A 54,832-nucleotide genomic window follows, 5' to 3' on the forward strand; every position below is an offset into this window, starting at 1 on the left:
CCGCCCTCACGGGTCAGCCCGGCAGGCTTTCCGATTTTTCCCCGAGCGCGGGCACGCACTCGCCCCGGCGGCCTGCGGCATGCTTCAGCCCCGTACGGCCGCATGGGTACGGAGAGGCACCGCGTCCGAGGCCGCTCCGTACCGCGAGGAAGTCGAATCAGAGAGTGGACTTGAACAGCAGCCGGTTCGGGGTGCCGCTGACATTGCCCCGGATCGCGTTGGCGGTGCTGTTGTTGATGATCCAGTTGTTCACCGTGGGGCTGGAGGCGTCTCCGTAGGTCGCCTTGTAGAGCGCCGCCACACCCGCCACGTGCGGTGCGGCCATCGACGTACCACTCATGGTGGTGGTTCCGCCGCCGGAACGGGTCGAGAGGATGTTCGCGCCGGGACCGTAGAGGTCGACGCACTGCCCGAAGTTGCTGAAGCCGGCCTTGTTGTCGCCGGAGTCGGAAGCGGCGATCGAGAGGGCGCCGGCCGCGCTCGCCGGGGAGTAGCCACAGGCGTCCCGGTTGTTGTTGCCCGCCGCGACCGTGGTGTGGACACCGGAGCCGGCGAGGGCGGTGGCCGCGTTGTTGAGGGCGGCCGAGTAGCCGCCGCCGAGGGACGCGTTGGCGACCGCGGGCTTGACGGCGTTCTGCCGGACCCAGTCGAACCCGGCGATGATGGCGGAGAACGAGCCAGAGCCCTGGCAGTCGAGCACCCGCACACCGCGCAGCTGAACGCCCTTGGCCACACCGTACGTCGTGCCGCCCACCGTGCCCGCGACATGCGTACCGTGACCGTTGCAGTCCGCGCCGTTACCGCCGAAGGCGTCGAAGACATTGCGGGCACGGCCGCCGAAGTCGGGGTGGCTGGCGTAGATGCCCGAGTCGATGATGTACGCGGTGACACCGGAGCCGTTGCGGGTGTAGGTGTACGAGGTGTTGCGTCCGCTGCGCTGGTCTATTCGGTCCAGGCCCCAGGGAGCGTTGTTCTGCGTCGCGGTGGGGGTGGCCTTCTGGTCCTCCTCGATGGAGGCGACCCGGGAGTCGGCGCGCAGCTCCTTGAGTCGGGCCGGGGTCAGATCGGCCGCGAAGCCATTGAGGACCGCGTCGTACACGTAGTCGGTTCGCACCGACTTCGACTCGGCGAACGCGGCCGGATCGGTCCCCTTCTTCAGGGTGACGATGTACTGACCCTTGATCTCGTCGGCGGCCGGGGCGTCGGCGACCTTGAGCAGCGGGGTGGACTCCGGTGCGGGGGCGGCGGATCCGGTGGAGGGGAGCAGCGCCAGCGGGACGGCGAGGCCGAGGGCGCCGATGGCGAGGGTACCGAAGTGGGTTCTGCGCATGAGGGTGCTGTCACCTTTCGTGGTCCGGCCGTACGGTGTCGGCGGCCGGTGTGGGGGAAGCGCGTTCCTGCCGCAGGGGGTACGGGGAACGGCGCGAGGTGCACAGTGCGCGCGGTGACGAGGAGTGCCGAACCGGGGCACCCGCCCTCGACGACAGGACGGTCGGTATGCCCCGGTTCCGGATGGCTGCGGGCGGGATCGCCGCTCGCGATGACCTCCGTGTCGGCCGGGCGTGGCGACAACATAGCCGGGCCGACCGGGAGTTGACCACGGCCGAAACGGGCGTGACCGATTACGGCCACTGGGGCCTACGCGTCGGTAGGGACCATGGTCAATGCGGTCGGCCAGGCTCTAAGGTCGGGTCATGCCTGCCGAGGATCCGTACGGGGACGACGCCGGCCCCGAGCGGGTCGAGGCCGCGGCGGGGGCCGCGTACCGGGAGCTGGGCGGCGCCGGGGAGGCCCTGGACGAGCTGCCCGGCGAGGTACGGGAGTGGCTCGCTGTGCGTCGGCTGGTCGACGGTGACCGACGGCACGTCAACTCTCCCGAACGCGCCCTCCACGAGCTGGTCGCCGATCAGCGCCGCGGGCTCGGCGAGCTGCACCGGGGACTGGAAGCACTCCATGACGTCCTCCGACTGATGCCCGGCCTGAGGCCGACCGGTCGCGAGGTGGTGGAGGCCGAGTTCTTCGCCGAACGGGCCCGACTGAAGGAGCGGATGGACGATCTGGACACACTGTGCCGGGCCGAGATCCTCGGAATGCGTGGTAGCTTCCCCGACCCCGAGTCGCTGGAGAAGAGCCTGGGCGAGGATCTGGTCATGCTCGCACGGGGCGTGGAGATCCGATTGCTCGTTTCGACCCGCGCAGCACGTCTTCCCGGGGCCGCGCGCTATGTCTCCCGGATGCACGAGCAGGGCGCGCGGATACGGTTGGCCCCGGCCGTCCCCCTCCACCTCAATGTGGTCGACCGCGCCGTGACCGTTCTCTCGCTCGGCCCCGCCGAGGGCCGCGCCGAGCCCGCTGAGGACGTCGTCCTGCACAGCCCCCGGCTCGCCTCGTGCTTCGCCCTGGTCTTCGAGCACCACTGGAGCACCGGTCTGCACTACGGGGCCGACCCCGCCGAGGAGTGGACCCCGAGGGAGCGCGAGGTGCTCGCCCTCCTCGCCGCCGGCGCCAAGGACGAGGCGATCGCCCGCCGCCTCGGCTGCTCCGAACGCACCCTTCGCCGCATCCTGGCCGACCTGGTGGCCCGTCTGGGGGCGGAGAGCCGCTTCGCGGCAGGGGTGCGCGCGGCCAGGCTCGGGCTGCTGGACGGCCCCTGAGCTCGTCTCCTACCGGTCCGGAGCCGACGGCTGGTTCCCCTCGGCTGATGCTCTCGGACGTTTCATGGTGGTGTCTGCGGCACGGCGACGGTGTCCGACAGGTCTTCCTGGCGAAGGATCCGCTGCGATTCGCCCAGTGCGGCGGGCTCCGTGTCGTGCCACGCGAAGAAGTCCCGGCCTCCTGAAGGAGACCGGGACCCGATGTGAGCGCTGGGCAGGCCTTGCACCTGCATCCCCCCACAGGAAGTGGGGTGCCTTTCCTTGGACCACCAACGCCGGCCTCACCACCGGGAAACCCGGCCGCGAGCACAAGATCAATATATCGCAGGAATCCCCTACCCGTCTCCCCGCACGACCGGCCGACCGCTCTCTCTCCGTGTATTCGGGGAGTCCCACGTCCGTGGGGCGGTCGTGCCGTGAGCGACGAGCCCGTTCCCCCCGCGCGCCGCTCCCCCGGGCGCGGCCACGTCGGTACGCTGACGTCGACCGTCAACCGTTGACTCCGCTCGTGAACACGTCAGCCGGGTGCGGTGACGGAAGGGTGCTCTGCGCGGCCACGGCACCCGCGAACCGCACCTCGGCCGGCCGCTCCCGCAGGCGGCGGTTCCGGAGCGATGATTTCCCACCACGTCACGGGTCTCTACGGCTGACACTGTGTTCGAGTGAAGGTGGAGACGTGATGAACGATGTCTGGCCGCTGGTACACGCGGAACGCGCGGCGCTGATCGATGACCTCGCGCGCCTCGATGACGGTCAGTGGGAGACACCGTCTCTGTGTACGGGATGGACCGTGCACGATGTGGTCGCCCATCTGATCGACACGGCCCGGACGACCCGCATCGGTTTTGTGGCCGGCCTCGTCCGGGCGGGGTTCGACTTCGACCGTCAGAACGCGCGCGGGGTGGAGCATGAGCGCGGTGGCTCCCCTCGGGAGACGCTGGAACGGCTCCGCCTGGTGACCCTGCGGACGTCGACCCCGCCGGCGCCCGTCGACAGCAGAATCGTCGAGGAGGTCGTCCACGGCGAGGACATCCGCCGACCCCTGGGACTCACCCGCTCCTACCCGCAGGAGGCCGTTGTCCGATCGCTCCGCCTGCAGGTTCGTACCCCGGCGTCCTTCGGTGGGGCCAAGGAGCTGACGTCTCGTGTCCGGTTGACGGCAACGGACGTCGACCTGTCCGTCGGTGACGGTCCGGAAGTGGCCGGTACCGCGCTTTCCCTGCTTCTGGCCGTCTCACGGAGACGAGTCGCGCTGGGCGAGCTGGACGGGCCGGGAGTTCCCACGCTGACCACGGCCCTGTGAGGATCTGGTCTCATGACGCTCAGCGCCGGGTCAACCACTCGCCGATGCGGCGGGGGCGTCCTGCCCGATGTCGCGAAGTCGGCGGCGTCCCGGCGCGGGCTCACCTACCGCAGCCGGTGCCGGCCCGGAATCCATGCCCGGCTCGGGGCGTCCCTACCGGGGGTGGGAGCGCCGGAGGTCGCCGGGTTCGGGCCGGGCGTGGGCCGCCCAAGCCCTCACCGAGGGAACGGACCTGGTGCTCTGGGTCACCGCGACCGACGGCCAGCAGGTCGTCACCCCGTACGCACGTGCCGCGGCCCTCGTCCAGGCTCCGCGTGTGAACGGCCGACGCACTCCTGGCCATCTGGCCCGCAACCGACCAGGCCGAGCGGGAAATCGCCGCCGTCCTGCGCGCCAACGCCAATACCCTGTACCGCTACACCGGCGACCGTCTCTGGCACCCCAAACGGCACGGCGTACCGCATCGGGTGGGTCACAGCCTCAAGGACGCGGGTCTCTACACGGTCGCCATCGCCCACTGGCTGGACGTCGCCACCCGCAGCGAACACCTCTTCGGGACCAAGCACCCCGACACCCTCATCACCCGCCTCAACCTCGCCCTCTCCTACTGGCGGGCGGGTCGCACCCAGGAAGCCATCACCCTCCAGGAACAGGTGCTCGCCGACTGCGAACGCATCCTCGGACCGGACCATCCCGACACGGCATCGGCCGATCGGGCGCTCGTCATCTGGAGAGCGGAACCCGATTCGGTTGCTGAGGTGTAGACGGAGGGGTAATCGGGAGCGGCCGGCGACGGTCGGTGCTCCGGGCCACCCAGGGCGGCGGGCGAACGCGGGTCCGTCCCGGGTCGTCGCGTTCGTCTTCGGCGCCTCCACGAACTCGGGACGACCGCTTGGTCGGTCGACGGCCGTCTCCCAGATCGAGACGTGTTGACGGCACTCGCTCGCCAGGAGATCGACCGTCGGGTCGATGGGGCTCGGGGCGCATATGTCCCCCTCCGACAGGTCGTAGACCGCGGCAACGCTCTCTCCGGAGTAACCGTCCTGATCCGCCATCACCAGACCGTACGGGGGTAGCCGTACGCGGTGCGCGCGACGATTTCCGGACCCGGCCGCCGAGCAGTCGGGTCCGGAGCGGACTCCGCGTGGGTGTCAGAGGAGGTTCTTGGCCTCTGCCGCCGATGGGAGGGTTTCCAGCGAGCCCTCGTGGAGATCGCCGAAGACTTCGATCCGCAGGGACTGGTCGATGCCGCCCACCTTCAGTGGGTCGAAACCCGCCGCCCGGATGAGGTCCGCCACCACATCACCGGCCTCGGTGTCGTCGGCGGCGTAGAAGCCGACCGCACGGTGTGGGGTCCGGTTGGCGGCGGTGCTCAGGGAGTCGGCCATGAGGGTGCCGAAGGCTTTGACGGGCCGGGCGCCCGGGGGCAGCAGCCCGGCGATGACCTGCCCGGACGACTCGCTCGCCGGGATGGTCTTGGTGAACCCGCCCTTGCCGTCGGGAGCGATCGGGTTGGAGGGGTCGACGACGATCGTGCCGGAGAGGCGGTCCCCGTACTGGGTGACGAGTTCCTTGATCGTGTCGAACCACACCGCGAGGATCAGGACGTCCGCGCGCTCCACCGCGTCGTCGACGCTCACAGCCGTGGCCCGCTCCCCCAGCCGCCCGGCCAGCTCCTGCGCCTGTTTGATGTCACGGCTCGCGAGAAGGACGGGTTCGCCCCCGTCCACCAGGTCGGCCGCCAGGCGTGATCCGATGTTGCCAAGGCCCACAATCGCAGTCGTCACGGTGTCGTCTCCTGAGGGGAAGGGGGCTGTCACCCATGGGTCAGTACACCGGTGCCGGGGGCGGCGGGCATGTGGGCCGTGGCCGTCCGGGTGAAGCGGGCGCCCCCGAAGACCAGAGGCGCCCGTACAAGCCGGGTGGTGCGCGGCTCCGGGCGGATGTCACGGCGGGCCGGCGCGGTCATGCCACCCACGCCGCCCCGCCCGTCCCGACGACGGCACCCGCCCCCACGCGCGCTCGGCCAGGCCCTGTCCGGGCGATCTTGTCGGACCCGGACAGGACCTAGGCGACGGTGCGGATGAGCTTCTTGTTGACGAACTCCTCCATCCCGGGCCGGCCGAGTTCCCGCCCGAACCCGGAGCGCTTCACACCGCCGAAGGGCAGTTCGGCGCCCTCGGCGCCGACGCCGTTGACGAAGACCATGCCGGCCTCGATGCGGTGGGCGACCCGCTCGGCCTGCGCCGGGTCGGTGGTGAAGAGGTACGAGCCGAGTCCGTACGGGGTGTCGTTGGCGATCCGCACGGCCTCCTCCTCGTCGGAGGCGGTGAAGACCATCGCCACCGGCCCGAACAGTTCCTCCCGGGCCGCCGGGTGCTCGGTGGTGAGACCGGTCAGGACCCCGGCCGGGAAGTGGGCGCCGCGCCGCTCGCCGGCGCTGTGCAGGGTGGCTCCCTGGGACACGGCCGCATCGACCTGGCGGGCCAGGTTCTCGGCCGCGGCTGCCGACGCCAACGGCGCACCGGTCTCGGTCGCGAGCAGCCTGGCGGTGAACCGCTCGACGAACGCGTCGTGGAGGTGGTCGAGGACCACAAACCGCTTGGCGGCGTTGCACGCCTGGCCGGTGTTGTCGAGGCGGGCGGCGACGGCGGATTCGACGACCGCGTCGAGGTCGTCGGTGGACAGGAGGATGAAGGGGTCGGAGCCGCCGAGTTCGAGGACGATCTTCTTGAGGTGTCGCCCGGCGATCTCCGCGACGGCCGCGCCGGCCCGTTCGGATCCGGTGAGGGAGACTCCCTGGACCCGGGGGTCGGCGATGACCTCGGCGATCTGCTCGTTGGTGGCGTACACATTGACGTAGGCCCCGGTCGGGAAACCGGCCTGGGCGAACAACTTTTCGAGCAGCGCGGCGGTGGCCGGGCACTGCGGCGCGTGCTTGAGCACGATGGTGTTGCCAATGGCGAGGTTCGGGGCGGCGAAGCGGGCGACCTGGTAGGCCGGGAAGTTCCACGGCATGATGCCGAGGAGTACGCCCAGCGGGCTGCGCCGGACGACGGCGCTGCCGGGGCCGGATACGACGTCGAGGGGTTCGTCGGCGAGGAATTCCTCGGCGTGGTCGGCGTAGTAGTGGTAGATGTCGGTGCAGAAGTCGATCTCGCCCTCGGCTTCCTGGAGGGGCTTGCCCATCTCCTGGACGATGCTCGCGGCGAGCTCGGCCCGGTGCTCGGTGTGCAGATCACCGAGGTGTCGCAGCAGTGCCGCCCGCTCGGCCACGGAGCCGGCGCGCCCCCAGGCGGTGGCTGTGTGGGCGGCGTCGACGGCCGCGGCCACCTCGGCGTCCGTGGCGGTCGGGTAGGTAGCGGTGATCTCACCGGTGGTCGGGTCGGTGACGGCGTACATCATGCCTCCTGGGCCTGGTCGGGGACGGCTGCGGCCATCACACCGTGGGGTGGTTGTGCGGGTGGCTGTGCCGGGTACCGGGGTGCTTCACGGCTCAAGGATCGTTCTGACACCGGTGTTCGACCGTAGATCGTCGAACGCCAACGCCGCCTCACTCAGGGGCCGGGTACGCCCGATCAGGTGATCCAGCGGCAGTTGGCCGGCCAGGTAGAGGCGGGCCAGTTTCGGGATGTCGATCTCCCCGATGCTGGAGCCGTAGTTGCAACCGAGGATGCGCTTTCCCTGGTCGGCGAGGTCGAACGGGTCGAAGGAGGCCGTCGCGCCGGTCGCCGCCATGCCCACCAGGACCGCTGCCCCACCCGAGGTGAGCATGGCCGGGAGGGTGCCGATGACCTTGGGGTTGCCGATCGCCTCGAAGGCGTAGTCCACCCCGCCGAGCTCTTCCTGGCACCAGGCGGCGACATCGGTCCCGGCGCCGTCGAGGGTGTGGGTGGCGCCGAACTGTCGTGCTGTGGCGAGGCGTTCGGGCGACAGGTCGACGGCGATGATGGGGTCGGCTCCGACCAGGCGGAGGCCCATCACGACGGAGAGCCCGACGCCGCCGGTACCGATGACCACCGCGGACTCGCCGGGTCGGACGCCCGCGGTGTTCACGACGGCGCCCACGCCGGTCGTGACGGAGCAGCCGAGGAGGGCGCCGATGCTGAAGGGGAGTTCGTCGGGGACCTTCACCGCGGCGGCTTCCGGCACGACCAGTCGATCCGTGAAGGCGCCGAGTCCCAGGTAGGGCCAGACCGGCTCGCCCCGGTCGTCCGTGAACGGGGTGGTGCCGTCGGGGAGCATGTTGGCAACGGCTTTGGTGCCGGTGCACAGCCACGCCGCTCCGGCCACGCATTTACGGCAGCGGCGGCACGGCGCGAACCAGGACAGCACGGCATGGTCACCGGGGATCAGCGAGGTGACGCCGGCTCCGACCGCGGTCACCACTCCGGCGGCCTCGTGCCCGAGGACGAGCGGGCGGTCGCTGGGCCAGTCCCCTGTCACGACATGCAGGTCAGAGTGGCACACGCCCGCTGCGTGTACATCGATTTCGACCTCGCCCGGTCCGACCGGTCGGAGTGACACGTCACGTGACTGCAATCCCGAGACGGGGTCGAAGACGATGGCGGGGGAGAGTTTCGACGGCATCAGGGTGCCTCCACCTTTTCAGTGGTCGGGGTGGCGGGTTCGGGGGTCACGGTGGCGGGGAGTTTGGTGTGCGGCTTGACGAACGCGACGTAGAGCAGGCCGATGACGAACAGGACGGAGAAGACGAGGATCACGGCCCAGACTTGGACCCAGCTTCCGTCGGCCGGTGCGAGCTCGACGCGGGGCCAGGCGATGTTGACGGCCTCGAAGAGCAGCCACAGGACCGCGATCACATTGATGACCAGGCCGGTCCTTCCCAGCCTCAGCCGGCCCGCGGCGGGGTTCCAGCGACCCGTCAGCCGGGCGGCGAGCGCCACGACCGCGACCGTGAGGAAGATGAAGTAGAAGCCGCCTGAGCCGAAGGCGATCAGTGTCGCCGCGGCGTTGCCGTTCAGTCCGAGCAGGAGACCGAGGCTGGCGAGCACGGCCGTGACGATGAGCGAGACGTACGGGATCTGGCGCGGCCCGACGGTGGCCAGCGTCGAGGAGAACGGCAACTGGCGGTCGCGGGCGAAGGCGTAGACGGCGCGGCCGATGTACGTCTGGATCGAGATGGCGCAGGCGATGAACGCGATCAGGATGAGGAGGATGAAGGGCTTCTCGCTCCATCCGCCCAGTCCCTGTGTCACGGCGGTGAAGACCGGGTCGGCGAGTGCGCCGGAGACGGCGTCCTCGGGGCTGCGCAGCGCGAGTGTCACGGCGAGCCCGGTCAGCAGGACCGTGAAGGCGACGAAGAGGTAGGCCCGCAGCAGGGCCCGGGGGACGCTGCGTCGCGGTTGCTCGGTCTCCTCGGCCACCTGCGTGGTGGCGTCGAAGCCCAGGAACGCCCAGCCGGCGACCGCCAGAGCGGTCAGGAAGCCCGTCAGGGCGGATCCGCCGGAGGCCGACTCCGCCCCCATCGTCTCGAAGAGGATCCCGAAGCCGTTGTTGTGCACGAAGAGCAGCAGGAACACACTCACCGCGATGGAGGCGACGCCCTCGGCGATGATGCCGGCGTTGAGGAAGTGCTTCACCGGGTTGACACCGAGGAGGTTGATCCCGAGGGCCACCGCGACGAAGACCACGCCGAGGCCGACATGCGCGGTGGTCGACAGGGTGCCGTCACCGAAGAGCATGTGCAGCCAGGTCGCCCCCAGGTAGGCCACGGTGGTCAGGGACGCCACGGCGGAAGCGAGGTAGATCCAGCCGACCAGCCAGCCGATTCGTGGTCCGCCCAGTCGGCGCACCCATTGGTAGACGCCGCCGGTGATCGGGAACTGGGACGACAGTTCGGCATAGACCACGGCGACCATCAGTTGCCCGAGGAAGGCGACGACGACCGCCCAGATCCACGCGGGGCCCGCGAAGACGAAGCCCAACTGGACGACGGCGTAGACCCCGACGACGGGCGAGATCGTCGCGAATCCGATTGCGAACACGGCCCAGGAGGACAGGGTCCGCTTCAGCTCCTGCTGGTAGCCGTACTCGGCGAGTTCGCCGGCATCGGTGCGAGTGTCGTTCACATGGGTCTCCTGTACGGGTGCTGCGCGCTGGTCCGCTTGTGCGGGCCGGGGTCCGTGCCGCGGATCGAGGGGGTGGCACGGTGCGCCTCGGGTGCCGGTTCGGGGGCGGTGGGCCGTTCCCCCCGGCTACGGCGGACTGTGGGACGCCGCCCTCGCGCCGCGGCTTTCCGCAGTCCCACCATCACTATTGGTCACTCGACCAATTGCCGATTGGTCACTCACTCAATAGCATTCGCTCCATGACGTCAAGAGATCCCGGCACACGAACCCGCAAGGCACCCGCCGAGCGTCGCCACGAGATCATCCGCGCCGCCGCGCAGGTCGGGCTCGCCGAAGGACTGGAGTGCATCACGCTACGGCGGGTCGCCGACGAGCTCGACGTCCAACCCGGACTGGTCGGCCACTACTTCCCCGCCGCCGACACATTGGTGGCGCAGGCATTCACCAGCGCCACCATGGCCGAACTCGACGGCCTCCTCCCCGCTGAACCCACCGGCGACGGGAACGAGGCCCCGCTGAGCACCCTGCGGCGCTTCTTCACCCTCATCGCGAGCACCGAATTCGACAATGTCAGCAAGCTCTGGCTGAACGCACGACACCTGTCGCGCTACCGCCCCGTGCTCCGCGACCACGTCATCGAGCAGGAGCTGCTCTGGTGCCGCCGCATCGAACAGCTCATCACCGCGGGCACGCGGGCACAGGTCTTCCACTGCGCGAACCCATGGGCGGCGGCCGTGCGCATCCTCGTCGCGATCGACGGAAGCAGCGCCTACATCAACACCAGCGCCGACACCCGTACCGCGCCGATCGCCGATCTGGCCCGTACCACCGCCGAGACGGAACTCGGACTGCCGCCCGGCAGCCTGGCGACCTCCTGACCCCCGACCGCCGGGCGGCAGAGGGACGGTATCCCCGGTACCGCCCGGCCGGTCGGCACCAGCGGTGTTCCCCCCGCCGGTCCCTCCCGAGGTCCACCCGCTGCACACCCGGCGTGCGCCCACCACCGTGGTACGGGGACGGGGACGGGCCAGAGGACTCCGGGGGCCGCGGCAGCGCACACCCCGCGACTACGACCCCCGGCGCCCTCACGGACTCGCTCCACAGATCAGCTCACGTCCGCGCGCCGCCCACCTGGAGGACTTCCCGCAGGCTGGTGAGGCTGCGGTCCATATGCCCCGCCGCCGCTCCACGCCGGAACACGTCGAGCACCGCTTCGGGCAGCGCGGGATCCACCCCCGCGGCGCGCACCGTGTCCACCACGTGCTCCATGCTGGCCACCCCCATGGCCAGTCGATCCACATCGCCGGTGTCGTTCCCGGCCGCGAGCCGCGGTGCGTAGAACCGGAAGAAGTCCGACAGCGAGTCCGCCACGTCCACTGAGTACGGCAGGATCTCCTCGACGGTGATGCCGTTCGCCTCGGCCAGCGCCATCGAGTGGAGCCAGGCGGTCATGCTCGTCCAGAACAGATCCATCTGGATCTGGTAGTACAGGGCCGCGAGTCCAGGGTCCTCACCCCGGTACTCCACCCTACTGATCACCTCGAACGTGTCCCGGTACGCCTCAACGAGGTCCTGGGGGCCGCTGTAGTACGCATGGCCTTCCGGGGTCCCCACCAGGGCCGGCGACACCGCCACCCCGGCGGTGAGATACCGCGCCCCGTGCCTGGCCGCCCACGCCGCGGCCTCGCGCGCCCGCTCCGGCGTATCGGAGCTGAGATTGGCGATGACCCTACCCGGCAACGCGGCGATCGCCGGTTCGAGAAGGGCGTACATCGCGGCGTAGTCCGTCAGGCTCAGGATCACCAGTTCATTGGCGGCCAGGGCCTCTTCGACGGAGGGAGCGAGCACCGCACCGCCCGCCACGAGGCCGTCCGCCTTGCTCGCGGTCCGATTCCACACGGTCACCTCCACTCCGCGCGCCAGGAACGCCCGCACCATGGCATGTCCCATCGGTCCCAGACCGATCACCGTCACCGATCGTCCAGCCACACCCATGAAGATCTCCTCCAGCAAGAACTAGAATGAACGCTCTATTCAGAGCCGTGGACAACGTAGCACAGCACTGAAACGAACGCTCTATTCGGTAAGCTGATCCGTGTGAGTACGAAGACGAAGACAGCGGCGGCCCCCGACACCCGCACCCGCATCGTCCACGCGGCCTCGTCGCTGATGCAGCGACAGGGCTACGACGGCACGGGGATCAAGCAGATCTCCCAGGAGGCCCAGGCCACGCTGGGCTCCGTGTACCACTTCTTCCCGGGTGGGAAACAGGAGTTGGCCGTCGCCGCGATCCACCACGGCGACCAGGAGTTCTTCGACATGCTGCGGGCCGCGCTCGACCGCGAGGACGACCCGGCCCAGGCCATCGCCACCGTCTGCGACACCCTCGCCGAAGGTCTGCACGCCTCCGACTGGATCGACGGCTGCCCGATCACCACGACCTCACTCGGCACGGCCGGTCGCGCTCCAGACATTCAGACGGCCGCCGCGGAGGCGTTCGCGCGCTGGCGGGGCCTTGTCCACGACAAGCTGCGCGCCTCGGGCATGAGCGAAGGCGATGCACACGACCTCGCCCACACGGTGATCAGCATGGTGGAAGGCGCCGAACTGGCGGCCCAGGTGTCGCGAAGCAAGGAACCGCTGGAGATCGCGGGCAAGCACCTGGCCCGACTGATCGCTCTCCACCACTAGGGAGTGTCTGACAAATAGCGTCGTCCACCCGAAGGGTGGGGCGCGCGGCGTCCGGTGCGTGCAATCGCAAGGCGGTGGGGGTCCCCCCGGCGAAGCCAGGGGGAGGTCGTCCTCGTACTGGACGTACTTGGATGACTCGACAACGCAGCGAGTGTGCGTGCAGGGCGTCGCGCGCCAGACGAGATTTGTCAGACACGACCTAGGGCGCGCCCGGAGGACACCCGCCCTCGCGGGACCAGGAAGCACGGATGCCAGGCCCCCCGCCTGGGGGCAGAGGCTCCCCACCGAAACAAGAAGGTCCCGGCCTCCATCAGGAGGCCGGGACCTTGGTCGAGCGCTGGGCAGGGCTTGCACCTGCATCCCCCCACAGGAAGTGGGGTGTCTTTCCTTGGACCACCAACGCCGGTCCCACAGCCGGAAGTTACGGCCGCGAGCACAAGATCAATATACCGCAGAAATCCTGGGTTCGCGCCGATGGAGGCCGGGCGGCGCGCGGGGTGCGCCCGGGAACAGGGACGGAGATCGATCAGGAATCGAGAAGCGCCGATCCCGTCGGCACGGTTAACGTCGAAGACCTCGTACCGATCACAACCAGGGAGTGACAGCGATGAGCGCGAACGCCGGCGACAAGACCACGGGAGGCTTCTCCGAACAAGAGCGTGCCGCCATGAAAGAGCGCACCGCGGAGCTGAAGAAGGAGGCGGGCCGCGGTCGCGGCGGCAAGAAGGCCGCTGAGGAGCTCGACGTGCTGTCGAAGATCGCCGAAATGGCCGCCTCGGACCGCGCGGTAGCCGAACGCATCCACGCCATCGTGACCACCACCGCCCCCGAACTGTCGCCGAAGCTGTGGTACGGGCAGCCGGCCTACGCGAGAAAGGGAAAGGTCGTGTGCTTCTTCCGCAGTGGCCAGGTCGATAAGGAGCCCTACTCGACCTTCGGTTTCACCACCGAGGCGAACCTCGATGACGGCAGTGGCCTGTGGCCCACGTCGTACGCCGTGACCGAGCTGAGCGACCAGGCCGAGAACACGATCACCACCCTCGTCCAGAGGGCCATCGGCTGACCTCCGGTCGACCTGTCCGGCAGAGCCACTGGTTCCGGAACTCCTCGATCCGCTCGTGGCGCTCACGGACTTGACCGGTGCTCGCCCGCCCCGAAGACCGCACCATCACCGCCTCGGCCAGGCCCATCGCGCGGCGCCCGTGGCGAAGAGGCCGAGGACTCCGTGAGACCGCGGGCCGGGATTCGCATGCACCAGGCGGTGGCCTCAGTGCTGGATCAGGCCGCCGACCGTGACGGGAGGGACGTGGCCGGTCGCCGGAAGGTGCTGTGCCAAGGACAGGCCGATGTCGACCAGCGATGACCGGCGCATACCTGCGACGTCGGGAATCGGAGTCCACATCGACTCGGCGATCTCACCGTCGGGCTCAGGCCGGAGGCGACCGCCGGTGATGCGGACCTGATAGAAGATGCCGACATTCTGGTGCTCTGGTCCGCCTGGGGTCGCACGTTCGGCTGCCGGGATGATCCGTGAGTCCACGCCCAGCAGGCGTTCGACCACCGCATCGCAGCCGGTCTCCTCGGCGACTTCCCGGATCACCGCGTCAAACGGGTCCTCCGCGTGCTCGACCCTGCCGCCCGGAAGCGTCCAGTTGGCCCGACCCTTCGGTGGTACGTGACAGGCGAGCAGCACCTGTCCGTCCTCGATGCACACGGCGTACGCCGCCAGCCGGAAGGTCATCCCGGCACCTCCCCGTCCGACGGTTTCTCCCGGCCCAGGATAAGCGCCTCACTCGCTTCGCCGGCTCCCCTGCCAGGGGGCCCACTCGCTGATGGGCGGTGGGGTCGCCGTCAGGAGGATCGGGTGACCGCGGCGGTCGCCATGGTTCTCAGGACGGTGGCGGCCACGGGCCGCAGGGGTGCGTGGTCGAGGGCGGCCAGCGCTTGCCCGCACCGCTCGCTGATCAGGCTCTCGACGGTGGCCGGCGCCCCGGTGTCGGTGAGGACCTGACGCATGTGCGAGGCTTCCGCGGCGGTGAGGGCCCGGTTGCCGAGGCCGGCGAGCAGAACGCGCGCCTGTGCCGGAGTGGCGCGCTGGAGAGCGGTGGCGGCCAGCACGGTGTACTTGCCTTCGCGGAAGTCGTCGAGGACGGACTTCCCGGCGCGCTCGGGTGCTCCGTACACGCCCAGCAGGTCGTCGCGGAGCTGGAACGCCTCCCCCAGCGGCAGGGCGTACGCGGAGAGTGCGGCCAGCAGTTTCGTATCGGCTCCGGCGAGCCGCGCCCCGAGCTGGAGGGGACGCTCACAGGTGTACTTGGCGGTCTTGTAGCGGATGACCCGGCGGGCGGTTGTGGCGTCGCGGCGGACGGCGGGGGCCTGTCCGGCACTGACGAGGTCGAGGTACTGCCCGACGAGTGTCTCGGTACGCAAGGCGTTCAGCAGCGGCCATGCCTTGCTGAGGTGCCCGTCGGTGGAGCCGGCGTGGGTGGTGTGCAGGAGTTCGTAGGACCAGCCCAGTGCAAGGTCGCCCAGGAGGATCGCGGTGTTGACACCGAGCGTGTCGGCGTCGGCCCGGCCCGGGTGGCGCGCGGTGAGCAGGCGGTGGGCGGTCGGCCTGCCCCGCCGCGTCTCCGAGGCGTCCATGATGTCGTCGTGGATCAGGGCGAAGAGGTGGAACAGCTCCAGCGAGGCCGCCACCCGCCAGACCGCGGGCGGCGGCGGTCGCTCGCTCACCGCCTGCCAGCCGACGACGCACAGCACGGGCCGAATCCGTTTGCCGCCCGCCGCGATCATTTCTCTCAGCACATCGACGAAGAGGACGAGTTCGGGCAGATCGGCCGCGCGGTGGAGCTGTTCGTCGAGGAATTCGCGCAGGAGGTCATCGATGGCGGCGGGGACGCGTTCGGGATCTAGGGAGGAGGGCGACGTGGTCGGGGCACTCATCAAGGGCCTTCCGGGTCAGAGGAACCGCCGCTCCCGCCGACAGGGCCGGAGGCTACGACGAGCGACCATGAATCCAGTGGCGCACATCTTCTGGTGGCCTCGCGCCCGGGCCGCGGGCGTCCAGGGCCAACGGGTCCGGTCCCCCGGGGAGGGTACGGTCCGGGCGCCGGACTCCTTCATGGGTGGCGGTGGGTCGTTCCGCTCATGGTCCGCCCGCACCGCCGCTCTCCACAGGGCGTGAACCCTGAGCGCTCGACGCACAGGTAATTCCTGAAACGCGCCGACCCAATCCGCTGATCAAATGAACGTCTGATGTCTTCGAGCCGGCCACCGTGTCGTCGGGAGAGCGGAATTCGTGGACGGGCTCGTGACGACCGCCCCTCGGGCGCCCCGAACCACCTCCCGGCGCGGGCGCCCCGACTGGCGGGGGGTCAGGGCAGCAGTTGGCGGGAGAGCAGGTCCGTGGCCCAGCGTTCCCAGCGGTCCGGGGACCAACCCTGAGTGGTGACCAGCAGCCCGTAGGTCTCCGGGCCGAGGAGCGTGAACATGATGTCGGCGGCTGACCTGACGTCGTGGCCGTCACGCAAGGGGGCACCGGTCTTGCCGGTCAGGGCGCGCGCGAAGTGGAGCTGCACGGTGTGCCGTTGCTCCAGATTGGTGCGCCAGAGCGCGGCGAGTTCCGTATCGGTTGTCGCCGCCGCGCGGACCACCTCCAGCACGGGAGCGGCACGTTCCAGTACCCTCCGGGCCCCGGCCGTCTGGCGGGCGAGCTGGCCGGCCGGGTCGGGGTCGGCGATGACCTCCCGCGCCCAGGGCCGGTCGAGGGTGGCGGCCGGATCGGCGTCCCCGGCGATCGCGATGTCGAGCACCTCCCCCAGCAGGGCGCGTTTGGTGCCGAAGGTGAAATACACGGTCTGCACACCCACTTCGGCGGCGCGGGCGATGTCCTCCACGGTGGCACCCGTCCAGCCGCGTTCGACGAAGAGCCGGGCGGCGGCGGCGAGCATACGTCGCCGGGTGCGGCGGGTCTTCTCCGCGCGGGTCAATGGTGCGGTCATCGGCGTCTCCCTCGGGCCCGCGGCCCCCGGCGGGGGGTTCCGGCTGGTGACACAGGGCGCGGCGGTCGGGGACCCGGCACCACCACTTCTCACTGTAGTGACACTACAGTGTGATTCACTGGAGTATGACTACAGTGAATTCCGGCGGCCCTGCCCACGCCCATTGGCGGGGTGGCCCCGCGCACGCGTACACCGACGCGGGCGACGCCTGGGCACACGCGGCGGACGACGTCATGGCACTGGCGCTCGGCGAGTTCGGCCCGAGCACCGAGGCGGGGGCGGCGGGGACACGGGTCCTCGACGTGGGCACCGGGTCCGGCCCCGCCGCGCTCGCCGCCGCCCGCGCGGGCGCCACCGCCGTCGGGCTGGACCGCGAGCCAAGACTGCTCCGGCTGGCCGAGGACCGGGCACGGGACACGGGGCTCGGGGACCGGACCCGCTTCGTGGTGGGGGACGCGATGTCCCTGCCGTTCCCGGCCGACGCCTTCGACGTCGTGGTCTCCACCTTCGGAGTGATGTTCGCGCCGGACCCGGTCCGTTGCGCTGCCGAACTGGTCCGGGTCTGCCGGCCGGGCGGGCTCGTGGCGGTGGCGTCCTGGACTCCCGACGGGGTGATGGGCCGTATCGCCCCCACCGTCACCCGACGACCGCCTGAGAGCTCCGCCGATGACGCGCCCACCCGCTGGGGCGACCCCGGACACGTCCTTCCCTGGTTCGACCCGCTGCCGGTGAGCGTGCGCACCCGGGTGTGCCGGGTGCGGGTCTCCTACCCATCCATCGCGGCGGCCGTCCGGATCTTCGAGAACAAGCCCGGCCCGCTGCGCGCGCACCGAGCGGCCCTGGAGGCGGCCGGCCAGTGGTCCGCGGCGCGGGCCGCGCTCGCGGCGCTCTTCGCCGACCACAACACGGCCACCGACGGCCGCCTGGTGTGGGACGTGCCCTACCTGCTGGTCCTCGGACGGGTAGCGGGCCCGGACCCGGCTTAGGGCGCCTCTCGTTGGGATCTAGCTGGGCTCGCGTGGCACCGCACGTCCCCTCGGCCCTGCGGCCTGGGGAGACCCCACGCCTCGACCCTGCGGCCTGGGGAGACCCCACGCCTGGGCCTGGCGGCCCGGGAGGTGCCCCCACGCCTCGACCCTGCGGGCCCGGGGAGACCCCACGCACCAGACCGCGCTCACTGACCCAGCCTGATCCAAACGCAAGACCCTCACTAGAGCCCGTCGGCTGCTTCGACGTATGACGCGAGGTTGGCCAGCGAGGAGGCAATGCCGGCCTCGTGGTCCGCCTGGCCGATGCCGGCGGGCACGTCGGTGGCCGTGACGGTCACCTCGGTCCCTTCATCGACGGTGGTGAGGTCCCAGGTCATCGTCATGGTGCCCGCGAATGATGGATCGTCGGCCACGAACACCGCCCGCTGCACCACACGTTTCGGCGGCACCAGGTCGGCGAACTCCACATCGACGACATCCGTCGCATCCGAAGCCTTGCCAGGGCTGTCGGAGGCGTCGAGGTAGCACAGAACCATCCGGAACCCACCACCGGGCCGGGGGTCCCACCGCTCGACCCGCCCGCTCATGCCGACCGGCGGCAGCCAGACCTCGAGGGACTCCCGGTCCAGGAGGGCGTCATAGACGGTCGCCCGTGGTGCCGCGATCAGCAGGCTGGCGCGGTCGGTCCTCTGCATGGTCCGACTCTAGGACAGAAACACCGCACCGGGCTGACGGACCGCGCGCGCATCCCCGCGGGCACGGACCCTGGGCGAATCCCGCGGGTTCAAGGGAGTGGGCACCGAGCGGCGGGAGTGCCGCCCGGCCGGTGCGGTGGACGGCGGCGCATCTCGCCCTCGGTGTGGGTGCTGCACGGGTTGTTGATGACGGTGTGGCGCTGTACCGTCTGGCACGATCGCCCGCGGCGAGGAGAGGAATGGAGTGGCGCATGCCCGTCCTCCTGGCCCGAGTTGGCATCGTGAAGGCGCACTCCGCCCAGGTGTACGACGGCGTTCCCGGCGGCGAGGACTGTGGTCCCCCCGCCTGCATCGAGCCGGGTGGCGCCCTGTGCCGCCACCGGCCATCGCAGCCGGTGGCGCGTCCGCTGGAACACCCGTGGCTCTCCATCGGCCTCGACCCATCCGCGGTCGCCGCCCTCCCCACACGCTCGGTTCCGGACGGAACCGAGGTTTCCGCTCAGTGAAGGGACAGCAATGCTGCATTACATACGGCTGGGATTAGCAAGCACCGTCGCAGCGGTCACCCTGACCATGGCACCCCCAGCGAACGCCCTGTCCGCACCGGAGCCGGTATCGACGAAGAGCGCGTCGGCCGTGGTGACGCTCCGGTACGACGACAGCCGAGCCACCGGCTGGGAGGCGGCGGTCACCGCCGGAGTCGCCTCATGGAACACAAACGTCGTTAACATTCGGCTGGTCAGGGCCGCGCCCGGCACTCGGGCCGAGATCCAGATCGTGGCCACCAGCGGCTGGCCGCAGGCCACCCTCGGTCCGGTCAGGCCAGGCGGCCGGGCCCGTGTCGAACTCGGCAGCCAGGCGGTCACTCAAGGGCACGACAAGATCCGCATCGCCGCCCACGAGATCGGCCACAACCTGGGCCTGCTGGACACCAAGCCCGGGCCGTGCTCCCAGCTCATGTCGGGCTCCAGCGCCGGCACCGCCTGCAGGAACGCGGTGCCCGACGCGGTCGAGCAGGCACGCGTCGAAGCCGCGTACGCCAATAGAGCCGCATCGCGCGTCCCGGCCGATGGCCGCATGTTGGTGGACGCGCCGTAGCCGGAAGACCGACCACAGCGCGACGGTGTCTGACCGTGAGTCGCGCGGTCAGACACCTCGTCACGCCCTGGCCCGCCGGGGGGCCGCAGCGGCAGCCGTCGTACAGGTCCGGTAGTGATGACGGAGTCCCCGCCGCGTGGGGGGATACGCGACGGGGACTGACGTGCTGGTGCCCGGGACGGAGCGGTCCATGCGTCGCGCACGGCACTCGGTTCACGGGTCGGCGGGTCGCGGCGCTCGGCGTACGGTCAGGGGTCGGTCACCGCGGGGCGCGGGATCCGCTGATTCCGTACAGCGTCCGCCCTCACGGCCTCATCTGGCCAGGACCTTCCGCTGGAGCTCGCTCCGCGGCTTGACCGTGCCACAGAACTCCGCGTCCAGGACGTTGGCGCTCACGATCCAGTCCCCGTTCTGGTTCGCGGCGAGGGAGTGGCGGCCGTCCTCGGTGGTGACGGCGTCCGAGAGGGAACCGTGCAGACCGCCGTTGTGGCCCCAGACCTTGACACCGCAGCTCGTCGCGGTGTGGCCGATGCCGAGGCCATAGCCCCCACCGGGCACATCGGGGTCGGGGACCGTGGTCTTCATCGCGGTGAGCTGCGCCTTGGGCAGCAGCTTGCCGCGTATCAGAGCACTCATGAAGCGGTTGAGGTCCCCGGTGGTCGAGACCATGTCGCCGGCCGACCAACCCCAGGTGGTGTTCTGCTCGGTGACGTCGTACGTCCCCTGCTGGGGGTCGCGGAACACCGTGGAGTAGGCCCGGCTGCTGGGTTCGGGAAGCTGTACCCGGTGCTTGGGGAGGGTGGTGGCGCGCAGCCCCAGCGGCTTGACGATCCGGTCGCGCACCTCGTGCTCGTAGCTGTTCCCGCTGACCTTCTCGATGATCAGCCCGGCCAGGATGTACCCGGTGTTGGAGTACGAGTGCCGGGCGCCGGGCGCGAAGTCCGGCCGGTGACCCATGGCGACCTTCACCAGGCCCTCCGGCTCCATGCGCTGGAAGCGGTTCCGGAGAAACCCTTCGCCCACCAGGCGATTAGCCTGGAACTGCGGGTCGTTGGTGTAGTTGTAGATGCCGCTGGTGTGGTTGAGCAACTGACGGACGGTCACCGCGCGGCCGTCGTTGCCGTTGCCCCGGACGAGCCCGGGGAGCCATTTCTCGACGCTGTCGTCCAGATCGAGCTTCCGCTCGGCCTCCATCTGGAGGAGGACGGTGGCAACGAAGGTCTTGGTGATGCTGCCGATCCGGAAGCGGTCATTCGCGTTTCGGGGTTCGCCGGTCTCCCGGTCGCCGACGCCCGCCCGCCCGTTCCACACGCCGTTCGCGTCCCGTGTCTGGGCGATCACGCCGGGGGTCCCGCCCTTGACGATGGCGTCCAACGCCTGCTGGGTCGCCTGGTGACCGCCCGGGCGAGGGGCGGAGTCCGCCCGGGCCGGGACGGCGAACGCAGTGACGGCCAGCCCGGTGGCCAGCAGTCCCACCAGGCCCGTACGAACGGTCTGTCCTGTCGTCGTCCTATGCGCTGTCGTCATGTGCTCGCTCCTTCGCTGGTCCCCATGGTCGGCCGGGGGACCGGTCGCCGCTCTTGCGTCTGCTGACGGCGGGCGCACCACCCGGGGGCGCCCCTCGGTGCGGCGGGCGCTGCCGTCGTCATGGGCAGGGACACGGCACGGTGCGGACGGGTTGACTGCCGCCCCGGGGTTGATCGACTTTCGGCCGGGCTTCCGTGACCCGGGTCCGGGGGCCGGCCGGTCAGTCGGTCGGTCGGTCGGGTGACGGCGGCCGGGACGCTCAGCTCAGGCCCGCGACGGGGCCCTCGCGCACCACCGGCCGGCAGCCGGGTGGCCGTACCCAGCTCGTCGGATCCGGATGCGGGGCGCGAAATGAGTACGCCGACTCAGGCCGGGGCGGCGCCCGTCGCCCGACGATGACGATCAACACCGTCGAGACCGGGAGAACCGCTCATGCTCAGCCGCATCGCCGACACTCTGGTGCCGCTCCTCGGTCGTCTGACGGTGACCGCCGATCCCGGGGCCGAGTTCGCGCCGGGCAGCATCATCGCCGCGAACCACACATCGCTCGCCGACCCCGTCATCGTCGTCGCCGCCCTGCGTCGGTTCGGCGTCGAACCGGTCGTCATGGCGGCCGCCGGGCTGTGGCGGGCACCCGTACTCGGCCGGGCGCTCGCCCGCGAGGGGCACATCCCGGTGGTCAGGGGCGACCGGCGCGCATCGGCGGCGCTCGACGCGGCGGCCGAGGCCCTCGGGCAGGGGCGGTTGCTGCTCATCTACGCCGAGGGCGGCATCCCGCCGCGCAGCGCGGAAACGGCCGAGGCGCCCCCCGGCACCTTCCGCAGCGGCCTGTCCCGCCTGGTCGAGCGCACCGGCGCACCCGTCGTTCCCGTGGGCCAGTCGGGCGCCCGCCGGATCACCTCGGGCAGCACAGCGAGGCAGCTCGCCGGTCTGGTCAGCGCGCCGCTGCGGCGCCCGAAGCTGCACGTCCACGTGGGCAGGCCGCTCGATCTCACCGGTGACCCGGACCAGCGCACGTCGCGGGCCAGGACCGGGGTGACGCGCGCCTGGCGTACGGCAGCCGCCCACCTCGGGGAGGGCGCCGCGCTCGCCGCTTGACCGGTGGACAGCCGGTGGGCGATGACGAGCACCGTCTTCGCCGCGACCAGCGCGACGATGGCCTGCTGGACCGCGACCTCGCTCTCGCTGTCCCGTGCCGCAGTCGGTTCGTCGAGCAGCACGATGGGGGCGTCCTTGAGAATGGCGCGAGCTATGGAGACCCGCTGGTGCTCGCCCCCGGACAGGGCTCCGCCGATCTCGCCGACACGGGTGTCGTAGCCGTTCGGGAGCCGGCTGACAAACGCGTGGACGTTGGCCGCGCGGGCGGCGGCCTCCACCGCTGCGTCGGACGCGCCGGGGCGAGCCATCGCGATAGTGGCCCGGATGGTGTCGTCGAAGAGATAGACGTCCTGGAAGACGACCGCGTCACGGCGGTAGATCTCGGTGGGCGCGAGATCCCGCAGATCACGGCCGCCGATCCGGACGGGCCCGCCATCGGGGTCCGCGTAGCGGGTCAGGCCGCGGTCTCCCGCGGCCTGACAGGGGCACCCGGCTGCCGATGACCCCCGGTGCGACTCGGATCAGGTGCGACTCGGATCGGGTATGGCTCGGATCAGGTGCGGAAGGGGCCGGTCACCTCATAGGTGATTCCGCCCGACGACGAGCCACTGGTACCGCGCTGGCTGGAGAAGTACAGCCGCGAGCCGTCCGGGGAGAAAGCCGGTCCGGTGATCTCCGACGACGACTGGCCGTTGATCCGGAGGAAGGGCGCGACCACACCGGACGGCGTGATCACGCAGATGTCCATGGTGCCGCCGTCCTCGGCGACGAACAGATCGCCGGACGAGGAGCCGGTGACATTGTCGACGCCGGTCAGCGGAGCACCCCCGCTGACCAGCGAGTCGTCATAGGCCAGCTCGTACGTGCCGCTCACGAGGTTCAGTTGCCAGACCCGGTTGTCGCCCTTGGTGGTGAACCACACCTTGTCGTCGGCGTAGTGGCAACCCTCGCCCCCGTTGAACTTCTTGGCGCCCGGCACCTGGCTACGGGTCGCCGTCGGTGAGCCGTCCGGGTCCGGGATGTCCGCCCAGCCGAAACTACCCGAGGTGGCGGTACCGGCGGTGAGCACCTGGAGCCGGCCCGAGGACAGGTCGCCCCAGGTGGTGGGGGCGAAGCGGTACAGGCAGCCGTTCGACTCGTCCTCGGTCAGATAGACCACCCTGCGGACGGGGTCCGCCGCGGCGGCCTCATGGGTGAAGAGGCCCATCGCGTCCCGCCGTACGGCCGGGTCCGTCCCCCAGGGGTCGGCTTCGTAGACGTAGCCCCGGCTGACCTCCTCGCAGGAGAGCCAGGTGTTCCACGGAGTCTTGCCGCCCGCACAGTTCTGCCGGGTGCCGGACAGGATGCGGTACGCGCCCGTGATCGCCCCGGTCGACGAGAACCGCACCGCGCCGGCCCCACCGGGGGTCACCTCCGCGTTGGAGACATAGATCCAGCCCGTACCGTCCGCGTAGCACGCACCGCCGTCGGGCGCGTTGTGCCAGGTGTACGAGGTCGAACCGACCCGCTGGCCGGAACGGGCGATGACCCGGCTGGTGAACCCGACCGGCAGCAGGATCCCGTTGGCATCGGCGGGCCGCAGAGAACCGTAGGGGCCGGGGCCCGGCTGGGCGGGATCGGCGAGGGCAGCGCCCCGCCACAGGGAGCCGCCGAACGCGACTGTCGAGGTGCCGATGACCGCCGTGCGAAGAAAGGTGCGACGTTCCATGTACCGCTCCAGATGGGCTGGTGACCGGCCCGCCGCGCCGGCCGGCGGACGGGGTCGCGCGACCAAGGAACCTACGCGCCCGCCATGACCACGGGGCCAACGCCGAGTGACCTACGACCGTCGGATTCGGGCGGGGACCCGTCTGCCCTGCCGGTCGCCGGAGTTCCATGGTTCCCCGACCACCTCGTCCGGGCCGTGGACGACTGGGGGGCACACCCGTAGGTCACGGCTGCCGTCGCCGTGGCGACCACGGGAGCCCGGCCCATCGGCTCCATTGGATTCCGGCCAGGCGACTGAGGAGTCAACCACCGTCCTCGCCGCGGAGTCTCTCCCCACGACCAGGGGCGGTTGCGTGGAGGCCGGGGTCCGCACCTTCACCAAGGTGGATCATTTCCAGCCAACCCATGTCACGCTATCAACCGTTACCTCCCCACTTGCGGTCTTTTCCCGAGACGACGGTTCGCGGTCATGACGGGGACCGTCCGCACACGGTGACCGCGCGGCCTCTACGGTCGGCGGCTCCGGTACCGGTGAGGAGCGCAGCACATGGCAGCACGACGAGGCAGGGCGCGTACGGGCGTGGTGGGGCTCGCAGTGGCGGCGGTGGCAGCCACCGCGTTCACCGCGCCGGCGCAGGCCGCGCCCGGCGATACCGCGGCGGCGCGGGCCGCGGGACACGACGGGACCCAGCGGGCGCTGGACGCCATCGTGCGCGGCGGGATACCGGGGGTCGCGGCGCAGGCGCGGACCAAGGACGGCGTCTGGCAGGGGGCGTCGGGGGTCGACAACCGCGCCACTGGCACCCCGCGCCGGGCCGACGACCGGTTCCGCATCGCCAGCATCACCAAGACGTTCGTGGCGACCGTCATGCTCCAACTGGAGTCCGAGGGGCGGCTCGACCTCGACGACACGGTGGAGAAGTGGCTCCCCGGGGTGGTGCGCGGCCACGGCCACGACGGCCGGAAGATGACCGTACGGCAGTTGCTCAACCACACCAGCGGGGTCTTCGACTTCCTCAACGATCCGGCGTACGAGAAGAAGTACCTCGCCCCCGGCTTCCTGAAGCACCGTTACGACACCCGGCCCCCGCAGGTGGCGATCGACGCCGCCATGGCCAACGCGCCAACCTCCCCACCGGGGGCCCAGTACACGTACTCAAACACCAACTACGTACTCGCCGCGCTGATCATGGAAGAGGTCACCGGGAACACCTATGAGCACGAGGTGCGGACGCGCATCATCAATCCGCTCGGTCTGCGCGCGACCGTCATGCCGGGCAACACTTCGCACATGCCGTGGCGGAGCACCAGGGCGTACTCCACCCTGGGCGACCCCGCGACGACCCGGATCCACGACGTGACCGTCCAGAACGCGTCGCAGTCATGGGCCGAGGGCGACATGATCTCGAACACGGGCGATCTGAACCGGTTCTTCAGCGCGCTGATGCGCGGTGAGCTGCTCTCCCCCGGGCAGCTCAAGGCGATGAAGACCACTCCCCCGGGCTCCGACTACGGCCTCGGCCTCGAACGGGTCACGGGGAGCTGTGGCACCAAGGCGTGGGGGCACGGCGGCGGCTGGATCGGCTCGCTCTCCTACGCGGTGGCGACCGAGGACGGCAGCCGTTCGCTGGCGTTCAACCTCAACGGGGACTGGAGTACCGCGGGGATGGGAGAGGTACTGGAGGCCGAGCTCTGCGGTACCGCGGCCCGCCCCGGGGCTCGGATCGTCCCCCGCACCGACTGACCGCGGGGCCCGGACCGGAACCACCGGCTGACCGCGGGCCCGGAACACGACCATCGGCTGATGGCAAGGCCCCGGAACACGACCACCGGCAGACCGAGGGACCGGAGCAGAACACGCGCACCGTACGGGCCGTCGCTGGGGAGCGGCCCGTACGGTGACCCCGCGGCGGCCGCGGCCGGGGGTACGTCGGCCCGGGAGGCGCGCCCGGACGGCGCGTGGGACCGGCGCGGAGCCGTCGCGCCGAGGGGCGCCACATCCGGCCGGCCGGGTGGGTGGGCGACCCCGCGCGACGCGGTGACAAAGGCGCGCGCGACGGCCACCGTACGCCCTGCCGCGCTCCGCCATCGGTGTGTCAGCCTGAGCGGACGCTGCTCAGGAAAGAGGTCTGCCCATGCTCTCCACCATGGTTCGCGGCCGACCGGTGAAACTGCCGAACACCCTCTCGGAGATCCGCTCCTCCCTTCCGGAGGAACGACGGGTGGAGTTCGACGAGGTCATCGGCTCCACACCGCTGGAGCGGATCCGGATAGTGGCGATCATGGACTTCGCGCTCCCGGACGAGGCCCAGGAGGAGGACGCGGAGATCGTCGCCCGGATCGACGCGGGCGACTGGACCGGCGTCGTCCATGAGGACGGCACCCCCGTGGTGCCATGAGCCGCTACCGGATCCGGTACAGCCCGGAGGCCGAGCACGGTCTCGCCGCGCTCAGCGCGGCGGTCCGGAACAAGGTCACGACGGAGATCGCCGGCCGCCTCGGCCGTGACCCCTACGGGCACGACTCGGCACCCGTCCGCGGGGACAGAAATCTGCGGACCGTCAATATCGGACGGTTCGTACTGATCCGCTACCGCATCCACGGCGACCAGCTCCTGGTCACCGTCGTACGAGCCGTCGCCCCCTGGTGAGCGGCGCCCGCGTCACCCGCTGAGGCGCCGCGACGGTCGGGCCGGGCGCGGCGCGCTCCCGGCACCGGGCCGCGCGCCTTCGATGCTCCTCTCCTCGGGGGCCTGCCCGGACACTCGTACGGATCACCACGACCCGGGCATCTCCCACGGCCGGGCCAGCGCCGTGCGGGGGCTCCCCCGGGCGCGGAGTGCGGCACGTCCCGGTTGCGGCCGCCGGCCGGCGGTAGGGAGGGTGGGAACAGCGAGCCCACCCGAAAGCGATATAGTTAATTGTTCAATCAACTATATCTCTCGGGCGTCTCCGCCCGGACCACACAGACAAGGCGACGCACGATGACCAAGATCGCAATCATCCTCGGCAGTGTCCGACCCGGCCGCAACGGCGAGGCGGTGGCACGCTGGGTCCTCGACCAAGCCCGCAAGCGCGGTGACGCCGAGTACGAGCTCATCGACCTCAAGGATGTCGATCTCCCCTTCCTCGACGAGATCACCCCGCCGTCCTTCGGGCAGTACGCGAACGAGCACACCAAGAGGTGGGCCGCGACGGTGGCCTCGTTCGACGGGTTCGTCCTCGTGACCCCCGAGTACAACCACTCGACCTCCGCCGCGCTGAAGAACGCGATCGACTTCCTCTACGCGGAGTGGAACAACAAGGCCGCCGGCTTCGTGGGCTACGGCAGCGTCGGCGGCGCCCGCGCCATCGAGCACCTGCGCGGCATCATGGCCGAGGTCCAGGTGGCCACCGTGCGCAGTCAGGTGATGCTCTCGCTCTTCACCGACTTCGAGGACTTCAGCACCTTCAAGCCCGCCGCCCTGCACACCGACGCCGTCGACGCGATGCTCGATCAGGTGGTCGCCTGGAGCGATGCGCTCAAGCCGCTGCGGAAGCCCGCCGACGCGTAGGGCCTCTCGTTCGGATCTTGCTGGGCTCACCGATCCAGCCTGATCCGAACGAAAGACCCTGGCCCACTCCCCCAGCCGCCCCCTGACGACCGACCGGGGGGCGCCAGCGTGGCCGGGTTTCCCCACGGCCACGCCCGCACCCGCACCCGCACCCGCACCCGCACCCGCAGGATCAGACGGGCCGCTGCATACCCACCGACGCGGGAGCCGTCTCCACGAAGCCGAATTGCGCGTAGAGGTGGCGAGCGTCGCCGTCGGCGATCAGGGAGATGTAAGCGCCGGCGGGGGCGCGGCGCTCCAGTTCCCCGACGAGTGCGGTCATGACCCGCTTGCCCAGGCCGCGCCCCTGATGGTCGGGGAGCACACAGATGTCGACGATCTGGAAGAAGCATCCGCCGTCGCCAATGACCCGGCCCATGCCCACGGTTTCGGTGCCGTGCTGGACCGTCACTCCGTACCACGTGTTCGGCAGTCCGACCGTCGCCGCCTCGACCGGCCTGGCGCCGAGACCCGTGGACCCGCGCAGATGACGGTAGGTGTCAACCGACGGCACACCTACACGAATTTCGTAATGGTCATTATTGTTAGTCATGCCTTACAGGCTAATCGATGTGATCCAACTGGGTCCGGGGCGCCCCCGGTTCCAGCTCGGAGGGCGCCGACCGGTCCCTCGTGGTCGCCCGGACCGGCCCGTCGGCGATCCCGACGGCCGCCGCCGTACGCCCCCACCGTCATCGGCCGGATTCCCCGGGAGGCGTGGTTGCGCCGTGTCGAGCGGACCACGACCCTGCTCTGAGAGGCATGGCATTCCCCGGGGCCCCCGGTGTGCCGGGCGGGGAGGTGCGCCGTGTCGTACCCGCCGCTGGGGGTCGCCATCGCTCCGTCTCCACCGCGCCACCGGTCGCACGGCCGCGCCCGGGACGCGCGGGCCCGTGAGCACGAGAAGACCCCCGACCCGGGTGTCCCCCGGGCCGGTTCACCGCCGGTCCAGCCCGTCACCGGCTCCCCGTTCGCGACTCTCCGTCCGAGCGTCGCGCCGACCCGCAGGAGGTAACCCATGATCAGCCCCCGCACCGACACCGCCCCCGTGGCACTCACCAGCGACGGCGGCCGGCGACTGTACGAGCAGGCCGACGAACTCCGCGCCGACGGACCCGCCGTCCGCGTGCGACTGCCGGAGGATCTCCTGGCCTGGTCCGTGACCCGTGGAGACGTCGTGAAGCGGATACTGACCCATCCTGACGTCTCCAAGGACGCCCGCAGGTCCTGGCCCGGCTACCGGCCCGGCGCCATAGCCTGGCTCTACCCCTGGGTCGACACCGAGTCCATGTTCACCGCCGACGGCGCCGACCACACCCGACTGCGCAAACTGATCGGGCCCACGCTCACCCCGCGCCGTATCGAGGCGTTACGGCCCAGGATCGAGGCCATCGTCACCGAACTCCTCGACGCGCTGGAGGCCCGGGACACCGGCGGGACCGTCGATCTGCGCAGCGCCTTCACCCACCGGCTGCCGACCCGGTTGATCTGTGACCTCTTCGGCGTCCCCGTCGCCCAGCGGGCCTCCGTGCTCCGCGTCGTCGAAGCCGTCGTGGCCACCGGTGTCACGGCGGAGGAGTCCGCCCGGCTCGAAGGCGAACTGATCGGCGCCATGCGCGAACTCGTCCAGGCCAAGCGCCGGGAGCCGGGCGACGATATGACCAGTCTGCTCCTGCGCGCCCAGGACGGCGACCGGCTCACGGAGACGGAGCTGATCTCCACCCTGCTGCTGATGATCGGGGCCGGCAGCCAGACCACGGTCGCGCTGCTCGGCCACGCCGTTCGCGCGCTGCTCGCCCATCCCGGGCAGCTCGAAGCCGTACGGGCCGACCCCACCCGCTGGAACGACGTCATCGAGGAGACCCTGCGCCTCCACTCCCCGGTGATGCATCTGCCCCTGCGGTTCGCGACCCGGGACATCGATCTCGGTGACGGGGTCACCGTCCCGGCCGGGGACGCGATCCTCGTCGGCTTCGGGGCCCACGGCAGGGACCCCGGCGTCCACGACGCGGCCGACACGTTCGACATCGACCGGGCCGACAAGGCACACCTCGCCTTCGGCCACGGCATCCACTTCTGTCTCGGCGCCCCGCTGGCCAAGTTGGAGGCCAGGATCGCGCTCCCCGCGCTGTTCGACCGTTTCCCCCGCATCGGCCTTGCCGGCGACAGTGACGCGATCGCTCCGACACCCTCCTTCATCAGCACCGACTTCACGGCGCTGCCCGTCCGACTGCGGAGGTGTGAGCCTTCGGCGAGCTGACCCCGGGACCGATCAGGCGCGCGCGGCCGTCGCCGCAACCCCCTCGCAACCTTCCGGGGTGTTGGCTGAGGCGCCACGCGGTGAGCCGCCGCCCCCGACCGGAGTCGGCTCCCCCACCGGTCGCGCGCGCCGGGACGGCCCCGGCACCGGGGCGGCCGTCGGCGGGCGGGAACCAGGGTCCCGGAGCGGAGTCGGCGCTGCTCCGGGACCCCGGGTGCGCTCAGTGGCCGTCGGGGACCCGCTCCAGCACGAAGACCGGGATCCGCCGGTCCGTGTTCTGCTGGTAGTTGGCGTAGTCGGGGTACGCCTCGACGGCGCGCGCCCACCACTCGTCCCTCTCGTCACCGGTCACTTCACGGGCGCGCATGTCCTGGCGCACATGGGAGTCCTGCAACTCGACCCGGGGATCGGCGACCACGTTGTGGTACCAGACGGGATGCTTGGGCGCGCCGCCCGCCGACGCGACGACGGCGTACCGGCCCCCGTGCTCCACCCGCATCAGCGGCGATTTGCGGATACGGCCGCTCTTGGCCCCCACCGTGGTCAGGATGACGACGGGCATCCCCATCATCGTCGTACCGTCCGTGCCACCGGAACTCTCGTAGAGCTCGACCTGGTCGCGTACCCACTTCTCCGGGCTCGGCTCGTACTCACCCTCTAGAGGCATGGTGTCCATCCCGTCGTCGAAGACTGTCGTCGATGGCTCCCGGCCGCGTGTGTCGCGCGCCGGGGTTCTACCCCCTCTTCCCTATCATCTCCGGGCCCGCCGCAACGGCGTTGCAACCCCGCCGATGCTGTACTGAGAGGATGACCGAAACCCCGCGCGTGGAAGTGACCCCGGCCGCCGCCGATCTGCTCCGGTTGCTGCGGTCGGCCCACGGTCCGCTGATGTTCCACCAGTCGGGCGGCTGCTGTGACGGCAGTGCCCCCATGTGCTACCCGCGCGGCGAGTTCCGCACCGGACAGTCCGACATCCTGCTCGCGGACCTCCGGGTGACGGGGGTCGCGGAGGCCATCTCCTTCTGGATGTCGAGGAGCCAGTACGAGCTGTGGAGTCACACCCGGCTCGTCGTCGACGTGGTCGAGGGGCGCGGCAGCGGATTCTCGCTGGAGGCGCCGGAGGGGGTGCGGTTCCTGATCCGGTCGCACCTCGTGGCCCGGCCGGACGGGATGACCTGCGGCGCTTCAGGGGTGGAGGTTGCTGACGACCTCGGCGGTCGCGGCGACCCCCTCGTGGATGGTGGGCGCCATGCTCGTGCCCGCGAGGAAGAAGCCGAGCAGGGTGCAGACGACGGCATGTGACCACTTCAGCCCGCCGCTGCGCAGAAAGACCACCGTGAGCACCACCAGGAGCAGCACCACCGAAATCGAAATGGCCATGGCCAACCTCCTCCGCCGCGCCGGATTTGCGGCATTCGGCCGTAGTCTGGCGCAGGGGAGGGTTCGTACGTCCGCTTGGCGCGTCCGCCGTACGGGTGGTTACCTCGTGGGCCACTCACCGCGGGCGCGCAGGAAGCGCTCCAGTCCGGCCAGATCATCGGAGTTGAGATGGTCGACGCGGGCGGCGAGCAGTTCGCTCCAGAGCGCCTCCCGGGCCGGGCCCGGCGCGTCGGGCGTGGCCCAGAAGCGGACGCGCTGTCCGTTCCCGTGGGCTGCGGCGACGAAGGCGTGCAGCCGGGCGCGTTCGGCGGCGGGGAACGTTCCGGTGCCCTGCCAGGTGAAGCCGTGGTTCCAGTTGGCGGAGAGCAGCGGGATCAGCGAGGCCGGGGCCGGGGTGCCGAGGTCGTCGGGGCGACCGTCGTAGAACGCGTACCGCTGTCCCTGTGCCGCCAGCGGATCACGGGCGGCGCGGTCGCCGGAGACGACCGGGGTGACGGCGCGGAGACGGACCCGGCCGTGCGCGTACTCGCTCAGGATGGCGTGATGGCGCCGTAGCTGGCGGTCGAGCTCCCGGTAGCAGGCCACGCCGTCGGCCTTGATGTCGATGAGGAGCTGGACGGGGCGGCGGTGTCCCCGGTACACGGAGCCGTGGTTGGCCCTGACGCGCGCGTGCAACGGGTCGAGGTAGAGGGAGCGCAGGGTGCGGGCCGGGTCGAGTTCGGCGGGCGTGTGCGCGACGAGCAGTTCACCGTCCACCAGGAAGACATCGGCCTCCAGGCTGGTGAACCCGTGGGCGAGGGCGTCGTGCAGGGGCCGGGGGTGCAGGTAGTCGTTGTGGGCGTGGGCCGCGCGCAGGGGGCGGACGCGGGGCCGACCGGACCCGCCCCCGGCGGCCCGCGCGACCCCGGGGGCGGCGACGGAACCGGCCAGCGCGGTGGCGAATATGGTGACGGCTCTGCGGCGGTTGGTGGGCATCACGGGGAACCTCCGGGCTCGGCGGGAACGGGAGGAGCACCTGAGTATGGGCCGCGGGCGGGGCGAACCGGCAGGGGGCCGCGGCGAGTTCGGCCGGTCGTCGGCGACCGTGCACCCCCCGCCGGGGGGCCCGCCCGCGGTACGGACCGTACGCGCGCCGTGTCAGCCCCCCGCGCGGCGCGTACGCCCCCCGGCGGAGGGAGCCCCGTCGGTCAGCTCGCTCCCGTGGTGGACCAGTGGATCGTCCGGTCGCACCAGCGCTCCAGGAGGACCTTGTCGTGCCCCACGGCCAGCAGTCCCGCGCCCCGCTCCCGGCGGTACTCCTCGACCACCGCCACCAGGGCCGCCGTCGTCGAGGCGTCCAGCATCGCCGTCATCTCGTCACAGATCAGCCAGCGGGGGTCCAGGACGAGCGCGCGGGCCAGACAGGCGCGTTGGAGCTGGCCGTCGCTCACCTCATGGGGACGGCGGGTGAGCAGTTCACCGGTGAGGCCGACCGTGTCCGCCAGTTCGCCGACCCGCGCGGCGGCCTCGTCGCGCCGGCCGTTGGCCCGCAGCGGCTCGGCGATGAGGTCCCGCAGGGAGAGGCGGGGGTCGGCGGAGAGCCGGGGCTGCTGGAAGACGACGCCGATGGCGGTGCGCTGGGCCCGGGGGGCGCCGTACCGCCAGCCGCGGGCGGGTTCGCCGTCGATGACGACCCGGCCGGCGTCGGGGCGGTGGAGCAGCGCCGCCACCCTCGCGAGCGTGGACTTCCCGCAGCCGCTGGGTCCCAACAGGCCGACCGACTCGCCGGGGGCGAGGGTGAGCGACACCTCCCGTACGACCGGATTCCGGGGGTCGTAGCCGGCGGTGATCGCGTCGAGTTCAAACACGGTGGCCCTCCTGGCGGGTGTACGGAGACCGGGGCGGCGCGCCTGCCCGGTACGGAGCCGCCGCACCCGTAACGGCGGGCGCGGGGGCGACGGACTCACGCACGGGCCGCCTCCTGGGTGCCGGGCACGGTCACCGGGTGGTGGCAGGCGAGGTCCGCCGTGAAGGCGGGGCGGGTCGCGCACAGCTCCGTCGCGCGTTCGCAGCGCGCCGCGAACGCGCACCCCTCCGGGAGATCACCGAGCTCGGGGGGCATTCCGGGGATCGGGGTGAAGTCCCGTTCGGGAAGCGCCGCGAGCAGACCCCGCGCGTAGGGGTGGCGCGGGCCCCGGGCGCCGAAGAAGTCGCTCGCGGTGGCGATCTCGATGATCCTGCCCGCGTACATCACGGCGACCCGGTCGGCGATCCGCTCCGCCGCCGCCAGATCATGGGTGATCATCAGCAGCGCGCGGCCGGTCGCGCTGTCGTCGACGTGCCGGCGCAGTTCGTCCGCGGTGCGATTCACCAGTTCGCGGTCGAGGCCGGTCGTCGGCTCGTCGGCGAGGAGCAGCGGCGCGTCGCCGATGAGGGCGAGCGCGGTGGCCGCCCGCTGGGCGAGGCCGCCGGAGAGTTCATGCGGATACCGGTCGAGGTGGTCGGCGGGGAAGGCCGCCCGTTCGGCCGCCGCGACGGCGGCGGCCCGCCGCTCCCGCCTGGGTGTGCCCGCCAGCGCGCGCAGGGTCTCCTCCAACTGCGCGCCGACCGTCCGCACGGGCGTGAGGTGCGCCGACGGGCTCTGCGGTACGAGTCCGACCCGCCGTCCCCGCACTTCGCGGGCGAGGGTGCGCTCGTCGGCGCCGAGCAGGTCGATGCCGTCGACGGTCGCGGTGCCCGCCGTCTGGGCGTTGCCGGGCAGCAGCCCGAGGAGTGCGGAGGCGAGTACGGACTTGCCGCAACCGCTCTCACCGACGAGGGCCAGGCACTCCCCCGCCGCCAGGTCGAAGCCGGCCCCGGTGACGGCGGCGACATGGCGCCCGCCGCGCATCCGGAACCGTACGGAGAGGTTCCGTACCGAGAGCACGGGGTCCGCGCCCGTGCCGGGGGCGGTGTCGGACGCGGTCACAGCATCAGCTCCGATTTCCGGCGTGGGTTGATCCGTTCCCGCCAGGCGCCCGCGAGGCCCGCGATGGCGAGGGTCGGGACGATCAGGAAGAGTCCGGGGAACAGCGTCGGCCACCAGTCGCCGGCGAGCAGCGAACCGCGCGCGGTCTGCACGAGGTTGCCGAGACTCGCCTGGTGGCTGGGGAGTCCGAGGCCGAGGAAGGAGAGCGCGGACTCGTGCCACATGGCGTGCGGCACCATCAGCACCGCCGCGAGACCCGCCTGCGGGAGCACTCCGGGGAGCAGATGGCGGGCGGTGACCCGCCAGCGCGAGGCGCCGCCCGATATCGCGGTGTCGACATACGGGCGGGAGCGCAGCGAGAGCACTTCGGAGCGGACGATCCGGGCCGTGGAGAGCCAGTGGGTGAGGGCGACGGAGACGATGACCGGCCACACCCCGGGACGGAACATCGCCACGATGAAGATGCCGAGCAGCAGGTGCGGCACGGAGGCGAAGGTGTCGACGAGCCGCATCACGATCCGGTCGGTCCAGCCGCCGAAGGCCGCGGCCGCGGCGCCCACCAGCGTGCCGATGACGGTGGCGACGAGCGCCGCGACCAGTCCGACGAGGAGTGAGATCCGCAGTCCGTAGACACAGCGCAGCAGCAGGTCCCGGCCGACGTCGTCGGTGCCGAAGGGGTGTTCCCAGGACGGCGGCATGAGCTTCTTGGACAGGTCGACGGCCTGCTCGTCCAGTTGGACGATCGGGGGCACGATCAGTACGGCGAGGACGACGGCGGCCACGATCACGGCGGAGAACGAGATCCGGACCGTGCGGGTGGAGCGACGGCTGCGCCCGTGCGAGCGCCAGACGGTCTCGGGAACGGTGTCAGCCATCGAAGCCCACTCTCGGGTCGGCGAGTCCGTACAGCAGGTCGGAGAGCAGGTTGCCGAGGAGTACGGCGGCGGTGGCGAGGACGGTGAGCGCCGCGAGCAGCGGGAAGTCCACGGAGGTGGCGGCCTCGACGGTCGCGGCGGCGATGCCCGGCCAGCTGAAGACCGTCTCGATCAGGAGCGCGCCGGTGATCAGTTCGGGGACCCGGGAGCCGATGAGGGTGAGCATGGGCAGCATCCCGGAGCGCAGGGCGTGGCCCAGTAGGACGACGGATTCGCTGAGCCCCCGGGCGCGGGCGCCCCGCACCGGGTCCTCCTCCAGGGCGTCGCCGACGCCCTGGCGCACGTACAGGAAGAACCAGGGGAGCTGGGAGGTCCCGAGGACGGCGGCGGGCAGCACCAGATGGGAGGCGACCTGGTCGAAGGTGACCACATCGCTTCCGGTGTCCGTGAGACCGCCGGCGGGCAGTACCCCGAGTTTCAGGGCGAAGAACCAGATGGCGAGGAGACCGAGCCAGAAGGAGGGTGCGGCCTCCAGGGTGTAGGCGGCGGAGCTGACGCAGCGGTCGAGCCAGCCGCCCCGGCGGCGCGCGGCCAGCACGCCGAGCGCGGTGCCCAGCAGGATCGCGACGACGAACGCGGTGGTGGCGAGGAGCACGGACCAGCCGACGCGTTCGGCGATGACGTCGGCGACGGGCTGGCGCATCACGCTGGAGTCGCCGAGGTCGCCGGTCAGGGCGGCGGTCACCCAGTTCCACCAGCGGGCGACGAGGGGCTCGTCCACGCCGAGGTTGGCGCGGATCTGGTCGAGGTTCTCCTGGGAGGCGGTCAGCCCGGCGGTGCCGGTGTACGCCTTGACGGGGTCGAAGGGGGAGGCGGCGGCGACGGCGAAGACTCCGAAGGTCACCACGAGCAGGACGGGGGCGGCGAACAGTGTCCGCCGCCCCGCCATCCGTGCCATCGGCCCCCAGGGGAGACGGCGACGCGCCGTCCGCCCCTTCACGAGGCCGGTGCTCACTTCGCCGTGCCCTTGGGGGTCCACTTCTCGACGTTCCACCAGGGGCCGGAGGCGAGCCCGTGGTCGTGCGGCTCGATCTGGTTGGTGAGCTGCTCCCAGTTGTCGTCCACGACGTAGAGGTGGTCGATGTGGGTGAGGAAGGTGTAGCCCGGGTTCTTCACCAGCTCGCGCTGGACGGTGTCGTAGGCGGCCTTCCGTACGGCCTTGTCGCCGCTCTTGCGGCCGTCCTGGAGGGCCTTGTCCACGACCGGGTTGTCGTACCAGGCCATGTTGTTGAAGCCGTCACCGGCGAGCGAGGAGGTGAGCAGGAGGTACTGGTCGAAGTCCGGGTCGCCGGGCGCCCCGCCACCGGCGAGTACGGCGTCGTGCTTCATCCGCGGCTCGATGACCTCCCAGGTGCCGGCCTGGGTCTTGATGGAGATGCCCGCCTTCTTGGCGTCGGAGGCGTAGGCGAGCGCGTGGTCCTGGCGGAGCTTGTCGCCGGTGAGGTACCACAGCGGGAACTCGGCCCGGACGCCGTCCTTCGCGCGGATCCCGTCGTTGCCCGGCTTCCAGCCCGCGGCGTCGAGGATCTTCTTCGCCTTGTCGAGGTCGTGCGTGCGCTCGGTGCCCTTGGCGAACCATTCGCTGCCGGTGGGCACGGGGCCGTAGGCGGGCTTTCCGGCGCCTTCGAGGATCTGGTCGACCATGGTCTGCCGGTCGACGGCGACGTCGAGCGCCTGCCGCACGGCCGTGTCACCGGCGACCTTGTTGCCGGTCGGCAGGGTCACGGTGCGGTAGTCGTAGGTCGTCGCGGCGTGGGTCTTCTTGCCCTTGTCCTTCTTGAAGCCCGCGGCGAGGTTCGGCGGCAGGATCGCGCCGTCGAGGTCGCCCGCGCGCAGCCGGGTGGCGCGGACGTCATCGTCCTTGATGATCGCCATGGTGAACTTCTTCACCTGGGGCTCGCCGCCCCAGTAGCCGGGGTTGGCCTTGAAGCTGATCTTCTCGCCCTTGGACCAGCCGCTGAGCAGGTACGGGCCGGTCCCGATCGGCTTGGTGGTGAAGGGGCCGGTGTTGACGTCCTGCTTCGACGCGATGTGCTCGGGGGCGATCGGCTGCACGGTGCGCTGCGCGAACGGCGCGTACGGGTACTTCAGGGTGAAGACGACGGTGCCGTCCCCGGCCGCCCGGACGTCCTTGATGGCGTCCAGCTCGGACTTGGAGGCGTTGTTGGTCTTCTTGTCCAGGATGGTCCGGTAGGTGAAGACGACGTCCTTGGCACCGAACGGCTTGCCGTCGCTGAAGGTCACACCTTGGCGGAGCTTGTAGGTGTAGGTCAGCCGGTCCGCGCTGACGGCCGGGAGGGCGGCGGCGAGCGCGGGCGTGAGGTTCATCTCTCCGTCGTAGGCGAGCAGCCCGTCGAAGATCTTGGAGTTGCCGTCCTTGCCGAAGCCGAGCAGCGGGCTGAGGCTCTCGGGCTCGTAGGCGATGCCCACGACGGCGGACTCGCCGGCGCCCTTCTTGCCCGCGCTCCCGCGCTCCGGGTTGGAACACGCCGCCGCGCCGACAGTGAGCGCGGTGACCAGCGCCACGGCGGCGGTGCCGCGTATCGAACGGGCCGAGCGGGTCGAACGTATCGAACGGGTCGGTCGGGCAGACACGGCTCCCACACCCCTACTGAAGATCAGCTGTTATTGCGAACAGCTCGCAATTAAACCGCACGGAAAACGGTGCCGAATACACCGGCCCTGTCTGCGGGTGGGCGTAGGCCCTGGTCGGGGGTGTGCACGGGCGTTCCGGGACGGCTCGGGGAGTGTCTTCACGCGAGCGGGACGAGCGCCCTCAGGGGGCTGGCAGCGTGACCAGGTCGGCCAGGGCCGCCTTGTGGCGCCCGGGTGTACCGAACGCGATCTCGGCGGACTTGGCGCGCTTGAGGAACAGGTGCGCGGGGTGCTCCCAGGTCATCCCGGTACCGCCGTGCAACTGGACGCACTCCTCGGCGGCGCGCACGGCGACCCCGGAGGCGTACGCCTGGGCGACGGCGACCGCGACGGCGGTGTCCGGGCCACCGGTGGCGAGCGCGTCGGCGGCGTTCCGGGCGGCGGCGCGGGCCGAGACGATCTCCAGCCACATCCGCGCCATCCGGTGCTTGAGCGCCTGGAAGGACCCGACGGGGCGGTTGAACTGATGGCGCTCCCTGGTGTGCCGGACGGTCTCCTCCAAGCACCGGACGGCGACCCCAAGCTGTTCGGAGGCGAGCAGTCCGGCCCCGGTGAGCAGCCCCCGGCGCACGGCCGCCGTGGCGGCGACGGGGTCCCCGAGCCGGGTGCCGCGCCCGTCGGGTGACGACACGGCGGCGAGCGGACGGGTCAGATCGAGCGGGGTCAGCGCCTCCAGCGTGACGTCCGACGCGTCGACCGCGTACAGCCCGTCGGGCCTCGGCACCAGGAGCACATCGGCGACGGCCGCGTCCGCGACGCCGGTGATCCGCGGGGCACCGGTGGGGAGCGGCCCGTACGGGGAGGTGGCGAACGGCACGGCGAGCACGGCGATCCGGTGGCCGGAGGCGACGGCGGCGAGCAGCTCGGAGAGCTCGGGCCGGCCGGTGTCGAGGGCGAGCAGGGTCTCGGTCGCGACGACGGAGCCGGTGAGGTACGGGGCGGGGGTGACGGTCCGGCCGAGTTCCTCCAGGACGACGGCGGCCTCGCGGTGGCTCGCGCCCTGGCCACCGAGCCGTTCGGGGACCAGCAGCCCCGCCGCGCCGATGCCGGTGGCGAGCGTGTGCCACAGCCCGCGGTCGTACGGGTCACCGGACTCGGCCCGGGTCAGGAAGGGCGCCGGGTCGACGTGATCGGTCCGGTGGGCCGCGCCGGTCGGGTCGGTGGCACCGGTCCGCTCGCCCCGGTCGGACCAGCCGCGCTCCCGGTCGGCGAGGAGGGCGCGGACGGCGGCGCGCAGCTCGTCCTCGGTGTCGGAGTAGCGCAGATCCGGCCCGGCGTCCCCCGGCGCGGACAGGACGACTCCCGGACCGGGTGCGGGTCCGGGGGCGCCCGGCGGTCCGTCGGGGAGGGGGTGCTCGGCGCCGGTCATCGGTTGAGGTCCTTCCAGGGGACGTCCTTGTCGTCGCGCGGCTCGGAGGGCAGTCCGAGTACCCGTTCGGCGACGATGTTCAGCAGGATCTCGCTGGTGCCGCCCTCGATGGAATTGCCCTTGGCGCGCAGATAGCGGTACCCGGCGTCACGGCCGGTGAAGTCGACCAGCTCGGGGCGGCGCAGGGTCCAGTCGTCGTACAGCAACCCCTCCTCGCCCCGGAGTTCCACCTCCAGGCCGCTGATCTCCTGGTTGAGCCGGGCGAAGGCCAGTTTCATCGCGCTGCCCTCGGGGCCGGGCCGGCCGGCCGCGAGTCCCTGGCGCAGCCGTTCGGCCGCCAGCCGGGCGACCTCCGCCTCCACCCAGAGGGTGAGCAGCCGCTGGTGGAGGTCGTGGGTGCGCAGTTCGGGGCGGTCGCGCCAGAGGGCGGCGACCGGGCCGATCATGCCGCCCTCCCGCGGGACGCGGGCGCCGCCGATCGAGACGCGTTCGTTCATCAGGGTGGTCCGGGCGACCCGCCAGCCGTCACCCACCTCGCCGAGGCGGTGGGCGTCGGGCACCCGGACGTCGGTGAGGAAGACCTCGTTGAACTCCGCCTCGCCGGTGATCTGGCGCAGCGGGCGGACCTCGACGCCGGGGTGGCTCATATCGCAGACGAAGTAGGTGATGCCCCGGTGCTTGGGCGCGTCGGGGTCGGTGCGGGCGATGAGGATGGCCCACCGGGCCACATGGGCGCTGGAGGTCCAGACCTTCTGGCCGTTGATGATCCAGTCGTCGCCGTCGCGTACGGCCCGGGTGGCGAGGGCCGCGAGGTCGGAGCCCGCGCCGGGCTCGCTGAAGAGCTGGCACCAGACCTCCTCCCCGACCCACAGTGGACGGAGGAAGCGCCGCTTCATGTCGTCGGAGCCGTGGGCGAGCAGGGTCGGGGCCGCCATGCCGAGTCCGATGCCGATCCGGCGGGGGTCGTTGCCGGGCGCCCCGGCGGCGGCCAGTTCGGCGTCCACGACGGTCTGGAGGGAACGGGGGGCGCCGACACCGCCGAGGCCCTCGGGGTAGTGCACCCAGGCGAGCCCGGCGTCGAAACGGGCGCGCAGGAAGTCGGTCTTGGCGGTGGTGGCCGGGGGGTGCGCGGCGAGGAACTCCCGGGTGCGGACGCGCAGTCCGCCGGCGTCGTTCACGCGCTCCCGCCGTCCGGGAGGGCGGCGGGACTCTCGGTGATGAGGCCGGTGAGGCCGCTGCCCCGGGACGCCCCCCGGGTCACCGCACGCGGCTCGCCGTACCCACGCGCCTGCCTTGTCTGCATGTCCGGGGGCCTCCAGGAACCGTCGACGGTGTCCCGAGGCACACTAAGCGGTCGCTTGCCGTCCCGGGAGGGTTTTCCCGGACGAGGGACGGCCACCACGCGACACCCGCGCCCCCGTCGAGGGGATCACTCGCTCCGCGTGGGTCTGGCGCGGACGTGCATCCGTTCGCCCTGCGGCCCGAACAGACTCAGGAACTCCACCGGTGCGCCCTCCGCCGCCCCGAACCAGTGCGGTACCCGGGTGTCGAACTCGGCGGCCTCACCCGCCCCGAGCACCACATCGTGCTCGCCGAGGAGCAGCCGCAGCCGCCCGGAGAGCACGTACAGCCACTCGTACCCCTCATGGGTCCGTGGCTCCGGCTCGGCGTTACTGGGCTGCTGCACCACCTTGTACGCCTGGAGCCCGCCGGGCTGCCGGGTGAGCGGGAGCATCGTCCTGCCGTGCCGGACGATCGGCTTGGACCGCACCCGGGGGTCCCCCACGGCCGGCGCGCCGACCAGTTCGTCCAGCGGCACCTGGTGCGCGCGGGCGATGGGCAGCAGGAGTTCGAGGTTGGGTCTGCGGCGGCCGGACTCCAGCCGGGACAGGGTGCTGACGGAGATCCCGGTCGCCTCGGAGAGGGCGCTGAGGGTGACCTCGCGTTCGTTTCTGATCCGGCGTAGTCGTGGTCCGACGGCGTCGAGTACGGCGTCGAGCTGGGGGTGGTCGTCCGCGGTGGCCATGGCTCCATTGCAGAAACAGCAAGGCCGTTTGTCAATACGGCAGGTCCCACGCGAGCTGGCCGCCCCGGCCACACCCGTGCGGACGGAATTCGCACCCCCACCGATGCCACTCAGGTCACGATCCGGTTTCGAGGGCTTGTCCCGCTCCCCGTCATCGTTTCCAATCGTTCATGAAATCGATTACACGCCGTCGGCCGGGGGCCCGGTCGGCGGATCGGTTCATCCCGCCCACGAGGAGGTGGTCCCCGACGATGGCCGGCATCAAGGACGTCGCCGCGCGCGCCGGGGTGTCCGTCGCGACGGTGTCGCGCGTACTCAACGGTCATCCGTCCGTGAGCCCCACCGCGCGGGCCCGGGTCGGCGCGGCCGTAGAAGCCCTGGGGTACCGGCCCAACGCCGTCGCCCGGTCCCTGCGCACCGATCAGACCCGCACCCTGGGGTTGGTCATCAGCGATGTGCTCAATCCGTACTTCACCGCGCTGGCCCGCGCCGTCGAGGAGGAGGCCCGCGCGTCCGGGTACAGCGTCATCATCGGGAACGCCGACGAACAGCCGGCGCTGCAGGACCATCACATCCGGACCCTGCTGGACCGCCGCATCGACGGACTGCTCGTCTCCCCCACCGACGGCGGCTCCCCGCTGATGGCGGAGGCCGTCCGCGCCGGTACGCCGATGGTCTTCGTGGACCGCTGGCTGCCCGGGGTCGACGTCCCCGTGGTGCGCGCCGACGGCCGCGCGGCGGTACGGGACCTGGTCGCCCATCTCCACGGTCTCGGCCACCGCCGGCTCGCGATCATCCAGGGCCCGGCGTCCACCACCACCGGCAGCGAGCGGGTCACCGCCTTCCGCGCCGGACTGCGGGCGTTCGGGCTGCCCCTGCCCGACGACCACATCGGGCAGGGCGACTTCCAGGCGGAGAGCGGGCGTATCGCCATGGAACGCTTCCTCGCCCTGCCCGAACCGCCCGACGCCGTCTTCGCCGCCGACAACCTGATGGCACTCGGCGCCCTCGACGCGATCCGGGCCCGTGGGCTGAGCGTGCCGCGCGATATCGCGCTGGCGGCCTTCGACGACATCCCGTGGTTCGTCCACACGGATCCGCCGGTCACCACCGTCGCCCAGCCGACCGACGAGCTGGGCCGGGCGGCGGTACGGGCGCTGCTCGACCTCATCGAGGGCCGGTCCCCCCGGTCCGTCACCCTCACCGCCCGGCTGGTCGTCCGCCGTTCCTGCGGAGCGCCACCGGCGGCCCGCCCCGAGCCGATGGGGAGCACGGCATAAGCGCCCCCGACGAGCGGCGGCCAGGGGCCTTCCCCGGCGTCGGCCGCCCCCTGCCGAAGGTCTCCGTACGGAGGGTCACCGCCGACGTGGCCGGCTTCCGCTGACCCATAGCGCCCGCACCTGCCCGCCACCGCACACCCGAGCACGACACGAGCACGAGGGAGACAGGAACACATGGACGGCTACGACCTGCTGGTCGTCGGATCGGCCAACGCCGACCTGGTCATCGGTGTCGAACGACGCCCCGGACCGGGCGAGACGGTGCTCGGCTCCGACCTCGCGATCCACCCGGGAGGCAAGGGCGCCAACCAGTCCGTCGCCGCCGCCCGGCTCGGCGCCCGCACGGCCCTGCTCGCCAGGGTCGGCGAAGACGCCCACGGCCGGCTGCTGCTGGAGTCCCTGCGCGCCGCCGGGGTCGATGTCACGGGCGTACGGGTGGGCGGCGCGCCCACCGGTGTCGCCCTGATCACGGTGGACCCGTCGGGCGACAACAGCATCGTGGTCTCACCGGGTGCCAACGCCCGGCTCACGGCGGCGGACGTCCGGGGCGCGGCGGAGCTGCTCCGCTCGGCACGGGTGGTCTCGGCACAACTGGAGATCCCGCTGGAGACGGTCGCCGAGATCGTCCGCACCCTGCCGCCCACCGGCCGACTCGTCCTCAACCCGTCCCCGCCGCGCGAACTGCCGGCCGCCGTCCTGGCGGCCTGCGACCCCCTGATCGTCAATGAGCACGAGGCCCGCTTCCTCCTCGGTGGCACCGCAGCCGGGGACACCCCGGAGTCCTGGGCCCGCCGTCTCCTCGCCCGGGGGCCCCGTTCGGTCGTCGTCACCCTCGGCGCGGCCGGCGCGCTGGTCGCCGACGGCCGTACGGGCACGGCGGTACGGGTCCCCGCCCCCCGCGTCGCCGCCGTGGACACCACGGGCGCCGGCGACGCCTTCACGGCCGCGCTGGCCTGGCGGCTGGGGCGGGGCGAGGATCTCCCGACGGCGGCGGCGTACGCGGTACGGGTGGGAGCGGCGGCGGTGACCCGGAGCGGCGCGCAGAGCTCCTACCCGACGGAGCGGGAGCTACCGGCCGCACCGGAGGAGTGACCGGCTGGAAACCGACAGCTCGGCGTGCGGGTGGGGCGCCTGTACGCCCCCGGCTGTGCCCCTGCGCTCCCGCCGCCGTCTGTCGCGCCGGACACCCGCGTGGTTTCCTTCCCCCGCGAGGACCCACGCACGCCCGACCGTACTCCGGAGGCTGCCTCATGCGACCGTCGCGTCACCGACTCACCACCGTCACCGCGGGTGTCCTGTTCGCGGGAGCCGCGCTCGCGCTGGCACCCACCCCCGCCGCCGCCCAGGCCCCGCCCTCGGCTCTGCTGGCGCAGGACTGGTCCTGTGACACCGCCACGGTGTACGTGGCGCCGTTCTACGGACCGATCGTCTCGGGCCTGGGCAACTGCGCCTACATCGGAACCGACGAGGGGGGCAGTGTCCACGACCGGAGCACCGGGCGGACGCACTGGTGCAACGACGGTGTCCTCGTCACCGAGGCACCGGCCCGGGTCGTCGGCCTGAGGTGCAGCACCTGACCGGCGGGGGCGGCCCCACCCCGGCTCAGCGGGGGAACAGCTCGAAGGTGACGGCGGGCCTTCCGCCGAACCGCTCCCCCGCCGCCCGCGCCGCGCCCAGGAGGAAGTCGCGGCAGTAGGTCTCGGGGTCCTCGTCGGTGAGGACCTCGATATAGGTGCGGTGCGCCAGGAGGGAGTGGACGGAGCGCTCCAGACCGGCCGTCGCGTCGACCGCGTGCGTCGGGGTGGTGGAGCCGGCGACCGCCACCCAGCGGACCCCGTCCCAGGGCTCCAGGCCCTGTTCGGAGATCAGTTCGGGGAAGATCCAGCGGTTGCCGGCGTCGGCCGCCGCGTCCAGCGTCGCCCGGCCGACGGCCCGGTGGTCCGGGGTGTTCCAGGCGGTCCCGCCCCAGGTGTCCCGGTGGTTGAGGGTGATGACCAGCTCGGGCCGGTGGCGACGGACGGCCGCCGCGATATCGCGGCGCAGCGCGGTGCCGTACTCGATCACCCCGTCCCGGTGGTCGAGGAACTCCACCGAGGTGACGCCCACGACCGCTGCGCTCGCCCGCTGCTCCCGCTCCCGCAGCGGCGCGCACTCGGCCGGGGCGATGGTGTCGATCCCGGCCTCGCCCCGGGTGGCGAGGAGGTAGGAGATATCCCGTCCGCCGTCGGTCCAGCCGGCGACCGCCGCCGAGCAGCCGTATTCGAGGTCGTCGGGGTGGGCGACGACGGCGAGCGCGCGGCTCCAGTCGTCCGGCATGGGGAGCAGCTGATCGGTGCTGGGCTCGTTCATGGGTTCACATTACGGTGACGGACCGCGCCGGAGGCCCGCCTGACGGGTCCCCGGCGCGGTCCCCTGCCGGGGGGTCAGACCTCGTCGCGTACGAGGGAGATCAGCCGGTCGAGCACCCGGCGGCCGCCCGCCCGTACCCCGTCGTGCTCGTACTCGTCGGTGACCCAGGTGCGCAGCCCCCGGACGGTACGGGCGGTGCGGAGCGAGTGGTCGGTGTCGACGTACATGTCGTCGTGGTAGACGGCGGCGGCCACGGGGACTTCGTTGACGGCGAGCCGCGCGGGGTCGTACAGCGGACTCCAGTCGGTGCGCGCGGCGAGGAGTTCGGCGGTCTCGCGCAGGGGGCGCAGCGCCGGGTCCACCTCGAAGTGCCAGGGGTGGATGGTCTCGCCGGTGAAGAGGAGCGGCGTGTCGCCTTCGAGGGCGGTGGCGGGGTCGAACTCGGGGAACTCGGCCCGGACCCGCTCGGCGGCCCAGCCGGTCGGGCTGCCGCCCTGACCGTAGATCGACTCGTGCAGGACGGCGTAGAGCGGGTGCCCGGCGAAGGAGAGGGTGCCGAGGACCGCCTCCTGGAAGGCGTCGGACAGCTCGTGGCCTCCGCCGACCCGGAGGAAGGCGTTCTCCAGGAGGTAGTGCAACTGGTGGCTGCCGTCGCCGCCGCCGAGCAGAATGCCCAGCGATTGGAATGCCTCGGGGGTGAGCGTGTAGCCGTTGGGCAGCACGGTGCGGTGCTCGGCGAGGTGCGCGGCGATGCGGCGGGCCCGGTGCACGTCCTGCGGGTAGCGGGTGTAGTGGGCCTCGACCTTGCGCCGGATGCGGGGGTAGGCCGCGCGGTAGACGTCGTCGGCATGACCGTCGAGCGAGGGCAGCCCGCCGGTGATGAACACCTCGCGCAGCCCCTCGGGCGCGGTGGAGAGGTAGTGGGTGGCGCAGAATCCGCCGAAGCTCTGCCCGAGCACGCTCCAGGGGGCGCCACCGGTGAGCTGTCGCCGGACCATCTCGCAGTCGCGCACGATGCTGTCGGCCCGGAAGTGGGCGAGGTGGGCGGCCTGGGCCTCCGGGGTGCCGCGTTCGGCGAGGGTCTGGCGGTTCTGCGGGGTAGAGCGGCCGGTGCCGCGCTGGTCGAGCAGGAGCACCCGGTACTCCTGGACGGCGCGGCCCAGCCATGCCTGCGCTCCGGCGAAGCGGCGGGCGCCGTGGCCGGGGCCGCCCTCCAGATAGACGAGCCAGGGGAGTTCGTCGTCGGCCCGGGCTCCGGCGACGACCTCGCGTCCGTACAGCTCCAGCTGTTCACCACCGGGGGCGCTGTGGTCGAGCGGAACGGTGAGAAGCCGGTCGGTGAGGACGACTCCGGGCTGACGGTATCGGGTCACGGGGAACTCCTGTTCAGTACGGCACGCCCGCCCATGGGATCACACGGGGATCCGATGGACGGGCGCGGGTGGCCTGGACAGGAGCCGGGGCGAGTGGGAGAAGGGGGAGGTCAGCGGGTCGGGAAGTGGTCCGGTGTCCGGACCCGGTCGCGGATCCAGACCCCGGCCGGCTTCAGGGACGACGTTCCGGTCCAGGGGCCGCCGCTGCCGCAGGTGCCCGTCTTGAAGACGGCGCCGGTGCGGTGGTCGTCGGAGAAGTTCCAGTTGACCCAGCTGATCTTCTTGCTCGCCATCAGGTCGAGGTAGCGCTGGGACATCGCGAAGTCGTTGCTCCCCTCGCCGGAGTAGTTCTGGGTGCCGAACTCGGTGACGAACACCGGGAGCTTGTCGGCGGCGCGGGAGAGGGTGTTGAGGTACTCGTCGCGGTGCGAGAACGCGTAGAAGTGGAAGGTGTACATGATGTTGGCGGCGTTGACCGGGCTGTTCACGATCTCGGTCTCGTCGGCGCCCTCGGAGACCCCGAGGGAGGACCAGGCGCGGGTGCCGACGAGGACCGGGGTGTCCGGGTCCTGCTGGCGGATGACCGGGATGAGCTGCTCGGCGTAGCTCTTGATGCGCGACCAGGAGACCGCGCTGGGCTCATTGGCGATCTCGTACAGCAGGTTGTTCTTGTTCTTGTGGCGCTGGCCGATCTCGGTGAAGAACGTCTTGGCACGGGCGAGGTTGGCGTGCGGGTCGCCCGGGCTGAGCATGTGCCAGTCGACGATGGCGTACATACCGCGCGCGGTGGCCTGCTCGATGAGGGCGTGGACCTGGTCGGTGAACTTGCGCGGGTTGGTCTCGTAGCCGCCCTCCTGGATGTACATCGAGATGCGGAGGACGTCGGCCTTCCAGTCGTTCGCCAGGGCGTCGAGCGAGCCGTTGGTCAGACACTGGGAGTACCACTGGAGACCGTGGCTGGAGAGGCCGCGGAGCTGGATGGGCTTGCCGGCCTTGTTGCAGAGCTTGGTGCCGCAGACCTTGAGCTGGCCGTTGATCGCGACGGGCGAGCCGCTTGGGACCTTCGCGTGGGCCGGAGCCGGGACCTTTGCGGGGGCGGGGACGGGGTCGATGGGCTGGATCTTGGCCGCTTCGGCCGCCGGGGGCGCGGCGGTGGCGCCCGGGGTGACCGGCGCGGCGGTCGCGGCGGTGAGGCCGAGGGCGAGGGCGGCGGCGAGGGTGCCGGCGCCACCGAGGGAACGCAGCCAGGTGCGTGGGGTCTTCATGTAGACGTCTCCGTATGTCTGGTTGAGGGCCCGGACTGAAAGGAAACTTTCCTAACCGGATGGAAGCAGTCGGGGGTGCAACCCGCAAGGGACATGACAAAAAATGATCCGCACGAGGTACGGGTGAGCGTGCGGAAGGGACGCCACGCGCGCTGCGGCGCCTCCGGTGACCTGGGCCGCCGCCCACCGGGGGTGACCCGTTCGGACGAGCGCGGCCCGGTGATTCGTGCGGTCGCGGCCCGTGTGCGCGGTCGGTCGCCCGCTTCTAGCGTGGGGGGCATGATCCGGTTCGAGCAGGTCAGCAAGGTCTACCCGGATGGCACGACCGCCGTCGACGGTCTGTCCTTCGACGTCGCCGAGGGCGAACTGGTCACCCTCGTCGGCCCTTCCGGCTGCGGCAAGACGACGACGATGATGATGGTCAACCGCCTGATCGAACCCACTTCGGGCCGCATCCTCGTCGACGGCGAGGACATCGCCACGGTCGACCCGGTCCGACTGCGCCGGCGGATCGGCTATGTCATCCAGCAGGTCGGTCTCTTCCCGCACCGCACCGTCCTCGACAACACGGCGACCGTCCCCGCACTGGTCGGCTGGAAGCGGTCGAAGGCGCGTGACCGGGCCGCCGAACTGCTCGATCTGGTGGGTCTGGACCCCGCGACCTACGGCTCCCGCTATCCGGCGCAGCTCTCCGGGGGCCAGCGTCAGCGGGTGGGAGTCGCGCGGGCGCTCGCCGCGGACCCGCCGGTCCTGCTGATGGACGAACCGTTCGGGGCAGTCGACCCGGTGGTGCGCGAGCGGCTCCAGAACGAGTTCCTGAGTCTGCAGGCCACCGTGCGCAAGACCGTTCTGCTGGTCACCCATGACATCGAGGAGGCGGTGCGGATGGGTGACCGCATCGCGGTGTACGGACAGGGGCACATCGAGCAGTACGACACCCCGGCCGCCGTGCTGGGCACCCCCGCCACCCCGTACGTGGCCCGGTTCGTGGGCGCCGACCGGGGGCTCAAACGGCTCTCGGTCACCACGATCGAGGCGGACGATCTGGAGCAGCCCCCGATCGCGCGCCTCGACGAGACGGCGCGCGCGGCGGCCGTTCGACTGCGGGCGGAGGGCGCGCGCTGGGCCGTGGTCCTCAGCGCCGGGGGCGATCTGCACGGCTGGGTCTCGGCGGACGCGCTCGCCATCGCCGGGGAGCGGGGCACGGTCGGCGATCTCGCCCGGCGGATGGAGGCGTGGGTCCCGCTGGGGGCGCCACTGAAACAGGCGTTCAGCGAAATGCTCCAGCACGATGCGGGATGGGTGGCGGTGGTGGACGGAGCCCGCTTCCTGGGCGTGCTGACCCCGGCGAAACTGCACGAGGCGCTGCGGCGTTCGGTGGACGCGGACGAGCGGGGAGTGTCACGGGACGAGGTCGACTTCGACTCGGTCTCGGACGCGTGAGCGGCGCCCCGACAGGCTCTCGGGCGGGTACGGGGCCGCTGTCGGGCAACGCGAAAGCCACGCCGGCCTGCCGGTGAGCGGTCCGGCGCACCCCCGGTGGGCCGGGGGTGCCGCGTGTACGGAAGTCATGGGCGACAGGCCCGGGACGCCGTACGGAGCAGTTCGCGCCGCCGTCGGCTACCGTGCTGGGTGTGCTGATCACGGGAGGGGACGCCACCGCGTCGGGGACCGCACTGCTGATCGCGGTCGCGCCGGTGGGGAAAGGGCGGTTGATCGACGCGAGTTCCGTCCTGCCCGCGCTCGCGGCGGTGCCGCCGAGTGCACTGACGGGGACGGCCTCCGCGACCGTGATCGAGCTGGCCGATCCGCTCGATCCCCAGACCGTCCTGACCCGCGTCCGCGCCGCGGCGGCGGCGGACGGGCCGCTGTTCCTGTATCTCGCGGGCCAGGTGCAGCTCGACCGCAAACAGCGGTTGCCGCATCTGGCGCTCGCCCGGAGCACACCCTCGTCGCTGCGGTACACGGGACTGCCGTGGCACTGGCTCGCCTCGGAGCTGACGTTCAGACGCCCCGGCACGACGACGGTGGTCGTCGATCTGGTGGCCGATCAGGATGCCTGGGTCCATGCGACCAACGAGGGTCTCGGACTGGGCTCGTCCATCCGGCTGTACGGGCGGATCGCCGCGCGGCAGGGGCGCCGTGACGCGGCGAGCCCGGACTACCTCAAGGCGTACGCCGCGATCTGGCGCAGCGGTTCGCGTCCGGATCCGGCCACCCTGCACGAACAGGCGGCGGAGCAGGCCGGGACGGAGGGCGCGCTGCTGCTGGCGGGAGCGGACTGGGCCGGGGCGTTCGAAGCGTACGGGGAGTCCGGGGAGTACCCGGGAGGGAGCGCCGCGGCGCCGCCCCCGGCCGCCCTGCCCGGCCCGCCCGCGACGCACCGGGCGGGGACGGTTCTGCCGCCACCGCACCTGGCTCCCTGGCCCCCGGCAGGGGAACCCCCTGCGGCGGCACCGCAGCCGCCTGGCGTGCCGCGCCCGGCCCACCCGGCGGCGCCCGACGGCGCCGGCACACCCCCGCTCCGTACGGAGGTCGGCCCCCCGGCGGCGTGGCCCGCGGCGGACATCGCTCCCCCGCCCCCCGCTGCCGGCTACACCCCCGCACCGAACCGGGGGCTCTGGGCGGCCCATGCAGAACGCTCGGTGCCGCGCCCGACCGGGGAGGGCGAACCCGCCCCGGAGGCCCATGCGTTCACGGCCGCGCCGACGGAATCCCCCGCCGAGAGCGCGCGGCCCGCGACCGCCCCGCACCCGCATGACCCCCATCCCGCGCTGCTCGCCGCCGCTCGGGCCGGACGCCACGACGAGGCCGCCGCTGCCGCCGTCGCGTGGGAGCTGCAGGAGTCGCGGACGCACGGCCCCGGCTCCGTACAGGCGATCCACTGGCTGGAGGTACGGGCCGATCTGGCGCGGATAGCAGGGGAGCCCGGTCTCAGCAGTGAGTTGTGGATGACCGTCGCCGAAGCGCGACTGGCGCGGGAGCAGAGCACCGACGATCCCGATGTGGAGGGCGCGGTCGACCGCGCGCACCACCAGTGGGAGCAGATCAAGGAGCCGGAAGCGGCCCGCGCGCTGGCGCCGAGGCTGGTGTCACTGCGGCGCCGGGTCCCCGGTCGGCAGCGCGGGGCGCTGCGGGTGCTGCAACGGCGCCTGGAGAGCCTGCATGCGGGCCGGCCGGCCTGAGACGGGCCGTCAGGCGTCGCCCGCCGCCGCCGGGGGAGCCGGCGCCCTCCCACCGGCCGGGAGGGCGCCGGCTCCCGAAGGAGAGACGCCGGAGGCGAGGTTCCGTCCTCAGCCGGTGGCCGTCCGGCCCGTGGTGTGGTGGACGACGTTCGACCGCTCGCCGTAGAAGAACGCCCGTACCCGGATGGACGCCTTCTTCTCCTGTGGCAGGGTGATCAGCCCCGTGGACTCGATGTTCGGTCCGAGCACCGCGGCGACTCGGAAGTCCCGGGCGCCCTCGGGCCTGACCTCGACGAGATGGCCGGCCTCGTCGCGTGCCCGGTCCCGCCAGGTGAGCAGGATCCCGTTCGCGTGCTTGACCGTGACCTTCAGCGCTGTTGGCGCGGCGGTGTCCCCGCCCCGGACGGACTGGCGCCCCGCCGGGGACTTGGCCCTGAGCCTCTTCGGTACGGCCCACTGATGGTCACTGCGCTGGTCCTGCGTACTCAGCCCGCCCTTCGGCAGGCTGAGGTCCACCGTCCGTGAGACCGGCCCACCGTAGGCGCGCAGCCGGTAGTAGAACGGCGTTTCCGGCATGAGGTCGGGGTGCTTGTAGCGGTCCTGCCCCCCGGGGGCGAACTCCAGGATCGTGTAGTCGCCCCCGGGTTCCGTGGCGAACTCGACGACCTGCCCTCCGGCCGCGGCGGCCCCGCCCCGCCAGCGCAGGGTGATGTCGGTCGGTGTGTCGAGCTTCGCCGACAGCGTCACGCCCTGGCCGGCGGACGCGGGCCGCTGTCCGGACGTACCTGACCTGTCCGATGGTCCGGATGCTCCGGTCGGGCCGGACTGATCTGGCCGTCCTGCTGCCCTGTCGTCCGTGCAGCCGGACATCAGGACGGTGAGCAGGGCGGTTCCGAGGAGGGCGGCCCGGGTCAGGGATGGGGTGCGGGGCATGGTCGTCAACTCTCGTCCGTCGGTCTACCCGCTACTTGGTCCACATCTTGACGCCGCCCCAGGTGACCTTCACCGGGCCGTATCCACTGGCCGTGCGGTAGGCGCCCAACTTGTCGTAGTAGCTTCCGGAGGCGCTGGGGGCGTCGGTGCTGTTGATGCGCGAGCCGTTGATGTACGTACGGTGCGAGACGCCCACTTGGTGAATGGTGTTGACCCGTACGGTCGTGCCGACGGGGGCGCTGCCGGGGAGGGTGGCGCCGCCGTGCACCGAGTAGAGCCGGCCGCCGTTCTCCACCGCGAGCAGGAAGTACGAGCCCGCGTTCGGGTTCTCCCGGAAGGTCTGCTTGAGGCTGATCCTGCTGCCACCCATGGACTCGATCCGGAAGCGTCCCTCGAACTGGTGGGTTCCATCGGTATAGGTGGGGTAGCGGAACTCGGCGCGCTGATCGCCGCTGGCCGTGTTACAGGTCAGCTCGAAGACATTGGCGTTGATCACACCGCAGCCCCGCTCCTGGAGTTTCGGGGTGGGCAGCGGGCTGACCGGGATCCAACCGCCGGGCTCCTCCTCGGCGGAGGCGGGTGCGGTGCTCAGAATCAGTCCGCAGATCGCTAGGGCCGCGACAGCCAGGGAACGGGTGGTCCTCATGGCCGACTCCTTTCTGGAATTCCGGGAATTCCTGGTGCGCTGAGTGAATTCCCGGAAGTGGTTTTCGGTGGTGGAGGATCGGATATCAGTGGTGCGGTCCCGATGCCGGTCCGGGTCCGCATGAACGACCGTCGTCGATCGGATGCGTCATGGGCATACCGCCTCGGGCCGTGCGAACCGGGATCGAACCCCGGACCGGCCACGTCTCTCCGGAGGTGGTTCCAGGGTGTCCGACCTGCTGAGTCCCGGCATCGTGGAAAACCACGAACTGTGCCCCGGCGAGCGGATAGGGGGGCGGATACGGCTGGTGGTCAAACACGGCGTACGACGGGACAGCGCGACGGCCCTTTAGGATGCCGGTCATGGATGACTCGGCGCGCGCGTGGATCAGCGCGATTCCCCCGTTCGGCCCGGACGACGTCGGGGTGCTGCTCTCTCTCGACCTGACCTCCCGGGACCCGGGTGAGCGCATGGTCGCCGTACTGCTGAACAGGGGGCACGAGGGCGAGGAGGGCGTGTTCTCCTTGCTGCCGTTCGACCTGTCGGCCCGTTATGAACGCACCGGCGGTCGGCTCGCGGTCAGCGTCCTGGCCTCCCGGCAGGTACTCGTCGACGATCTGGCCGGCGATACCGACGACGACCGGGCCGCGTTGCGCGCGCACCTGGCCGGTCTTCCCCGTGACGCGGCCGACGACGACCGGGTCACCCTGTTGCGCCGCGAGCTGGTGACCGACTTCGTCCCCGCCGAACGGGACGGTGTGAAGCAGCCGGTTCTCCTCATCGACCACCCGGGCCCGGCTCCCCTCGCGGAGCTCCTCTCCGGGTTCGAGCGGGGCGAGTCCGGAATCGCGGTCCTCAACGCCGACTGACGTCGCCACGGGCCTTCCCCAGCAGCCCCTTGGACTCCAGGTACCGCCGCGCCACGTCCTCTGGCAGCCGTCGCCAACTGTCCACCTGTTCATTCATCGACGCCAGGTCCGCCGTGGTCAGGACGGTGTTCAGGCGACCCAGGGCCCGGGTGACCCCCGGGCCGCCGGCCCGCGCGCGGTTGACCACGGGCACGATGTAGTCGGCGTTCTGCAGATGTCTGTCATCCGCGAGCAGGACCAGTCCGAAGTCATCGAGCGTCGCGTCGGTGGTCGTGGTGAGGACCATCTGGTCCTGACCGCTCTGGACGGCCTGTTTGGCCTGGGTCGTGCCGACGCCCTTGGGGTCGACGCCGGTGATGTCGATGCCGTAGGTGGCGCGCAGCCCCGGTTCGCAGTACGGCCGTTGGACGCATTCGTCCCCCGCGGCGAGCCGTACCGGGAGACCGGACCTGCCCAGGTCGCTCAGCGTCCTGAGCCGGTGCCGCTGGGCGTAGGAACGGGAGACCGCGAAGGCGTTCTGGTCGACGGCGCGGCCGGGGTCGAGGACCTCCAGCCCGCGCGGTGCGGCCAGTCGCCGGAGCGCGGTCATTGTGGTGGCGAGGTCGGGCGAGCCGACCGGTGGCGCCTTCGGCCCGTTGGCCTTGGCGTTCAGCCAGTCCGCGAAGGTCGCCGCGTACTCGGGGACGACGTCGATCCGACCGCTCTCCAGGGCCGGTTCGTAGATCTCCCGGTTGGTGACGGAGAGGATCTTCGTCGAGTATCCGGCCCGGTCGAGGAGGAGCGCGTACGTCTGGGCGAGCAGATCGCTCTCGGTGAATCCGGCCGAACCGATCGTCAGATGCCTGCTGTCCCCGGGAGGGGCGGTGACCTCTCCCTGATTCTCCAGGGAGGGGCCGGTGGCGCAGCCGGCGACCGCCAGCAGCGCGAGGGCGACCAGGGCCAGGGCGAGCCGGGCGGGGGTAAGCCGGGCGGGGCGGGCGGGGGTAAGCCGGGCAGGGCCGGCGGGGGCGAGCCGGGCGGGGCGGGGCCGCATCAGCCGGTCCCCCGTGCCCAGGAGGGGCCCAGCCGCTGACCGAGCTCGAACAGCCCCTCCACGATCAGTGCGAAGGCGGCGACGAGGATCGCCCCGGCGATGACCTGCGGGGTGTCGGCGAGGTTGAAGCCCGCGGTGATGATGCGGCCAAGACCACCGCCGCCCGCGAGCGCGGCGATCGTCGCGGTGGCCACGAGCTGGACGGCCGCGATCCGTACGCCGGTCAGGATCAGCGGCAGCGCGAGCGGGATCTCCACGCCGGCCAGCATCTGCCGACCCGTCATCCCCATGCCCCGCGCGGCCCGGACCACGTCCTGGTCGACACCGCGCATTCCGACGTAGGCGTTGGTGAGCAGCGGGGGGACGGCGAACAGGACCAGCGCGATGATCGTCGGCCAGGAGCCGTAGCCACCGATCGGGCTGAGGAGGAGCAGGACGAGCACGGCGAAGGTGGGTACGGCGCGTCCGACGTTGGAGAGGTTCACGGCGAGGGCGCCGCCCTTGCCGAGGTGGCCGAGGACGAGGGCGACGGGCAGGGCGATCAGACAGCTCAGGCCGAGGCAGACGACGGTGAGGAAGAGGTGTTCGCCGAGCCGGTTCCAGACGCCGTTGTCACCGGCCCAGTTGGCGGCCGTGGTGAGCCACTCCCAGGTGCTCGCGAGGGTGTTCACCCGCTCACCGCCCGGGTCCAGGGGGTGGCGAACCGCTGTACGAGGAGGAGCAGCAGATCGGCGGCGACGGCGATGATCACGCAGAGGACGGACGCGGTGAGCACCTGGGCCTTGAAGTAGGTGTTCATGCCCGCGTAGATGAGATTGCCGAGACCGCCGTGGCCGACGATGGCCCCGATGGTGACGAGGGAGACGGCGGAGACGGTGGC

At 71.5% G+C, this 54,832-nt stretch carries 54 protein-coding genes and 2 pseudogenes (1 of these 56 cut by a window edge); 22 read left to right on the top strand and 34 right to left on the bottom strand.

The window, feature by feature from the left end:
* Positions 1-157: 157 nt before the first annotated feature.
* The gene (locus ACH4S7_RS21120; RefSeq protein ID WP_398522743.1) at positions 158-1,330 is read right to left on the bottom strand and encodes a S8 family peptidase; all 1,173 of its coding nucleotides are present in this window, start codon (positions 1,328-1,330) and stop codon (positions 158-160) included.
* A 364-nt stretch (positions 1,331-1,694) separates the two neighbouring features.
* Between ACH4S7_RS21120 and ACH4S7_RS21125 the strand changes: the two genes are divergently transcribed.
* From ACH4S7_RS21125 to ACH4S7_RS21135, 3 genes are all read left to right on the top strand, one after another.
* Complete coding sequence (locus ACH4S7_RS21125; protein WP_398522744.1) at positions 1,695-2,654, top strand: LuxR C-terminal-related transcriptional regulator; 960 nt, start codon at positions 1,695-1,697, stop codon at positions 2,652-2,654.
* A 679-nt stretch (positions 2,655-3,333) separates the two neighbouring features.
* A complete protein-coding gene (locus ACH4S7_RS21130; protein WP_398522745.1) occupies positions 3,334-3,957 on the top strand; it encodes a maleylpyruvate isomerase family mycothiol-dependent enzyme in 624 nt (207 codons plus the stop codon).
* Between the two features lie 467 nt (positions 3,958-4,424).
* The gene (locus ACH4S7_RS21135; RefSeq protein ID WP_398522746.1) at positions 4,425-4,721 is read left to right on the top strand and encodes a tetratricopeptide repeat protein; all 297 of its coding nucleotides are present in this window, start codon (positions 4,425-4,427) and stop codon (positions 4,719-4,721) included.
* A gap of 387 nt (positions 4,722-5,108) precedes the next feature.
* Here the strand turns inward: ACH4S7_RS21135 and ACH4S7_RS21140 are convergent, their stop codons facing one another.
* The 5 genes from ACH4S7_RS21140 to ACH4S7_RS21160 all read right to left on the bottom strand — a co-directional run bounded on the left by ACH4S7_RS21140 (position 5,109) and on the right by ACH4S7_RS21160 (position 10,049).
* The gene (locus ACH4S7_RS21140) at positions 5,109-5,744 is read right to left on the bottom strand and encodes an NADPH-dependent F420 reductase (RefSeq protein ID WP_398522747.1); all 636 of its coding nucleotides are present in this window, start codon (positions 5,742-5,744) and stop codon (positions 5,109-5,111) included.
* Between the two features lie 29 nt (positions 5,745-5,773).
* On the bottom strand, positions 5,774-5,926 hold the full coding sequence (locus tag ACH4S7_RS21145; protein WP_398522748.1) for a hypothetical protein: 153 nt from the start codon (positions 5,924-5,926) through the stop codon (positions 5,774-5,776).
* A 98-nt stretch (positions 5,927-6,024) separates the two neighbouring features.
* Positions 6,025-7,359 carry an NAD-dependent succinate-semialdehyde dehydrogenase gene (locus ACH4S7_RS21150; RefSeq protein WP_398522808.1) on the bottom strand — a complete coding sequence of 445 codons (1,335 nt, stop codon included), beginning with the start codon at positions 7,357-7,359 and terminating at the stop codon, positions 6,025-6,027.
* Positions 7,360-7,446: 87 nt separating this feature from the next.
* On the bottom strand, positions 7,447-8,547 hold the full coding sequence (locus ACH4S7_RS21155) for a zinc-binding dehydrogenase (protein ID WP_398522749.1): 1,101 nt from the start codon (positions 8,545-8,547) through the stop codon (positions 7,447-7,449).
* Positions 8,547-10,049, bottom strand: a complete 1,503-nt coding sequence (locus ACH4S7_RS21160) for an APC family permease (protein WP_398522750.1) — start codon at positions 10,047-10,049, stop codon at positions 8,547-8,549. Before ACH4S7_RS21160 ends, ACH4S7_RS21155 begins: the two co-directional genes overlap by 1 nt.
* A gap of 239 nt (positions 10,050-10,288) precedes the next feature.
* On the opposite strand from ACH4S7_RS21160, the gene ACH4S7_RS21165 reads away from it, so the two are divergent.
* Positions 10,289-10,927 carry a TetR/AcrR family transcriptional regulator gene (locus ACH4S7_RS21165; RefSeq protein WP_398522751.1) on the top strand — a complete coding sequence of 213 codons (639 nt, stop codon included), beginning with the start codon at positions 10,289-10,291 and terminating at the stop codon, positions 10,925-10,927.
* Between the two features lie 232 nt (positions 10,928-11,159).
* Here ACH4S7_RS21165 and ACH4S7_RS21170 read toward each other — a convergent pair whose 3' ends face one another.
* Positions 11,160-12,044, bottom strand: a complete 885-nt coding sequence (locus ACH4S7_RS21170; RefSeq protein WP_398522752.1) for an NAD(P)-dependent oxidoreductase — start codon at positions 12,042-12,044, stop codon at positions 11,160-11,162.
* A gap of 102 nt (positions 12,045-12,146) precedes the next feature.
* Here ACH4S7_RS21170 and ACH4S7_RS21175 point away from each other — a divergent pair, with 102 nt between their 5' ends.
* Complete coding sequence (locus tag ACH4S7_RS21175; RefSeq protein ID WP_398522753.1) at positions 12,147-12,740, top strand: TetR/AcrR family transcriptional regulator; 594 nt, start codon at positions 12,147-12,149, stop codon at positions 12,738-12,740.
* A 607-nt stretch (positions 12,741-13,347) separates the two neighbouring features.
* Entirely contained in the window at positions 13,348-13,803 is a 456-nt protein-coding gene (locus tag ACH4S7_RS21180) for a DUF1801 domain-containing protein (protein WP_398522754.1), read from the top strand.
* Between the two features lie 204 nt (positions 13,804-14,007).
* On the opposite strand, the gene ACH4S7_RS21185 is transcribed toward ACH4S7_RS21180, so the two are convergent.
* The 3 genes from ACH4S7_RS21185 to ACH4S7_RS21195 all read right to left on the bottom strand — a co-directional run bounded on the left by ACH4S7_RS21185 (position 14,008) and on the right by ACH4S7_RS21195 (position 16,741).
* Positions 14,008-14,481: an NUDIX hydrolase gene (locus ACH4S7_RS21185; protein ID WP_398522755.1), complete on the bottom strand. Its 474-nt coding sequence runs from the start codon at positions 14,479-14,481 to the stop codon at positions 14,008-14,010.
* A 110-nt stretch (positions 14,482-14,591) separates the two neighbouring features.
* A complete protein-coding gene (locus tag ACH4S7_RS21190; protein WP_398522756.1) occupies positions 14,592-15,683 on the bottom strand; it encodes a polyprenyl synthetase family protein in 1,092 nt (363 codons plus the stop codon).
* A 431-nt stretch (positions 15,684-16,114) separates the two neighbouring features.
* Positions 16,115-16,741 carry a TetR/AcrR family transcriptional regulator gene (locus ACH4S7_RS21195; RefSeq protein ID WP_398522757.1) on the bottom strand — a complete coding sequence of 209 codons (627 nt, stop codon included), beginning with the start codon at positions 16,739-16,741 and terminating at the stop codon, positions 16,115-16,117.
* 125 nt (positions 16,742-16,866) lie between these two features.
* Between ACH4S7_RS21195 and ACH4S7_RS21200 the strand changes: the two genes are divergently transcribed.
* Complete coding sequence (locus ACH4S7_RS21200; RefSeq protein ID WP_398522758.1) at positions 16,867-17,727, top strand: class I SAM-dependent methyltransferase; 861 nt, start codon at positions 16,867-16,869, stop codon at positions 17,725-17,727.
* 224 nt (positions 17,728-17,951) lie between these two features.
* On the opposite strand, the gene ACH4S7_RS21205 is transcribed toward ACH4S7_RS21200, so the two are convergent.
* Positions 17,952-18,425, bottom strand: a complete 474-nt coding sequence (locus tag ACH4S7_RS21205) for an SRPBCC family protein (RefSeq protein WP_398522759.1) — start codon at positions 18,423-18,425, stop codon at positions 17,952-17,954.
* A 251-nt stretch (positions 18,426-18,676) separates the two neighbouring features.
* Here ACH4S7_RS21205 and ACH4S7_RS21210 point away from each other — a divergent pair, with 251 nt between their 5' ends.
* Together ACH4S7_RS21210 and ACH4S7_RS21215 are read left to right on the top strand one after the other, a co-directional pair.
* Positions 18,677-18,931, top strand: a complete 255-nt coding sequence (locus tag ACH4S7_RS21210; RefSeq protein ID WP_398522760.1) for a hypothetical protein — start codon at positions 18,677-18,679, stop codon at positions 18,929-18,931.
* Between the two features lie 10 nt (positions 18,932-18,941).
* Entirely contained in the window at positions 18,942-19,523 is a 582-nt protein-coding gene (locus ACH4S7_RS21215; protein WP_398522761.1) for a snapalysin family zinc-dependent metalloprotease, read from the top strand.
* Between the two features lie 312 nt (positions 19,524-19,835).
* Here ACH4S7_RS21215 and ACH4S7_RS21220 read toward each other — a convergent pair whose 3' ends face one another.
* Positions 19,836-21,050 carry a serine hydrolase domain-containing protein gene (locus tag ACH4S7_RS21220; protein WP_398522762.1) on the bottom strand — a complete coding sequence of 405 codons (1,215 nt, stop codon included), beginning with the start codon at positions 21,048-21,050 and terminating at the stop codon, positions 19,836-19,838.
* A gap of 432 nt (positions 21,051-21,482) precedes the next feature.
* Here ACH4S7_RS21220 and ACH4S7_RS21225 point away from each other — a divergent pair, with 432 nt between their 5' ends.
* The gene (locus tag ACH4S7_RS21225) at positions 21,483-22,148 is read left to right on the top strand and encodes a lysophospholipid acyltransferase family protein (protein WP_398522763.1); all 666 of its coding nucleotides are present in this window, start codon (positions 21,483-21,485) and stop codon (positions 22,146-22,148) included.
* Between the two features lie 158 nt (positions 22,149-22,306).
* Here the strand turns inward: ACH4S7_RS21225 and ACH4S7_RS21230 are convergent.
* A pseudogene (locus tag ACH4S7_RS21230) lies at positions 22,307-22,606 on the bottom strand (ABC transporter ATP-binding protein/permease); the annotation flags it as partial.
* Positions 22,607-22,701: 95 nt separating this feature from the next.
* Entirely contained in the window at positions 22,702-23,856 is a 1,155-nt protein-coding gene (locus ACH4S7_RS21235; protein WP_398522764.1) for an alkaline phosphatase PhoX, read from the bottom strand.
* Between the two features lie 546 nt (positions 23,857-24,402).
* Here ACH4S7_RS21235 and ACH4S7_RS21240 point away from each other — a divergent pair.
* The 4 genes from ACH4S7_RS21240 (at position 24,403) to ACH4S7_RS21255 (ending at position 27,408) form a co-directional block, all read left to right on the top strand.
* Complete coding sequence (locus tag ACH4S7_RS21240; protein ID WP_398522765.1) at positions 24,403-25,599, top strand: serine hydrolase domain-containing protein; 1,197 nt, start codon at positions 24,403-24,405, stop codon at positions 25,597-25,599.
* 391 nt (positions 25,600-25,990) lie between these two features.
* Positions 25,991-26,254 carry a hypothetical protein gene (locus ACH4S7_RS21245; protein WP_398522766.1) on the top strand — a complete coding sequence of 88 codons (264 nt, stop codon included), beginning with the start codon at positions 25,991-25,993 and terminating at the stop codon, positions 26,252-26,254.
* On the top strand, positions 26,251-26,505 hold the full coding sequence (locus ACH4S7_RS21250; RefSeq protein WP_398522767.1) for a type II toxin-antitoxin system RelE/ParE family toxin: 255 nt from the start codon (positions 26,251-26,253) through the stop codon (positions 26,503-26,505). Before ACH4S7_RS21245 ends, ACH4S7_RS21250 begins: the two co-directional genes overlap by 4 nt.
* Positions 26,506-26,838: 333 nt before the next feature.
* Entirely contained in the window at positions 26,839-27,408 is a 570-nt protein-coding gene (locus ACH4S7_RS21255; RefSeq protein ID WP_398522768.1) for an NADPH-dependent FMN reductase, read from the top strand.
* Between the two features lie 172 nt (positions 27,409-27,580).
* On the opposite strand, the gene ACH4S7_RS21260 is transcribed toward ACH4S7_RS21255, so the two are convergent.
* Positions 27,581-28,000, bottom strand: coding sequence for a GNAT family N-acetyltransferase (locus ACH4S7_RS21260; RefSeq protein WP_398522769.1), 420 nt, complete (start codon positions 27,998-28,000; stop codon positions 27,581-27,583).
* Positions 28,001-28,465: 465 nt separating this feature from the next.
* On the opposite strand from ACH4S7_RS21260, the gene ACH4S7_RS21265 reads away from it, so the two are divergent.
* Positions 28,466-29,707 (top strand): cytochrome P450, encoded by a 1,242-nt coding sequence (locus ACH4S7_RS21265; RefSeq protein ID WP_398522770.1) that lies wholly within the window; start codon positions 28,466-28,468, stop codon positions 29,705-29,707.
* A 220-nt stretch (positions 29,708-29,927) separates the two neighbouring features.
* On the opposite strand, the gene ACH4S7_RS21270 is transcribed toward ACH4S7_RS21265, so the two are convergent.
* Positions 29,928-30,374 (bottom strand): nitroreductase family deazaflavin-dependent oxidoreductase, encoded by a 447-nt coding sequence (locus ACH4S7_RS21270; RefSeq protein ID WP_398522771.1) that lies wholly within the window; start codon positions 30,372-30,374, stop codon positions 29,928-29,930.
* 140 nt (positions 30,375-30,514) lie between these two features.
* On the opposite strand from ACH4S7_RS21270, the pseudogene ACH4S7_RS21275 reads away from it, so the two are divergent.
* Positions 30,515-30,862, top strand: a pseudogene (locus ACH4S7_RS21275) (DUF779 domain-containing protein); the annotation flags it as partial.
* A 30-nt stretch (positions 30,863-30,892) separates the two neighbouring features.
* Here the strand turns inward: ACH4S7_RS21275 and ACH4S7_RS21280 are convergent.
* From ACH4S7_RS21280 to ACH4S7_RS21325, 10 genes are all read right to left on the bottom strand, one after another.
* Entirely contained in the window at positions 30,893-31,087 is a 195-nt protein-coding gene (locus ACH4S7_RS21280) for a hypothetical protein (RefSeq protein ID WP_398522772.1), read from the bottom strand.
* Between the two features lie 99 nt (positions 31,088-31,186).
* Positions 31,187-32,062 carry a phosphatidylinositol-specific phospholipase C/glycerophosphodiester phosphodiesterase family protein gene (locus ACH4S7_RS21285; RefSeq protein WP_398522773.1) on the bottom strand — a complete coding sequence of 292 codons (876 nt, stop codon included), beginning with the start codon at positions 32,060-32,062 and terminating at the stop codon, positions 31,187-31,189.
* A gap of 212 nt (positions 32,063-32,274) precedes the next feature.
* On the bottom strand, positions 32,275-32,934 hold the full coding sequence (locus ACH4S7_RS21290) for an ABC transporter ATP-binding protein (RefSeq protein ID WP_398522774.1): 660 nt from the start codon (positions 32,932-32,934) through the stop codon (positions 32,275-32,277).
* A gap of 95 nt (positions 32,935-33,029) precedes the next feature.
* Positions 33,030-33,956, bottom strand: coding sequence for an ABC transporter ATP-binding protein (locus ACH4S7_RS21295; RefSeq protein ID WP_398522809.1), 927 nt, complete (start codon positions 33,954-33,956; stop codon positions 33,030-33,032).
* Positions 33,957-34,030: 74 nt separating this feature from the next.
* Positions 34,031-34,909 (bottom strand): ABC transporter permease, encoded by an 879-nt coding sequence (locus tag ACH4S7_RS21300; RefSeq protein WP_398522775.1) that lies wholly within the window; start codon positions 34,907-34,909, stop codon positions 34,031-34,033.
* Complete coding sequence (locus tag ACH4S7_RS21305) at positions 34,902-35,867, bottom strand: ABC transporter permease (RefSeq protein ID WP_398522810.1); 966 nt, start codon at positions 35,865-35,867, stop codon at positions 34,902-34,904. Before ACH4S7_RS21305 ends, ACH4S7_RS21300 begins: the two co-directional genes overlap by 8 nt.
* Before the next feature lie 53 nt (positions 35,868-35,920).
* Complete coding sequence (locus tag ACH4S7_RS21310) at positions 35,921-37,573, bottom strand: ABC transporter substrate-binding protein (protein WP_398522776.1); 1,653 nt, start codon at positions 37,571-37,573, stop codon at positions 35,921-35,923.
* A gap of 172 nt (positions 37,574-37,745) precedes the next feature.
* Entirely contained in the window at positions 37,746-38,993 is a 1,248-nt protein-coding gene (locus tag ACH4S7_RS21315) for an acyl-CoA dehydrogenase family protein (RefSeq protein WP_398522777.1), read from the bottom strand.
* Positions 38,990-40,171, bottom strand: coding sequence for an acyl-CoA dehydrogenase family protein (locus ACH4S7_RS21320; RefSeq protein ID WP_398522778.1), 1,182 nt, complete (start codon positions 40,169-40,171; stop codon positions 38,990-38,992). The genes ACH4S7_RS21315 and ACH4S7_RS21320 overlap by 4 nt, the downstream gene beginning before the upstream one ends.
* A 251-nt stretch (positions 40,172-40,422) precedes the next feature.
* On the bottom strand, positions 40,423-41,019 hold the full coding sequence (locus ACH4S7_RS21325) for a helix-turn-helix domain-containing protein (RefSeq protein WP_398522779.1): 597 nt from the start codon (positions 41,017-41,019) through the stop codon (positions 40,423-40,425).
* 251 nt (positions 41,020-41,270) lie between these two features.
* Here ACH4S7_RS21325 and ACH4S7_RS21330 point away from each other — a divergent pair, with 251 nt between their 5' ends.
* The 3 genes from ACH4S7_RS21330 (at position 41,271) to ACH4S7_RS21340 (ending at position 43,876) form a co-directional block, all read left to right on the top strand.
* Positions 41,271-42,299, top strand: a complete 1,029-nt coding sequence (locus ACH4S7_RS21330; protein WP_398522780.1) for a LacI family DNA-binding transcriptional regulator — start codon at positions 41,271-41,273, stop codon at positions 42,297-42,299.
* Positions 42,300-42,473: 174 nt separating this feature from the next.
* Positions 42,474-43,391: a ribokinase gene (locus tag ACH4S7_RS21335; protein ID WP_398522781.1), complete on the top strand. Its 918-nt coding sequence runs from the start codon at positions 42,474-42,476 to the stop codon at positions 43,389-43,391.
* A gap of 158 nt (positions 43,392-43,549) precedes the next feature.
* Entirely contained in the window at positions 43,550-43,876 is a 327-nt protein-coding gene (locus ACH4S7_RS21340; RefSeq protein WP_398522782.1) for a hypothetical protein, read from the top strand.
* Positions 43,877-43,901: 25 nt separating this feature from the next.
* Here the strand turns inward: ACH4S7_RS21340 and ACH4S7_RS21345 are convergent, their stop codons facing one another.
* From ACH4S7_RS21345 to ACH4S7_RS21355, 3 genes are all read right to left on the bottom strand, one after another.
* A complete protein-coding gene (locus tag ACH4S7_RS21345; RefSeq protein ID WP_398522783.1) occupies positions 43,902-44,648 on the bottom strand; it encodes a PIG-L deacetylase family protein in 747 nt (248 codons plus the stop codon).
* A 74-nt stretch (positions 44,649-44,722) separates the two neighbouring features.
* On the bottom strand, positions 44,723-46,021 hold the full coding sequence (locus tag ACH4S7_RS21350; RefSeq protein ID WP_398522784.1) for an alpha/beta fold hydrolase: 1,299 nt from the start codon (positions 46,019-46,021) through the stop codon (positions 44,723-44,725).
* 110 nt (positions 46,022-46,131) lie between these two features.
* Positions 46,132-47,286, bottom strand: coding sequence for a glycoside hydrolase family 5 protein (locus tag ACH4S7_RS21355; protein ID WP_398522785.1), 1,155 nt, complete (start codon positions 47,284-47,286; stop codon positions 46,132-46,134).
* A gap of 279 nt (positions 47,287-47,565) precedes the next feature.
* Between ACH4S7_RS21355 and ACH4S7_RS21360 the strand changes: the two genes are divergently transcribed.
* Complete coding sequence (locus ACH4S7_RS21360; protein ID WP_398522786.1) at positions 47,566-48,729, top strand: ABC transporter ATP-binding protein; 1,164 nt, start codon at positions 47,566-47,568, stop codon at positions 48,727-48,729.
* A gap of 191 nt (positions 48,730-48,920) precedes the next feature.
* Complete coding sequence (locus ACH4S7_RS21365; RefSeq protein WP_398522787.1) at positions 48,921-50,471, top strand: hypothetical protein; 1,551 nt, start codon at positions 48,921-48,923, stop codon at positions 50,469-50,471.
* Positions 50,472-50,579: 108 nt separating this feature from the next.
* Here ACH4S7_RS21365 and ACH4S7_RS21370 read toward each other — a convergent pair whose 3' ends face one another.
* On the bottom strand, positions 50,580-51,404 hold the full coding sequence (locus ACH4S7_RS21370; protein ID WP_398522788.1) for a fibronectin type III domain-containing protein: 825 nt from the start codon (positions 51,402-51,404) through the stop codon (positions 50,580-50,582).
* A 31-nt stretch (positions 51,405-51,435) separates the two neighbouring features.
* Positions 51,436-52,050: a hypothetical protein gene (locus tag ACH4S7_RS21375; protein WP_398522789.1), complete on the bottom strand. Its 615-nt coding sequence runs from the start codon at positions 52,048-52,050 to the stop codon at positions 51,436-51,438.
* Positions 52,051-52,412: 362 nt separating this feature from the next.
* Between ACH4S7_RS21375 and ACH4S7_RS21380 the strand changes: the two genes are divergently transcribed.
* Positions 52,413-52,919, top strand: a complete 507-nt coding sequence (locus ACH4S7_RS21380; RefSeq protein WP_398522790.1) for a hypothetical protein — start codon at positions 52,413-52,415, stop codon at positions 52,917-52,919.
* On the opposite strand, the gene ACH4S7_RS21385 is transcribed toward ACH4S7_RS21380, so the two are convergent.
* The 3 genes in view from ACH4S7_RS21385 to ACH4S7_RS21395 are tightly spaced (each overlapping or abutting the next) and all read right to left on the bottom strand, a layout consistent with a single transcriptional unit that may run on beyond the window.
* Positions 52,906-53,952, bottom strand: a complete 1,047-nt coding sequence (locus tag ACH4S7_RS21385; protein WP_398522791.1) for an ABC transporter substrate-binding protein — start codon at positions 53,950-53,952, stop codon at positions 52,906-52,908. The genes ACH4S7_RS21380 and ACH4S7_RS21385 overlap by 14 nt on opposite strands.
* A complete protein-coding gene (locus ACH4S7_RS21390) occupies positions 53,952-54,623 on the bottom strand; it encodes an ABC transporter permease (RefSeq protein ID WP_398522792.1) in 672 nt (223 codons plus the stop codon). Before ACH4S7_RS21390 ends, ACH4S7_RS21385 begins: the two co-directional genes overlap by 1 nt.
* Positions 54,620-54,832, bottom strand: partial view of an ABC transporter permease gene (locus ACH4S7_RS21395; protein WP_398522793.1) — the 3' end only. 468 nt of this gene lie beyond the right edge of the window; only the last 213 of its 681 coding nucleotides appear in the window; its start codon lies beyond the right edge, outside the window — the gene reads right to left on this strand; it ends in the stop codon at positions 54,620-54,622. Before ACH4S7_RS21395 ends, ACH4S7_RS21390 begins: the two co-directional genes overlap by 4 nt.

Origin of the sequence: Streptomyces sp. NPDC020965 (assembly GCF_044333555.1) — a bacterium.
Taxonomy (GTDB): domain Bacteria; phylum Actinomycetota; class Actinomycetes; order Streptomycetales; family Streptomycetaceae; genus Streptomyces.

Excerpts from the sequence above, each read along its gene's own strand:
- ACH4S7_RS21120 (WP_398522743.1), bottom strand. The coding sequence starts at position 1,330 with ATGCGCAGAACCCACTTCGGTACCCTCGCCATCGGCGCCCTCGGCCTC.
- ACH4S7_RS21125 (WP_398522744.1), top strand. The coding sequence starts at position 1,695 with ATGCCTGCCGAGGATCCGTACGGGGACGACGCCGGCCCCGAGCGGGTC.
- ACH4S7_RS21130 (WP_398522745.1), top strand. The coding sequence starts at position 3,334 with ATGAACGATGTCTGGCCGCTGGTACACGCGGAACGCGCGGCGCTGATC.
- ACH4S7_RS21145 (WP_398522748.1), bottom strand. The coding sequence starts at position 5,926 with ATGACCGCGCCGGCCCGCCGTGACATCCGCCCGGAGCCGCGCACCACC.
- ACH4S7_RS21150 (WP_398522808.1), bottom strand. The coding sequence starts at position 7,359 with ATGTACGCCGTCACCGACCCGACCACCGGTGAGATCACCGCTACCTAC.
- ACH4S7_RS21155 (WP_398522749.1), bottom strand. The coding sequence starts at position 8,547 with ATGCCGTCGAAACTCTCCCCCGCCATCGTCTTCGACCCCGTCTCGGGA.
- ACH4S7_RS21165 (WP_398522751.1), top strand. The coding sequence starts at position 10,289 with ATGACGTCAAGAGATCCCGGCACACGAACCCGCAAGGCACCCGCCGAG.
- ACH4S7_RS21170 (WP_398522752.1), bottom strand. The coding sequence starts at position 12,044 with ATGGGTGTGGCTGGACGATCGGTGACGGTGATCGGTCTGGGACCGATG.
- ACH4S7_RS21180 (WP_398522754.1), top strand. The coding sequence starts at position 13,348 with ATGAGCGCGAACGCCGGCGACAAGACCACGGGAGGCTTCTCCGAACAA.
- ACH4S7_RS21185 (WP_398522755.1), bottom strand. The coding sequence starts at position 14,481 with ATGACCTTCCGGCTGGCGGCGTACGCCGTGTGCATCGAGGACGGACAG.
- ACH4S7_RS21190 (WP_398522756.1), bottom strand. The coding sequence starts at position 15,683 with ATGAGTGCCCCGACCACGTCGCCCTCCTCCCTAGATCCCGAACGCGTC.
- ACH4S7_RS21195 (WP_398522757.1), bottom strand. The coding sequence starts at position 16,741 with ATGACCGCACCATTGACCCGCGCGGAGAAGACCCGCCGCACCCGGCGA.
- ACH4S7_RS21200 (WP_398522758.1), top strand. The coding sequence starts at position 16,867 with ATGACTACAGTGAATTCCGGCGGCCCTGCCCACGCCCATTGGCGGGGT.
- ACH4S7_RS21205 (WP_398522759.1), bottom strand. The coding sequence starts at position 18,425 with ATGCAGAGGACCGACCGCGCCAGCCTGCTGATCGCGGCACCACGGGCG.
- ACH4S7_RS21210 (WP_398522760.1), top strand. The coding sequence starts at position 18,677 with ATGCCCGTCCTCCTGGCCCGAGTTGGCATCGTGAAGGCGCACTCCGCC.
- ACH4S7_RS21215 (WP_398522761.1), top strand. The coding sequence starts at position 18,942 with ATGCTGCATTACATACGGCTGGGATTAGCAAGCACCGTCGCAGCGGTC.
- ACH4S7_RS21220 (WP_398522762.1), bottom strand. The coding sequence starts at position 21,050 with ATGACGACAGCGCATAGGACGACGACAGGACAGACCGTTCGTACGGGC.
- ACH4S7_RS21225 (WP_398522763.1), top strand. The coding sequence starts at position 21,483 with ATGCTCAGCCGCATCGCCGACACTCTGGTGCCGCTCCTCGGTCGTCTG.
- ACH4S7_RS21235 (WP_398522764.1), bottom strand. The coding sequence starts at position 23,856 with ATGGAACGTCGCACCTTTCTTCGCACGGCGGTCATCGGCACCTCGACA.
- ACH4S7_RS21240 (WP_398522765.1), top strand. The coding sequence starts at position 24,403 with ATGGCAGCACGACGAGGCAGGGCGCGTACGGGCGTGGTGGGGCTCGCA.
- ACH4S7_RS21245 (WP_398522766.1), top strand. The coding sequence starts at position 25,991 with ATGCTCTCCACCATGGTTCGCGGCCGACCGGTGAAACTGCCGAACACC.
- ACH4S7_RS21250 (WP_398522767.1), top strand. The coding sequence starts at position 26,251 with ATGAGCCGCTACCGGATCCGGTACAGCCCGGAGGCCGAGCACGGTCTC.
- ACH4S7_RS21255 (WP_398522768.1), top strand. The coding sequence starts at position 26,839 with ATGACCAAGATCGCAATCATCCTCGGCAGTGTCCGACCCGGCCGCAAC.
- ACH4S7_RS21260 (WP_398522769.1), bottom strand. The coding sequence starts at position 28,000 with ATGACTAACAATAATGACCATTACGAAATTCGTGTAGGTGTGCCGTCG.
- ACH4S7_RS21265 (WP_398522770.1), top strand. The coding sequence starts at position 28,466 with ATGATCAGCCCCCGCACCGACACCGCCCCCGTGGCACTCACCAGCGAC.
- ACH4S7_RS21270 (WP_398522771.1), bottom strand. The coding sequence starts at position 30,374 with ATGCCTCTAGAGGGTGAGTACGAGCCGAGCCCGGAGAAGTGGGTACGC.
- ACH4S7_RS21280 (WP_398522772.1), bottom strand. The coding sequence starts at position 31,087 with ATGGCCATTTCGATTTCGGTGGTGCTGCTCCTGGTGGTGCTCACGGTG.
- ACH4S7_RS21285 (WP_398522773.1), bottom strand. The coding sequence starts at position 32,062 with ATGCCCACCAACCGCCGCAGAGCCGTCACCATATTCGCCACCGCGCTG.
- ACH4S7_RS21295 (WP_398522809.1), bottom strand. The coding sequence starts at position 33,956 with ATGCGCGGCGGGCGCCATGTCGCCGCCGTCACCGGGGCCGGCTTCGAC.
- ACH4S7_RS21300 (WP_398522775.1), bottom strand. The coding sequence starts at position 34,909 with ATGGCTGACACCGTTCCCGAGACCGTCTGGCGCTCGCACGGGCGCAGC.
- ACH4S7_RS21305 (WP_398522810.1), bottom strand. The coding sequence starts at position 35,867 with ATGGCACGGATGGCGGGGCGGCGGACACTGTTCGCCGCCCCCGTCCTG.
- ACH4S7_RS21315 (WP_398522777.1), bottom strand. The coding sequence starts at position 38,993 with ATGACCGGCGCCGAGCACCCCCTCCCCGACGGACCGCCGGGCGCCCCC.
- ACH4S7_RS21325 (WP_398522779.1), bottom strand. The coding sequence starts at position 41,019 with ATGGCCACCGCGGACGACCACCCCCAGCTCGACGCCGTACTCGACGCC.
- ACH4S7_RS21330 (WP_398522780.1), top strand. The coding sequence starts at position 41,271 with ATGGCCGGCATCAAGGACGTCGCCGCGCGCGCCGGGGTGTCCGTCGCG.
- ACH4S7_RS21335 (WP_398522781.1), top strand. The coding sequence starts at position 42,474 with ATGGACGGCTACGACCTGCTGGTCGTCGGATCGGCCAACGCCGACCTG.
- ACH4S7_RS21340 (WP_398522782.1), top strand. The coding sequence starts at position 43,550 with ATGCGACCGTCGCGTCACCGACTCACCACCGTCACCGCGGGTGTCCTG.
- ACH4S7_RS21345 (WP_398522783.1), bottom strand. The coding sequence starts at position 44,648 with ATGAACGAGCCCAGCACCGATCAGCTGCTCCCCATGCCGGACGACTGG.
- ACH4S7_RS21355 (WP_398522785.1), bottom strand. The coding sequence starts at position 47,286 with ATGAAGACCCCACGCACCTGGCTGCGTTCCCTCGGTGGCGCCGGCACC.
- ACH4S7_RS21360 (WP_398522786.1), top strand. The coding sequence starts at position 47,566 with ATGATCCGGTTCGAGCAGGTCAGCAAGGTCTACCCGGATGGCACGACC.
- ACH4S7_RS21370 (WP_398522788.1), bottom strand. The coding sequence starts at position 51,404 with ATGCCCCGCACCCCATCCCTGACCCGGGCCGCCCTCCTCGGAACCGCC.
- ACH4S7_RS21375 (WP_398522789.1), bottom strand. The coding sequence starts at position 52,050 with ATGAGGACCACCCGTTCCCTGGCTGTCGCGGCCCTAGCGATCTGCGGA.
- ACH4S7_RS21380 (WP_398522790.1), top strand. The coding sequence starts at position 52,413 with ATGGATGACTCGGCGCGCGCGTGGATCAGCGCGATTCCCCCGTTCGGC.
- ACH4S7_RS21385 (WP_398522791.1), bottom strand. The coding sequence starts at position 53,952 with ATGCGGCCCCGCCCCGCCCGGCTCGCCCCCGCCGGCCCTGCCCGGCTT.